The 57,154-nt window shown below is 65.5% G+C and carries 51 protein-coding genes and 1 pseudogene; 20 read left to right on the top strand and 32 right to left on the bottom strand.

Features of this window, described 5'->3' with window-relative positions:
* Nucleotides 1-196 precede the first annotated feature (196 nt).
* Genes E0H73_RS43140 through E0H73_RS43130 form a run of 3 tightly spaced genes read left to right on the top strand, consistent with a single transcriptional unit; the run spans nt 197 to nt 1,982 of the window.
* Nucleotides 197-943, top strand: a complete 747-nt coding sequence (locus tag E0H73_RS43140) for an SOS response-associated peptidase (RefSeq protein WP_131366698.1) — start codon at nt 197-199, stop codon at nt 941-943.
* Nucleotides 940-1,500 carry a helix-turn-helix domain-containing protein gene (locus E0H73_RS43135; RefSeq protein WP_131366696.1) on the top strand — a complete coding sequence of 187 codons (561 nt, stop codon included), beginning with the start codon at nt 940-942 and terminating at the stop codon, nt 1,498-1,500. The genes E0H73_RS43140 and E0H73_RS43135 overlap by 4 nt, the downstream gene beginning before the upstream one ends.
* Nucleotides 1,501-1,550: 50 nt before the next feature.
* Nucleotides 1,551-1,982, top strand: coding sequence for a hypothetical protein (locus tag E0H73_RS43130; protein WP_131366694.1), 432 nt, complete (start codon nt 1,551-1,553; stop codon nt 1,980-1,982).
* Nucleotides 1,983-2,055: 73 nt separating this feature from the next.
* Here the strand turns inward: E0H73_RS43130 and E0H73_RS43125 are convergent, their stop codons facing one another.
* The 14 genes from E0H73_RS43125 to E0H73_RS43060 all read right to left on the bottom strand — a co-directional run bounded on the left by E0H73_RS43125 (nt 2,056) and on the right by E0H73_RS43060 (nt 17,315).
* On the bottom strand, nt 2,056-2,952 hold the full coding sequence (locus E0H73_RS43125; protein ID WP_202867885.1) for a bifunctional DNA primase/polymerase: 897 nt from the start codon (nt 2,950-2,952) through the stop codon (nt 2,056-2,058).
* Nucleotides 2,949-3,170: a DUF3970 family protein gene (locus E0H73_RS43120; RefSeq protein ID WP_131366692.1), complete on the bottom strand. Its 222-nt coding sequence runs from the start codon at nt 3,168-3,170 to the stop codon at nt 2,949-2,951. Before E0H73_RS43120 ends, E0H73_RS43125 begins: the two co-directional genes overlap by 4 nt.
* Nucleotides 3,167-3,526, bottom strand: coding sequence for a hypothetical protein (locus E0H73_RS43115; protein WP_131366690.1), 360 nt, complete (start codon nt 3,524-3,526; stop codon nt 3,167-3,169). Before E0H73_RS43115 ends, E0H73_RS43120 begins: the two co-directional genes overlap by 4 nt.
* A 92-nt stretch (nt 3,527-3,618) precedes the next feature.
* Nucleotides 3,619-5,157, bottom strand: a complete 1,539-nt coding sequence (locus tag E0H73_RS43110; protein WP_131366688.1) for a DNA cytosine methyltransferase — start codon at nt 5,155-5,157, stop codon at nt 3,619-3,621.
* A gap of 85 nt (nt 5,158-5,242) precedes the next feature.
* Nucleotides 5,243-5,440, bottom strand: coding sequence for a hypothetical protein (locus tag E0H73_RS43105; RefSeq protein WP_131366686.1), 198 nt, complete (start codon nt 5,438-5,440; stop codon nt 5,243-5,245).
* Nucleotides 5,441-5,739: 299 nt separating this feature from the next.
* The gene (gene mobF / locus E0H73_RS43100; protein ID WP_202867884.1) at nt 5,740-10,404 is read right to left on the bottom strand and encodes a MobF family relaxase; all 4,665 of its coding nucleotides are present in this window, start codon (nt 10,402-10,404) and stop codon (nt 5,740-5,742) included.
* 217 nt (nt 10,405-10,621) lie between these two features.
* The gene (locus tag E0H73_RS43095) at nt 10,622-12,112 is read right to left on the bottom strand and encodes a DUF2637 domain-containing protein (RefSeq protein ID WP_131366684.1); all 1,491 of its coding nucleotides are present in this window, start codon (nt 12,110-12,112) and stop codon (nt 10,622-10,624) included.
* Complete coding sequence (locus E0H73_RS43090; protein ID WP_131366682.1) at nt 12,109-12,861, bottom strand: hypothetical protein; 753 nt, start codon at nt 12,859-12,861, stop codon at nt 12,109-12,111. Before E0H73_RS43090 ends, E0H73_RS43095 begins: the two co-directional genes overlap by 4 nt.
* Nucleotides 12,861-13,070, bottom strand: coding sequence for a hypothetical protein (locus E0H73_RS43085; protein ID WP_131366680.1), 210 nt, complete (start codon nt 13,068-13,070; stop codon nt 12,861-12,863). The genes E0H73_RS43090 and E0H73_RS43085 overlap by 1 nt, the downstream gene beginning before the upstream one ends.
* A 97-nt stretch (nt 13,071-13,167) precedes the next feature.
* Complete coding sequence (locus tag E0H73_RS43080) at nt 13,168-13,767, bottom strand: RRQRL motif-containing zinc-binding protein (RefSeq protein WP_131366678.1); 600 nt, start codon at nt 13,765-13,767, stop codon at nt 13,168-13,170.
* Entirely contained in the window at nt 13,764-16,046 is a 2,283-nt protein-coding gene (locus tag E0H73_RS43075; protein WP_165556133.1) for a type IV secretory system conjugative DNA transfer family protein, read from the bottom strand. The genes E0H73_RS43080 and E0H73_RS43075 overlap by 4 nt, the downstream gene beginning before the upstream one ends.
* Entirely contained in the window at nt 16,046-16,558 is a 513-nt protein-coding gene (locus E0H73_RS43070) for a Pycsar system effector family protein (protein ID WP_131366674.1), read from the bottom strand. Before E0H73_RS43070 ends, E0H73_RS43075 begins: the two co-directional genes overlap by 1 nt.
* Entirely contained in the window at nt 16,555-16,962 is a 408-nt protein-coding gene (locus tag E0H73_RS43065; protein ID WP_131366673.1) for a hypothetical protein, read from the bottom strand. The genes E0H73_RS43070 and E0H73_RS43065 overlap by 4 nt, the downstream gene beginning before the upstream one ends.
* A gap of 119 nt (nt 16,963-17,081) precedes the next feature.
* Nucleotides 17,082-17,315, bottom strand: coding sequence for a helix-turn-helix domain-containing protein (locus E0H73_RS43060; RefSeq protein ID WP_131366671.1), 234 nt, complete (start codon nt 17,313-17,315; stop codon nt 17,082-17,084).
* A 117-nt stretch (nt 17,316-17,432) separates the two neighbouring features.
* Here E0H73_RS43060 and E0H73_RS43055 point away from each other — a divergent pair, with 117 nt between their 5' ends.
* Both E0H73_RS43055 and E0H73_RS43050 read left to right on the top strand, forming a co-directional pair.
* Nucleotides 17,433-17,780: a GntR family transcriptional regulator gene (locus tag E0H73_RS43055; RefSeq protein ID WP_131366669.1), complete on the top strand. Its 348-nt coding sequence runs from the start codon at nt 17,433-17,435 to the stop codon at nt 17,778-17,780.
* Nucleotides 17,781-17,981: 201 nt separating this feature from the next.
* Nucleotides 17,982-19,379 (top strand): XRE family transcriptional regulator, encoded by a 1,398-nt coding sequence (locus tag E0H73_RS43050; RefSeq protein WP_131366667.1) that lies wholly within the window; start codon nt 17,982-17,984, stop codon nt 19,377-19,379.
* A 92-nt stretch (nt 19,380-19,471) separates the two neighbouring features.
* On the opposite strand, the gene E0H73_RS43045 is transcribed toward E0H73_RS43050, so the two are convergent.
* The 3 genes and pseudogenes from E0H73_RS43045 to E0H73_RS48585 form a co-directional block, all read right to left on the bottom strand.
* Nucleotides 19,472-19,663: a helix-turn-helix domain-containing protein gene (locus E0H73_RS43045; RefSeq protein WP_475009312.1), complete on the bottom strand. Its 192-nt coding sequence runs from the start codon at nt 19,661-19,663 to the stop codon at nt 19,472-19,474.
* Between the two features lie 20 nt (nt 19,664-19,683).
* Nucleotides 19,684-20,301, bottom strand: coding sequence for a DUF2975 domain-containing protein (locus E0H73_RS47730; protein WP_238164644.1), 618 nt, complete (start codon nt 20,299-20,301; stop codon nt 19,684-19,686).
* Between the two features lie 426 nt (nt 20,302-20,727).
* Nucleotides 20,728-20,904: pseudogene (locus E0H73_RS48585) on the bottom strand (WhiB family transcriptional regulator); the annotation flags it as partial.
* Nucleotides 20,905-21,188: 284 nt separating this feature from the next.
* On the opposite strand from E0H73_RS48585, the gene E0H73_RS43035 reads away from it, so the two are divergent.
* From E0H73_RS43035 to E0H73_RS43025, 3 genes are all read left to right on the top strand, one after another.
* Nucleotides 21,189-21,911, top strand: a complete 723-nt coding sequence (locus E0H73_RS43035) for a TIGR02391 family protein (RefSeq protein WP_131366663.1) — start codon at nt 21,189-21,191, stop codon at nt 21,909-21,911.
* Between the two features lie 9 nt (nt 21,912-21,920).
* Nucleotides 21,921-22,364 carry a LexA family transcriptional regulator gene (locus E0H73_RS43030; RefSeq protein WP_131366661.1) on the top strand — a complete coding sequence of 148 codons (444 nt, stop codon included), beginning with the start codon at nt 21,921-21,923 and terminating at the stop codon, nt 22,362-22,364.
* A gap of 334 nt (nt 22,365-22,698) precedes the next feature.
* The gene (locus tag E0H73_RS43025) at nt 22,699-23,277 is read left to right on the top strand and encodes a hypothetical protein (RefSeq protein WP_131366659.1); all 579 of its coding nucleotides are present in this window, start codon (nt 22,699-22,701) and stop codon (nt 23,275-23,277) included.
* 174 nt (nt 23,278-23,451) lie between these two features.
* Here E0H73_RS43025 and E0H73_RS43020 read toward each other — a convergent pair whose 3' ends face one another.
* Complete coding sequence (locus tag E0H73_RS43020; protein ID WP_131366657.1) at nt 23,452-24,210, bottom strand: TIGR02391 family protein; 759 nt, start codon at nt 24,208-24,210, stop codon at nt 23,452-23,454.
* Between the two features lie 333 nt (nt 24,211-24,543).
* Between E0H73_RS43020 and E0H73_RS48180 the strand changes: the two genes are divergently transcribed.
* Both E0H73_RS48180 and E0H73_RS43010 read left to right on the top strand, forming a co-directional pair.
* Nucleotides 24,544-24,669, top strand: coding sequence for a hypothetical protein (locus tag E0H73_RS48180; RefSeq protein WP_272949201.1), 126 nt, complete (start codon nt 24,544-24,546; stop codon nt 24,667-24,669).
* Nucleotides 24,670-26,208: 1,539 nt separating this feature from the next.
* On the top strand, nt 26,209-27,036 hold the full coding sequence (locus E0H73_RS43010) for a hypothetical protein (RefSeq protein ID WP_131366655.1): 828 nt from the start codon (nt 26,209-26,211) through the stop codon (nt 27,034-27,036).
* Between the two features lie 141 nt (nt 27,037-27,177).
* Here the strand turns inward: E0H73_RS43010 and E0H73_RS43005 are convergent, their stop codons facing one another.
* Nucleotides 27,178-27,909, bottom strand: coding sequence for a hypothetical protein (locus E0H73_RS43005; protein ID WP_131366653.1), 732 nt, complete (start codon nt 27,907-27,909; stop codon nt 27,178-27,180).
* Nucleotides 27,910-28,377: 468 nt separating this feature from the next.
* Between E0H73_RS43005 and E0H73_RS43000 the strand changes: the two genes are divergently transcribed.
* From E0H73_RS43000 to E0H73_RS42990, 3 genes are all read left to right on the top strand, one after another.
* On the top strand, nt 28,378-29,808 hold the full coding sequence (locus E0H73_RS43000; protein WP_131366651.1) for an ATP-binding protein: 1,431 nt from the start codon (nt 28,378-28,380) through the stop codon (nt 29,806-29,808).
* A 529-nt stretch (nt 29,809-30,337) separates the two neighbouring features.
* The gene (locus E0H73_RS42995) at nt 30,338-31,546 is read left to right on the top strand and encodes an epoxide hydrolase family protein (RefSeq protein ID WP_131366649.1); all 1,209 of its coding nucleotides are present in this window, start codon (nt 30,338-30,340) and stop codon (nt 31,544-31,546) included.
* A gap of 281 nt (nt 31,547-31,827) precedes the next feature.
* A complete protein-coding gene (locus E0H73_RS42990; protein ID WP_131366647.1) occupies nt 31,828-32,826 on the top strand; it encodes a hypothetical protein in 999 nt (332 codons plus the stop codon).
* Nucleotides 32,827-33,559: 733 nt separating this feature from the next.
* Here E0H73_RS42990 and E0H73_RS42985 read toward each other — a convergent pair.
* Nucleotides 33,560-35,350: a GmrSD restriction endonuclease domain-containing protein gene (locus tag E0H73_RS42985; RefSeq protein ID WP_131366645.1), complete on the bottom strand. Its 1,791-nt coding sequence runs from the start codon at nt 35,348-35,350 to the stop codon at nt 33,560-33,562.
* A 1,042-nt stretch (nt 35,351-36,392) separates the two neighbouring features.
* Here E0H73_RS42985 and E0H73_RS42980 point away from each other — a divergent pair.
* Nucleotides 36,393-36,632: a hypothetical protein gene (locus E0H73_RS42980; RefSeq protein WP_131366643.1), complete on the top strand. Its 240-nt coding sequence runs from the start codon at nt 36,393-36,395 to the stop codon at nt 36,630-36,632.
* A 218-nt stretch (nt 36,633-36,850) separates the two neighbouring features.
* Entirely contained in the window at nt 36,851-38,281 is a 1,431-nt protein-coding gene (locus E0H73_RS42975; RefSeq protein ID WP_131366641.1) for a helix-turn-helix domain-containing protein, read from the top strand.
* A gap of 87 nt (nt 38,282-38,368) precedes the next feature.
* Here E0H73_RS42975 and E0H73_RS42970 read toward each other — a convergent pair whose 3' ends face one another.
* Nucleotides 38,369-38,707: a DUF3024 domain-containing protein gene (locus E0H73_RS42970; protein WP_131366639.1), complete on the bottom strand. Its 339-nt coding sequence runs from the start codon at nt 38,705-38,707 to the stop codon at nt 38,369-38,371.
* Nucleotides 38,708-38,979: 272 nt separating this feature from the next.
* Between E0H73_RS42970 and E0H73_RS42965 the strand changes: the two genes are divergently transcribed.
* Entirely contained in the window at nt 38,980-39,927 is a 948-nt protein-coding gene (locus E0H73_RS42965; protein ID WP_165556130.1) for a type IV toxin-antitoxin system AbiEi family antitoxin domain-containing protein, read from the top strand.
* Nucleotides 39,890-40,765 (top strand): nucleotidyl transferase AbiEii/AbiGii toxin family protein, encoded by an 876-nt coding sequence (locus E0H73_RS42960; RefSeq protein ID WP_165556128.1) that lies wholly within the window; start codon nt 39,890-39,892, stop codon nt 40,763-40,765. Before E0H73_RS42965 ends, E0H73_RS42960 begins: the two co-directional genes overlap by 38 nt.
* A gap of 77 nt (nt 40,766-40,842) precedes the next feature.
* Here the strand turns inward: E0H73_RS42960 and mobF (E0H73_RS42955) are convergent, their stop codons facing one another.
* From mobF (E0H73_RS42955) to E0H73_RS42905, 11 genes are all read right to left on the bottom strand, one after another.
* The gene (gene mobF, locus E0H73_RS42955) at nt 40,843-44,454 is read right to left on the bottom strand and encodes a MobF family relaxase (protein ID WP_131366633.1); all 3,612 of its coding nucleotides are present in this window, start codon (nt 44,452-44,454) and stop codon (nt 40,843-40,845) included.
* Nucleotides 44,455-44,907: 453 nt separating this feature from the next.
* Entirely contained in the window at nt 44,908-45,735 is an 828-nt protein-coding gene (locus E0H73_RS42950) for a hypothetical protein (protein ID WP_131366631.1), read from the bottom strand.
* Between the two features lie 259 nt (nt 45,736-45,994).
* Nucleotides 45,995-46,927 (bottom strand): hypothetical protein, encoded by a 933-nt coding sequence (locus tag E0H73_RS42945; RefSeq protein WP_131366629.1) that lies wholly within the window; start codon nt 46,925-46,927, stop codon nt 45,995-45,997.
* A 212-nt stretch (nt 46,928-47,139) separates the two neighbouring features.
* The gene (locus tag E0H73_RS42940) at nt 47,140-47,715 is read right to left on the bottom strand and encodes an HD domain-containing protein (protein WP_131366627.1); all 576 of its coding nucleotides are present in this window, start codon (nt 47,713-47,715) and stop codon (nt 47,140-47,142) included.
* 111 nt (nt 47,716-47,826) lie between these two features.
* Complete coding sequence (locus E0H73_RS42935; RefSeq protein ID WP_131366625.1) at nt 47,827-48,570, bottom strand: hypothetical protein; 744 nt, start codon at nt 48,568-48,570, stop codon at nt 47,827-47,829.
* 13 nt (nt 48,571-48,583) lie between these two features.
* Complete coding sequence (locus E0H73_RS42930; RefSeq protein WP_202867883.1) at nt 48,584-49,831, bottom strand: glycosyltransferase; 1,248 nt, start codon at nt 49,829-49,831, stop codon at nt 48,584-48,586.
* Entirely contained in the window at nt 49,831-51,123 is a 1,293-nt protein-coding gene (serS, locus tag E0H73_RS42925) for a serine--tRNA ligase (protein WP_131366623.1), read from the bottom strand. The genes E0H73_RS42930 and serS overlap by 1 nt, the downstream gene beginning before the upstream one ends.
* 78 nt (nt 51,124-51,201) lie before the next feature.
* Nucleotides 51,202-51,804, bottom strand: coding sequence for a histidine phosphatase family protein (locus E0H73_RS42920; RefSeq protein ID WP_165556126.1), 603 nt, complete (start codon nt 51,802-51,804; stop codon nt 51,202-51,204).
* Complete coding sequence (locus tag E0H73_RS42915; protein ID WP_202867882.1) at nt 51,801-52,619, bottom strand: aminoglycoside phosphotransferase family protein; 819 nt, start codon at nt 52,617-52,619, stop codon at nt 51,801-51,803. The genes E0H73_RS42920 and E0H73_RS42915 overlap by 4 nt, the downstream gene beginning before the upstream one ends.
* Before the next feature lie 95 nt (nt 52,620-52,714).
* Nucleotides 52,715-53,893 (bottom strand): methionine adenosyltransferase, encoded by a 1,179-nt coding sequence (locus E0H73_RS42910; RefSeq protein WP_202867881.1) that lies wholly within the window; start codon nt 53,891-53,893, stop codon nt 52,715-52,717.
* Between the two features lie 128 nt (nt 53,894-54,021).
* On the bottom strand, nt 54,022-54,900 hold the full coding sequence (locus E0H73_RS42905; protein ID WP_165556125.1) for an aminoglycoside phosphotransferase family protein: 879 nt from the start codon (nt 54,898-54,900) through the stop codon (nt 54,022-54,024).
* Nucleotides 54,901-55,209: 309 nt separating this feature from the next.
* Here E0H73_RS42905 and E0H73_RS42900 point away from each other — a divergent pair, with 309 nt between their 5' ends.
* The 3 genes from E0H73_RS42900 to E0H73_RS42890 are packed head-to-tail and all read left to right on the top strand — an operon-like array spanning nt 55,210 to nt 57,099.
* Nucleotides 55,210-56,112 (top strand): hypothetical protein, encoded by a 903-nt coding sequence (locus tag E0H73_RS42900; RefSeq protein ID WP_131366615.1) that lies wholly within the window; start codon nt 55,210-55,212, stop codon nt 56,110-56,112.
* The gene (locus E0H73_RS42895) at nt 56,109-56,798 is read left to right on the top strand and encodes a RibD family protein (RefSeq protein ID WP_131366613.1); all 690 of its coding nucleotides are present in this window, start codon (nt 56,109-56,111) and stop codon (nt 56,796-56,798) included. The genes E0H73_RS42900 and E0H73_RS42895 overlap by 4 nt, the downstream gene beginning before the upstream one ends.
* Nucleotides 56,791-57,099, top strand: coding sequence for a cytidine/deoxycytidylate deaminase family protein (locus E0H73_RS42890; protein WP_131366611.1), 309 nt, complete (start codon nt 56,791-56,793; stop codon nt 57,097-57,099). Before E0H73_RS42895 ends, E0H73_RS42890 begins: the two co-directional genes overlap by 8 nt.
* Nucleotides 57,100-57,154 lie beyond the last annotated feature (55 nt).

Raw genomic sequence — 57,154 nt, 5'->3', positions numbered from 1 at the left:
CGACCAAAACCCCGACCAAGCCACGAGGCGCCCGCCCCGGCAACCGGGACGGGCGCCTCACCCTGCCACTTGACAAGAACTCACTCCATATCAGCTGTCACCATGGCGCCCGGTGCGAGAGCAGCAGAACTTGTGGATGTAGGTCGATCACCACACGCGAAACGTGCCCAAGCGGTCGGCGTGGCAGGCTAGGCGCATGTGTGGTCGATACGCGTCAACAGCCCGCCGGACGGATCTGCTGGAACATTTCCAGGTCGACGACGACAAGGCCGACGAACTGAAGGGGCCGGACTACAACGTGGCCCCGACCAAGCTCGCCCCGGTCGTGATCTCCCGGCCGCCGGCCGACGGCTCTAAGGACGCAGACGCGGTGCGGCAGCTGCGACTGTTCAAGTGGGGCCTGGTGCCGTTCTGGGCCAAGGACACCAAGATCGGGAGCCGGTTGGTCAACGCCCGGAGCGAGACCGTCCACGAGAAGCCGGCGTTCCGGGCCGCGTTCAAGTCTCGACGCTGCCTGATCCCGGTCGACGCCTTCTACGAATGGTTCGAGACCGACAAGGTCAGCGAGAAGACCAAGAAGCCCCTCAAACAGCCTTTCGCGTTCCGGCCCACCGACGGCTCCTCACTCGCGCTCGCTGGCGTGTACGAGGTGTGGAAAGACAAGTCGCTGCCCGAGGACGACCCTGCCGCCCTGTTGTGGTCGTACACGATTATCACTACCACCGCGACCGACGAGGTCGGCCGCGTTCACGACCGCATGCCGATGTCGATCGCGGCGGACGACTGGGCGCAGTGGCTCGACCCCACGGTGAGGGAGCCGGATGATCTCAAGGCGCTGATGACGCCGCCGACCGGGCTGGAGATCTACGCCGTGTCCACCGCCGTCAACGACGTACGGCGCAACAACGGCCCGCACCTACTCGACCCGCTTCCGGCATCTTGACCACACCCGACACGCGACGCGCTTACGAGAAGGACCAGGAGGAGTGGATCTCAGCCGAACAGGCTGCCGCCGTCCTCGGAGTGAGCGAGAGCACCGTGCATCGGATGGCGCGCCGCGGCCTGATCGAACGCGGCCCCGGCTACCGCAAGTACCACCGCCCTGCGCTGGAGGCACTGCGCGGGCGCGGCGAGCCGATCCCCCTCGGCGTCGCCGCGCGCATCCTCAGGCGGCCCGCCACGGAGGTCCGCGCGCTCCTGGCCGCCGGCGAGCTGAGCCACTCGGCCAACGCGACGTTCCCGGTCTTCCGCCGCGAGGTCGAGCAGTACGCCGAAGCACACCCGCCGCCGGTTCCCTCTTCAGCGCGGCCCGCGCAGGTGAACGCGAAGCAGGCGGCAGGGCTGCTCGGGCTGCCCAGACGCACCGTCCTGCGGCTCGCCAGAGAAGGCCGGCTCCCGTGTGAACGCGACTCGCGCGGACGGTACTGGTTCCGGCCTGATCACTTCGCCTTGTATCTGAGGGCGCGGGAAGCTGAACAACAGCAGGATGTCGGGGCGTAGTTTGGATGCCCGCTGGAAAGTGTCGGCGGCTGCTGGGATCGTGTCGTGGTATGGAGCTGAGAGGCAGCGATTTCGACCGCATCCGGCGTGAGCATCTGCGCGGGGTGGAGGTCACCGATTTCGCGTGGGTGTGGCTGGCTGCCGAGCGGCGCGCTGACGCGCTGAAGATCGACGGGCGTGAGGACGGCTACCTGGCCGGCGTGCAGTGGACGTGTCGCTGGATCGCCAATGGCGAGTTCCGTTACGAGGCTCCGGTTGACGGTCGCCGGGGCGAGCTGGCTCGGTCCCCTATCAGCCGCAAGAGCGAGTTTGCGATCGAGGAGCTGATCGAGGCCGAAACCCAGGCAGTAGAACGGCTGATCGGACGGTGGGAGTGGCCCGGTCGCCCCGGGTATGTCGAGGGTGTGTTCGCGACGCTGGCTTGGGTCTGGCGCCGCTCGGGAGTGCCACCCATCGAGGTGGAGCAAGCACACGCAAGCTAAGTCCTGGCATTGCCGATGGGCCTCAGGTAGCCGTTGCGGTGGCTGCCTGAGGCCCATCGCTTGCGTCATGACTCTAGGCGGGTCGCCGTCGGGGGTGGCGGCTGCCGGCGGTGATGCCGGAGGTGATGGTGCGCTCAGCCTCGAACCTTGGCAGGCCGATACGGCCGGCGGCAGACACGAGTTCATCGCGGGCGATGTGCTGGTCCAGCAGTCCGGAGCCGATGAGCTGACCGAGGGCGAACGCAGCCCGGTTCAGTGTGTCGTTGCGCTGGCCTGGCGTCGCGGCGAGTACCTTCTCCAGCTCCCCGGTGAGCGCGGCGAGGCTGTATGCGTGAGGGTTCGTGCACGTTCGACTGCTGGGTGCTTCAAGTACTGGTGAGGTGGTGTCAAGGGCCTCGATGATCCAGCCCGGCAAGGGCTGTGGTGCAGTAGTGACCTCGTCGATGTAGTGACCGGCGGTGGTGATCGACCGGGCGCCGACGACATAGCCGCCGCGTCCGCGCGTGTCGATCTTCCAGCCCAGGCGTCCGGCGCTGTTGCCGAGCTGGCCCGGTTGGAGAAAGTACAGGTGCCGCCCACCAGATGGCGTGCTGACGGTGTACGTGCCCGGTAGATCCATTTCGTGGTCTGCGGCGAGCATTGCCAAGACGTCGGCTCCGCTCGCCGCTCCTCGAGTACGCCAGGGTTCGGGCGGTAGATCGTCGACGGTCTTGGGGTGATCGAGGTCGACGACGAGCAGCCGAGACGGTCCGGTGGCAATGCCGATGTTGTACGGGGCTTGTCGCCAGGTGCGGGCGATTGCGAGGTGGTCGGTGGTGGCGGCGTTCTCCCAGTCCTCGACGGCCGGCACCTTCCGGCCCGGCACCAGCGGCAAGACCGCGAAACCCTGATCGGCGTGCCAGTGCGCTGCCCGGCTCAACACCTGGTGCTCAGGGTCGCTGACCGCCCGACGCGGCGAGGAAGTACTCACGGTTCAACCTCTCGACGGCCGGGTTCTGGTTCGGTGCGCACTCGTTGTGGCGCGCTCTGGTTGGTGTGTTCGCGCAGTTCGAGGTAGACGCGGACGCCGAAGGAGCCACGGTTGGGGTAGCCACGGTCGCTGCCCGCGACCTCGAAGTGATCGCGCAGGTGGTCCACGAGGCGGGTGATTTCGTCGGGTTCTCCGGCCAGCCGCACCTTGATCGTCATCGGTCCACCTCGCGCTTGATGCTGCCCTGTACTTCGTTTAGGCGCCCGCCCAGTTCGTCCGGGATCGCCTGAATCACCTTCACGAGGGCCAACTGGACCGCAACCATCCCGCTCCCCTTCAATGACTCATCCAGCACGTTCAATCCGCAGGCTTCCAGCACGAGACCTACGTCGTAGGCCATGCCGAACGGCAGGTCGCGAGCAGCTGTCTCGGTCGTCCTGATCGTGAGCGTGATGGTGCTCCGGGCGTCGCCCGCCGCGTTGTCTCGATCGGCTGGCTGCTCGGCGCCGGGCTCCGGTGGCAGTGGTCCGTTCAGGTTCGGGTCGCCGGGGTTCGGCGGTACTACCAGCATCATCGATCTCCTTCGGTGGTTGACGCTTGCGTGTCAGTGGCCGGGCGGCCGAGGGGCCGGACCTTTCCACCGAGGTCCGGCCGACTGCGGCCCGGTCAGGCGGTGAGTTCTGTGAGGTCGTGTCCGAGGGATTCGGCGACGGCGGAGATGAGGTCGCGTGCGGCGGGTGGGGTGACGGCGTTGCCGAGCTGGCGGACCTTCTCGCGCTTGTTGCCCAGCACCACGTATCCGTTGGTGAACGCCATTCCGGCCGCAACCTCGTGCGGCTCCAGCATCCGGAACAGGCAATCCTCGACCGCGACGGTCTGTGGCTCTAGCACTGACTGGTGTCCCGCGGTGGTGAGGGTCCGCAGCGTCTCAGTCGCGGGCGTGCACATCTCCGCCCCATGGGTGCGGGAGCCGTTGTTGCGCATCACCAGGGCGTATCGGTCGCGAGTGGTGAACGTGCCGTGCGGCTCGCTCGTGGCGCGACTGGTGGCGTTGCCGTAGTAGGGCATCAGCAGGCCGTGGTGGTTGCCTGCGGCAGCGAACGTGTCGAACGGGTCGGTCGCCTTCTTCGTGGTGTTGTTGTTGCGCAGCGGCACCACCAGCGCCTCGGCCTCGCGCGAGGTCCTGGTCCGCATCACATCGGTCAGCGCCGTTGCGGTCTCGTTCCAGGTGCCACCCGCCGGGACCAGTAGCCCGGTCTCGTTACGGGTCGTCATGGTGCGCATCGCCTCCGACAGCGGAGCGGCGGTCTTGCCGTCGCGGCCCTCGACCGGCACCAGCAGCTCGGGCTTCACGTAGCGGGCGAGTCCGGCGCGGATGCGGGCCATGGTCTTGTCAGCCAGCGGCCGGGCCCGGTCTCCGATCCGTACGCCGGTCAGGCTCCAGTCGATCGCCGCTGCCGCCGGGAGCCATCCCGGCTCCACGATCTGGTTGCGGCAGGCTACGTTCGGGCAGCGCCACACGTACTGAGCGCGGTAGCGGCCCCAGGTCCGTTCCGGCTTCTTCCACGCCTGCATCGCCCGCACCAGCTGTCCGCAGCCCTCGCACCACGCCTTCGGCCGGGTCCATCGGTTCAGGTCCGGGCAGCTCGTCTTGCGCAGGTGTGCCACGACGTAGAGCCGGTCGCGTGACTGTGGCGCCGGAAGGCCGCCGGCCTGCGCGTGCATGCTGTTCAGGTAGACCACGTGCACGCAGTAGCCGAGCGCGTCCAGGCCCGAGCGCCACGCCGGCCACAGCACCCACAGCGCCGCATCCACCACGTTTTCCACGACGATCGCGTCGTAGCGGTGGTGCTCGGCGAACCGCACGACATCCCACATCGTGGCCCGCGACCGCTCGGCCGCCTCGTCCGGCAGCGTGTCCCCGAACAGGTCGGGCATCGCGTCCTCGTTGCGCTTCTTGCCTTTGGCCTGGGAGTGGTTCGTGCACTCCGGCGAGGCCCACAGAATGTCGGTGCGCGGGTAGCGGCGCGGCTCGACCTGGGACAGGTCCGCACAGTCGTGGTCGGTGGTCGGGTGGTTGCTGTTGTGCGTCTCGACGGCCAGGTCCCAGTGGTTCGCGGCCAGCTTCACCGTCACCCCCGGAACCTGCACGGCCCCGGTGCTCGATCCACCGGCACCGCAGAACAGGTCAGTCATCGTCGTCATCGGTGTCTCAACCCTTCTCGTGGTTGGTGCGGGGAGGCGCCGTGGGTGCGTGGTCCTTCACCACGGCCCTCCCCGAGCTCGGTGATCAGTTCGCGATGTCGGCAGTGCTGTCGGTGGCGGCGTGGATGTGCTCGACCAGGAGGTAGTCGGCTTCGTCTCCGTCGCGGCCGAGGAAGTCGGCGCCGCAGCCGCAGGTGCTGATGAACATGCCGTCGCGGTAGGGCTGGTCGATCGGTGTGGTGTCGCGGTGCTCGGCGCTTGCGCGGACGCTGGTGTCTGGCATCTGTGGTGGCTCCCTGGTCGCTGGTGGGCTTGTGTTGGCGGCAGCCCCGTTCTTTGGGGCCTGCCGGCTACTGCCGCACAGCGGGCCGGGTCAGAGGCTCCGCCCAAGTTGGTTTCGGTCGTTGTCAGCTGGTGGACGCGGTTTGTCCTCCAGGTGAGAACTGCCGGAACCGACTTGGGTGGAGGGGACCTGGTCCGCTAGCCGCCCACCAACCCCAGCCACAGAAGGGCTTTCCTTGCCCGGCCGGAGGCCGGGGGGCTCCCGCCCGCCTGGGGCGGGAGAGCCTGGACTACACGCGGTCAGTCGTCGTAGCGACCGAGTTCCATCACCGGCCCGGACTCCTCGGCGGCTTGCGCCGGTGACGTCTTGTCCGCCGTGGCGGTCTTCACCTCCTCGGCGGTGGCATCGTCGGTGTGCCAGCGGGCGAGTTCTTCGGCCCGGGCCTCGGCGTCGGCGTTGGCCTGGTGTTCTTCGTCGGCTCGGCGGTGCTGGATCTCGATCAGTGCCCGCTGTGCACGGCGGACGGCCTCGGCGGTCTCGTCTGCGCTCGGCACCCGCGGGGTGTCGGCTTCAGTGATCCGTTCCTCGGTCGCGGCGACCTGGCGAACGTCGGCGGGCGCCTGGCTCTCCAGCACGTCACGATCGACAGCAGCAACTTCGACGTCGGTCCTTGACCTGGTGTCGTTGTCGTCGGCAACGAGGGTCTCAGCGGCCGTCTCGCTGCTCGCGGCCTCGGGGTCGCCGGCCTGTCTGGCTGGCTGCTCTTTGACGGATTCGTCCCGCTCGGCGACCGGTCCGGCGCCGGTGGTGCGGTCGGCAGTGAGGTCGGTTTCGCGTTGTTGCGCGATGTCGGCGAGTTCGTGTTCGGCGGTGACCTCGCGGTGGTCGTCCTCGATCCGGTCCTGGTTGCGGTGGGCGGCCAGCCATTCGTCGGCGGTGTGGCCGTCGTTGGTGTTGTCGATCTCGCGTTCCTTGAGTTCCTCGGCGGCGCGGCGGGCCGCCTCGCGGGTCGCGGCGGTGTGGGCGTACCACTCGGCGCGGGCCTGGTCGGTGATCGCGAGCTCGCCCGCGCGGGTGTCGAGGGCCTGGGCGAGCGCGGTGGCCTCGGAGGCTTCGGCACGCAGTCTTGTCGCCGTGGCGTGGTCGCTGCTGGCGTCGGCCTCGGCTGTGCGCAGCGTCGCGGTTCGGCGCAGGTTGTCGGCCTGCTGCCGGGTGCCGGCGAGCTCTTCGGCGACCGATGGTGGCGCCCACGCCCGCTCGCGTTCGTAGGCGCGGACCCGGACCCGCAGCTGTCCGTTCGACATCTCGACCTCGGCGCGGTCGGTGTCGGGGCGCCCGAGTGCCCGCCACGCGGCGCGCCAGGCGGCGTAGGCCTCGACCTGGCCCGGCTTCGGGGCCGGTCCAAGCGCTGTGTCGTCGGCGGTCACGTCGGCGAGTTCGCGGTGAGCCACCACGACCGCAGCACGCGCAACCCAGTCAGCGCGCGCCCCGGCCTCGCCCGGCGGGGATCCGAACGCCTCGGTCGCCCACCGGGGCGGGTCGAGCGCGAGCTGCTCGGCGGCTGCGGTGGCCCGCTGGTCGGCCTCGGCGGCCAGTTGGTGCAGGTAGTTGGTCCACGCCTGGTCCTCGAGTTGGGGCACCCACGCGGCGTGGGTGTCGCCGGCCGGGTCGAGCCGGGTGGTTTTGGTGATCCGGTCGTGCAGGACGTGTGACAGTCGGCGCGCGTCGGTCAAGGTCCGGGCACTGACCGCGTCGGTCAGTACCTGGCGCGGGTCGTGACCGGCCAGCTCGGCGCGGCGCAGCAGCGTCGCGAGGGTTCCGGCGCCGTCTTCGGCGGCGAGTTTGGCGCGCTGGGTGTCGGTGAGCAGGCCTTGTTCGGTCAGTTCGTCGAGCCACTGTGCACAGCGCCCGGCGGTCGCGACGGCGATCCCGTCGGTGAGCAGCTCGGCCGGTGTGCGCAGGTGGCCTGCTTCGGCGGCGGCCTCGGCCTGGGCTTGGAGTGCGGAGATCTGCGGCCGGTCCAGGTCGAACGCGGCGCCGAGCACGGCCAGCGGTGACCTCTTGGCGGCCTGCTTGGTTTCGCCGACCTCGGCGGTCGCCGCGACAGCTTGGGTGACGACGTGGGTCGTGTTCGCGACCCGGCCCCGGGTCATCGCCACGTACAGCGCGTAGAGCGAGGTGTTCTGGGTCGTGACCGAGTGCACCGTGTCGACGGTGAGTCCCTGGGAGGAGTGGACGGTCGCGGCGTAGCCGAGCGCGACATGCTCACGGACGTAGGAGGCGGGCAGTTCGACCGTCTCTCCGTCCACCCGGCGGCGAGTGCCGCGCTCCAGCGGCGCGACCAGCAAGCCGCCGTCGGGTCGGGTCTCGACCACCTCGAACTCGTCGCGGTTGAACACCGCGCGCCGGTTGCCCTTGTACTTGGCGAGTCCCCAGTCGTTGCGTCGGGCCTGCACCAGGTCACCCGCGCCGGCATGGGTGCCCTGGGCGGCCAGCAGGACGGTGTCGGTGTCGTCGACCCGGCCGTACTCGACGAGTTTGGCGCGCAGCTGGGCACTGACCTGGCCCGCTTGGTCGTTGGTGTCCACGATCAGCAGCGAGTGCAGGCCGTTCAGGTGGTCGGCCAGCCAGGCGTCGGCCGCTGTCCGCTGCGCCCGCTCGACCGTTCCGCCGTCGAGGATCCGGCCCTGCTTGTGGTACTCCCCCAGCGCGCTCTGGTCGCCGGCGCGCAGCCGCAGCGACGCGGGGCCTTCCCACTCGGCGCGGAATCTGCGGGTCTCGGTGAGCTGGTGGGTCAGGGCGCCGGACGCCACCAGTTCCATGCCGCCGGCGGCACCGACCGCGGCGAGCTGGCGGTGGTCACCGACCAGGAGCAGTTTGGCGCCCGCGTCGTCGCACAGGCGGTGGATGGCCGCGAGGTCGCTGGTGGCGGCCATTGCGGACTCGTCGACGACGACCAGGTCGCCGTCGCGCAGCCGCCACGCCTGCTCCTCGCGGCTGGCGGTGCCGTCGGCGATGCTCTGCTGGGTCATCAGCCAGCGGGTGATGTTGCGGGCCGTGACACCGTCCGCGGCCAGTACCTCGGTTGCGACCTGGGACGCGGCGAGCCCGATCATGCGGTGCTGCTGCCCGAACCACAGCGCGGGGTCCTCCCACGCCTTCGCCAGGGCACCGACCACGCGGGACTTGCCGGTGCCCGCGGGACCGATCAGGGTCTCGACCTTCGCGCCAGAGGCGAGGATGCCCCGCACCGCCGCCTCCTGATCGGTGCCGAGCTCCAGTCCTGCGTCGGCGATCTGGCGACAGAACTCCTTCGCCAGGTGCGGCTGGACGAGCGCGGCGCCGCGGGCGTAGCCGGCGCGGGCCAGCTGCCGCTCGGCGTTCAGGTGGTCGCCGGTCGCGTACCGGGTCCCGCCGGGTGCCCGGTAGGCCGACGTTCCGTCGGCCAGCCGCAACTCCTCGGGCAGCATCGACTCGCCCGGGCGTTCGGCGGCCAGCACGACCGCCTTACGCAGACCTTCCTCGGTGAGCTTGTCGAGCAGCTCCACGATGTCCGCAGGGGTTCGGTCGCCCAGGTCGTCGGGCAGCGCGTTGCTGATCTCGCGGGTCAGGTCCGGGGCCTCCCATTCGGCCTGCTTGCGCTGGACCTCGGCCAACGCGGTGTCGAGCACCTTGGTCTCGTTGAACGTGTGCGGCACCGGCGCCCGGCCGGTGGCCGCGAGCACGTTCTGCGCGACCTCGCCGAGTCCCCCGCGGACCTCGGCGCGCAACTGCCGATCCCAACGCTGCAACCGTTCCGCCACGGTCTCGCCATCGTGAGACTTGGCCTTGCGGGTCGCCAGCGTGGCCGTCTGCGACAGCCGCACCAGTTCGAGGTTGTTCGGCTCGCGCCCGAACTGGGCCTCGAACTCGCGCACCAGCACGGCGGTCTTCTTCGTGATCGCCTTGCGACGCGAGGAGAACAGGTCCATCACGGGCTGGTCGATCCCAACGACCTCCCGCGATTTCCCATCCGGGCGCATCTCGAACCAGACCCCGAGCGCCTTCGAGAGGTGGTGCTCCATCACCCGCTCGCCGACCGCGCCGGCCGCAGGCTGGAACCGGTGCAGCGCCTCGCCATCGACGGTCCGCCACTTGCCGTCGCTGCCCTGAACGCGGTTCAGGATCGCGTTGTGGATGTGCAGCTGCGGGTCGTGGTCGCGTGAGTCGTGCTGGAAGAACGACGCAACCGTCCACTCGTGCGCGTCGTCCCACCGGCCCGCGGCGCCGCCCCAGTGCCCGACGCGGGTATAACCAGCTTTGTCTTGCAGATACGTCAAGGCGGCGTTGTTGCCCGCCCAGATCGCATCCTCGACCGCTTGCCGGTACTGCCCCCACGAATCGGCCTCGGTCTCGGCCCGGTGCACCGCTTGGCTGTAGCGGTGCACCGCCGCAGCATCACCGGTGCGGTACGCCTGCTCAAGTGCACCGCGCGCAGCCTGCACCGCACCGCGGGCCTGCACCTCCTGGGCCTCGAACGCCGTGTGCAGCACCGTCACCGACTTCTGCACCGAGAACGTCGCATCGTGAAACGCGACGTTCTTGCGCACCGACTTGCCCGCCAGTGCACGCAGCTCGGCGCGGCGCTCCGCGTCCGCACCGGGCTCCTTGGCCAATGCATCGGCGAACACCTGTTCCTCGCTCTTGTAGGCGCGTCCGGTGTGGCCGAGCGTCTCGGCCTCGTCCCACCGCGCCGGGTCACGGAACGCTTCATCGCGCGGGTCGATGAACCGCTCGTACAGCGCGGTCATGTCTTGCGTGTCGACTTCCCCGGACAGGCCGAGCGCCTCGGCGCCCTTGCCGAACCAGCGCCCGGGCGGCTCGCCGGCAGCGACCGCTCCGGTGTAGTAGTTCTCCCGCCCAGCCGCGACCGCCCCGGTCAAATAGTCGGCGCGATGGCCACTGTGAACGCTGATCACCGCCATGCCGTGACCCCCGTCCGACACAGCGCAGCGGGCGCGTGAAACCGGCGACGCGAAGCGGAGTCGGGACTCCACTTGATCGTGATGCATAGGTGTGATCTGAGTTCTTTGGTCTTGCTGCTGTCTGCTGGGGGCTGCTGGATCGTCGGTTGGTTCATGGTCGCTGCGGGTCGGTTGGTGTCTTGGTGATTGGCTGCTGTTCTGGTGGTCATCGGCTTGGTCATCGGTTGCTGCTCGTTTCGAGTTCGCGGTTTGTCGTGCTGTCTTCGTCTGTTCCGCTGTCGCTGCTGACGGTGTTGTCGTCGGTGTTGTCGCCGGGCTCGGTGACGAGTTGGAGCTGTCCACGGACCTCGGGCCTGGCGGCCGGGTCGTCTGGGGTGTCGGTGGGCTCGGTCCACCCGGCCAGTTCCGAGAGCCGCCGGGCGCGTGGAGTTCCGGCGCCGGTCACGCGGCGGATCGCGCGCTGGCTGATCGGGCGCCCGCCGTGCTCGGTCGCGGAGTGGTGGCGCACCAGGGCCAGGAGTTCGTCGTCGGTGCGCTCGTCACTGCCGTGGGCAGACGCCGTCTCGGTCCGGGTGGTGGTGCGGTGCGGCGGGTGCACTGGTGCGGGTGCACTGTCCGGGGTGCCAGTGCGGGCCGGTTGGTGCACTGGTGCGGGTGGTGCGGTGCGGCTTGCGGGCTGCACTGGTGCACCGGTTGATGTGGCGCGGAGCGCACCGAGCAGGTAGGCGACCGCCCATACCGGTTCACCAGTTGGATTTGCCGTCGCCGAGGACTGCACGGCGTTCCTGTCGCTGACCACGCCCTCGGGTTCGCGGGAACTGGGCTGGGCAAGCGCTGCGGAGTCAACCAGCGCGAGCAACTCCCCCGGCGTGAGCCGACCGGTGGCCGGCAGCAGCGCGGCCAGGTCGGTGGCCGACAGCAGTCCATCGCGGATCGTCTGCAACGCCGCGGTCCTCGCCGCGCGGGCCGCGTCGAACGGCCAGGCCTTGTGGCTCGGGCACAGCGTCGCCAGTCGCGAGGCCATCCGGACGACCTGCTGGACCAGCGCCCGAGCAGTGGCCGGGTCGTCCGCGCCGGTCCTGGACAGGTGCAGCCATACGCGTGTCGTGATCACTGGCGAGGTCAGCCAGGTCAGCGCCGACAACCGTGGCTTCGCGGGTTGGGCGAGCCGCAGGTGCAGGCGCAGGAGGTGTGCGAGCATCTCGACCAGGACGGCGTAGGCGAGCGGGGCGAGGGCGTGGGCGAGGGCGTCGGCGATCCCGTGGGCGGTGTCGATGTTCAGCCAGACCGTGCCGCCGATGAACACATAGGTCGTGACCAGGGCGCCCGGGATGCGCCACCCACGGGTCAACGCGGCGAGGCGCAGTGCGGTGCAGGCGATGATCATGCCGTCGGCGACCAATGGCACCAGTGGGCTGTCGAACTTGACTGAGACTGCGGTGAACGAGCGGGCGCCGCCGATGCCTGCGACGCCGAGCGCGGCCATGACGGCCACCGTGATCAGCACCCGGCGGGTCGTGAGTCGTCCGGTGGTGATCGCGGCCGTCACGGTGCGGATGCTGCGGCGGATCGTCCAGGCCAGCGCGGTCAACAGGCCGCCCAGGATCAGCAGACCGGCCAGGCCGGTGGCGATCGTCGGCCATGTCAGTGCGCCGGCGTCGGCCCAGCTGGGCAGGTCGATCGTGTGGGTGGGGATCTGGGGGGTCATCGGTGGCCTCCAGCGGTCGTGTGGGGGACGGCGGTCAGGCCGCCGCGGCGACCGGCCTTGATCTGGTCGGGTGTCGGGGCGGGGCCGAAGGTGTCGCGGCTGGTGGCCCACCAGGTGACGAACGGGTCGGCGTCGGCCGCGAGCGGCACCGTGACCGCGGTCTGTCCGGCGGTGTCGCGGTGTGCGAGGACGTCGCAGGCCGGGGCGTATTCGCCGATGCGGCGGGTCACGCCGGGGCGTTGCCGGTCGTGCCAGTCACCGACGAGCTTGTTCGAGGCGTCGTCGCCTTCGTAGGCGCTGGTCCAGGCGTCCATCAGCCACAGCAGTTCCTCGACGATCTCGGGGTGCCACAGCCAGCACGGCGGCAGCGTCTCCCGCGCGGTCGCGTACCGCAGATAGGTGCTGGCCAGCCACGGCAGCAACTCACTGAGCACCGCCTGCACAGCGGTCTCGTCGTGCTCGGGCAGCCGAAGCCATGACCGCTGCGGCTCGAGGTCATTGGCGTCGTGGCCTGTGTTGCGGGCGGGCTTGGCCGCGATCCGCGTCAGCAGGTCCTCGAACGAGGCCACCGTGTCGCCCAGCGAGGTGACGGTCCTGGTCAGCGACGCCACGGCGGTCTTGGACGCGGTTTGCTGTAGTCCGGTCTTCATGGCGGCCACGTCCCGGGTCAGGGCTTCGACCGATCGGGCCAGGCCGGCGACCGCCGCGAGCGCGGCGGTGCCGGGGTCCTTGTCGTCGTCGTAGCGCATCAGTCGCCGTCTTCCTGGTAGAGGTCGTCCAGCCAGTCGCAGAACGCGTCGGCGTCGATCGCGACCTGTCCGGTCGGCCGGCCGTGCTCGTCGAAGGCGGGCACCGCCCGCAGGCCGCGCGCCTCTACGTCGCGGCAGCCGTAGTACGCGCGCAGCTCGGCGGCAGCCGTGCTCGGCGACGTGGTTGGTGTCGTGTTCGGTGTCGTCATGCCACTCCCCTCTCGCACCACGAGGTGTCGTGCAGGTCGTCGGTTCTGGTCTGCGCGGCGGCGATCCGTGCGGTTTCGTCGTCGGTGTGCCAGCGGGTCAGCTCCTCATCGCGCGCGGTCTGATGCGTCCGTGTGGGGGGCTGTCGATCCGGTCGGCGGTGCGGGTCAGCGCGGCGGCGGCTCGCTTGGCCGCGGCCGACGCATTGGTGCGTGCGTTGTGTTCGGTGTCGTCGTCGGCGTTTTCGTCCTGCCAGGCTTGGACGGTGCGCCACCCGGCGGTGCCGCCTTCGCTGGGGGTGACGCCGGCGGCGTGGCAGTCACCGCACAGCCGGTCGGTGGTGCGGACGAAGTGGTCGACCGGGCCGCACGCGGCGCACACCTTCCGCGCGGCCAACGCTTTGTTGACCGCGGCGAGCTGCTTGTCGCTCGGGGTCCGCTTGGTCCGGGCGCGCTCGTCCACGTACAGCCACGCGAACCGCTGGTCCCGCTTCCACGTCAACCGGGCGAACGGTTCCTGCCCACCACGCGACAGGCCACGCTCGCGCAACTGCCGCCGCGTGGACAGCCCGGACGGGGCCTGACCGAACCGGAACTCGGGCAACCCGCCACGGACCCGGCCCGGCCAATGGCGCCCGTCCCACAGCCGCACCCACTCCACATCGGGTCGACTCTGGTCACCGCTGTTGTGGGCGCTCATGAGCGGTCACCATCTGCGTTGTCAGAGGCAACGAGTTCTGGAACCTCGGTGCGGCCGGTCTCGCGAGCTGTGAGGGCGCCGCGGGCCTTACGCATCGCGCCGAACAGACGAAGCCGGGCCAGGAACTCCCGGGCCGGGTCGGTGGCCTCCAACCATGTCACCGCCGCGTCGAGGCGCCCGGCGATGCCTCGCCGGACTGGCGCGGTGAGGCGACGCCGAATGTTCGTCATCTGCTCGAACCCGGCCAGGGCCTGGTCGCGCAGCCAGCCGGAGTCGATGAGCAGTCGGGCCCCGGCACGGGCCTCGAGCGCAGCCAGCTGGCGGCTGGTCCACTGGACGCCGCGCCGGTTGTGGAACCGCTCCAGGCGCAGATCGCGACGGTTCCACGCCATCTTCACGCGCCCGATCGCGGGCGGCATGCCGCGGGTGATGATCAACGCTTGCCCGGCCCGCAGTTGCGCGACCTGTCCCGGGGTGAGGACCGGGACCCGGCGGTCGCTGATCGACACCCCGCCGGTGGTGCGGTCGCGGGTGGTGACCTGCTCCAGCCGTTCCCCGCACAACGTCGACCAGAACTGCAGATCGTCGTCGTCGGCGGTGCCGGCCAACAGCACCTTCGTGGTCACGTTGGTCATCAGCGCGCCCGCGGCGGCCTCGCCAAACCGGTCACGCAGCTGCGCCCGCGACTGGGCCGAGATGTGCAGGGTGATGCCGCGTGACCCGAAGTCACCGGTCCACTTGTCCAGGGGGATCAGGCAGATCAGCGCGGCCTCGTCCAGCACCATCGTCAGCTGCGGATCCAACCGGCGCCCCGGCGCCCGCACCGCCAGCGTCTTGGCCTGGCGAGCGATATGCGCCGTCAACGCCGTGACCAGCGGGGCGGTCTTCTTGTCGTCCGCGCCGAGCAGGTACACGGTGCCGGTCTCAGCCAGCAGCCGCTCCACGTCGAACGGCACCCCGCCTGGTGCTGCCGCCGCGGCGGCCGACGGCACGGACAACCAGGACAGGGCGGGCATGATCGTGGTGGAGATGCTGGAACGGGTGCGCTCGTTGTTGGTGAAGAACTGCGTGGCCTGCTGCTCAAACCCGGTGGCACCCGCGGCACGCAGCTCCCACAACACATCGCCCTTGGCGGTGTCGTCGGGGTGCGCGATCCACCGCTGAACATCGGCCATCGAGTAGCCGCCGAGCGCAGCGGCATGCATCAGCGCCGTCAGCGCCTGTCGGGCCAGGTTTAGCCAGTGCTCGGCGTCATCGCTCTTGGCGCCGACCCCGTCCAGCAGATCCGAGGCGCGGTCCATCACGACACCCGGGTCGGTGCAGCCGGTCAACGGATCGAACGTGATCGTCGAACCATCTGCGGTGAGGCCGTCGGGGTCGAACACCCACACCGGGCCACGCCTGGAGCGCAGGGTGCGGGTGACGTCGAGGATGTCGGTCTTGGTCGAGGTCGCGATCACCGCGCCCGGCGCATCGAGCAGGATCCCCATCAGCGCGCCGGTCTTGCCCGCACGCGGCCCAGCGAACCACGCGGTGTGGTCCTCCGCGCTGGAACGGACCTTCACCCCACCGACCGTCGCAACCGTCGCACCCAACTGCGCCAGGGGCACGAAGCGCCGCTTCCACGCCGGCACCGCGGCCAGCGAGGGACGGATGATGCGGGCCTTCTTACGCAGGGTCCGCGCCGACGAGACCCGGTGCACGTCCCAGCCCGACGCCAAGCCGTCGGTCACGCGCCCGGCACGGCCGAGCCGGCGCAGCAGTCCACGGGAGCTGGACCGCGACCGCAGCGTGAACCCGGCCGTCACCAGCACCGCGATGGCAGCGGCGACCAGCAGCTGCCACCAGCGCTGCGACGCCTGCACCGACTCGGGCAGTGCGTGCAGGACGAGTCCGGCGTAGGCCAGCCACAGCGCCGCCGCGATCCCGCCGCCGACGGTGCGATTGACGGCCACCAGGCCGAGCGTGACGAGCAGCAGCGCCCCGGCGACGATCGTCCACCCGGCCACACCACCCGGCGCGTGCAGGCGAAGACCGGCCATGCCAGCCAAGAGCACCCACAGCGGCGCGGCGATCAGTGCGCCGTGCCTCAGCCGCCAGAACAACAGGCCCGCGGTCACCAGACCAAGCACTCCGGTCGCCGTGGCCCAGTAGCCGGCCTCGATCAGAGCGGAGGTCCGGCCGCACACGAGCGCCGCGAGGCCAGCGGCGGTCAGCATCACCATCAGTGCCGTGAACCGCGGCACCATCACGCCCTCGGTCCTCGTCGGCCGGCGCATCATCGCGCACCCCCGAGCAGCACACCGGCCACCGAAAACAGCACACCGGACGCCGCAGCCGCGAACGAGAGCCGCAGCCAGCGGTGCTTAGACCAGGCGATATCGGCCAGCCGTTTCGCGTGGTGACTGACGGCCTCCCACGGCTCGGCGACCAACTCGCCGTACACCTCGGGGTCGATGTGCTGGCGCAACTCGCGGATCGACCGCACCCGCACCGCGCCGAAGTAGAGGAACTCCCCCGGGACCAGCTTGATGCCGGTGTAGTGCAGGCGCGGCACCACGACCAGCAACGCCGACCCGAGCGCGACCGCGAGCGCGGCCAGCGCGAGACCGAACAGCAGGCGGACAGCCACAGGCGCGCCTTGTGACTGGGAAACCTGGGCCAGAACAACCGCAGCCAAGGCGGTCTCGACCGTCGCAACGAAACCAGCCTTCGTATCGGCCCGGTCGATCGCACCCGCAGCCGAGTCGTGCATCCGCCAGGCCAGATCAAGCCGTACGTTGTCGCTCATCGCGCACCACCCGTCGCCTCAGCCGCGATCGCCTCGGGCTGTACGCTCTCCGCGTACGTCATGTGTGCGGTGTGCGCGGCCATCGTCTCGCTAGAAATCGCGAACGATGTGATTTCGACGGGACCGAATTCCGTGCTTACGTCGTAGTGCCCGCCGCGCAACTCCGGCTGAACACCGAGCGCGGCACCGACCTGGTCGACCTCGCTGCAAGCGGCCGAAAAGTCCGCGTTCCGGCTCGACGGCCAGACCACTGCCCTCACCGCCGGCACCGGCAGCTCCGGGTGATCCGCCACCCACGCCGCCAACTCGAACAACCCACGGATCAGCTCCGCGCGCTGCTGCGGAACCTCCAACATCCCGAACCGCGGAACCCACTCCATGCCGGACTGTGCTGTGTCAGTCATGCTGTAGACCTCTCGAACTCGTACCTGAGTGATGGGAGAACCGGCCCTGTTCTGGTTGGCGCCTGGGCGGGGCCGGTCTGTAATCGCATGTTGGTCAGTCGCGCCGTGAGCGACCGCGGTCATGAGGCTTCACCGCAGAACTCAGCCGCCGTCACGACGCGTCCAGTCGCGATCGCCGTCTCGGCCATGCGGTCTAGGACTCGGGCGGGAATGAAGAGACGCCTGCCAATCCGCACTGCCGGAAACTCCCCCGCTGCGATCGCGCGGTAGAGCGTCATCTCTGCGATGCCCAGCTCTTTTGCCATCTCCGCGACGTTCAGCCACTGGCGCTTGCCCTCATTGGACTCCTGCATTTCCGTTCTCCTCTCGAAACAACCCTAGTCCAGACTAGTCTAGTCTAGTCTGATCCGGTCAACAACGGCTCGCGAGTAGACATGACTAGCTGATCTAGCCCGGACTACCGTTCAGGTATGAAGTTGGACGATCAAGTCGCCGGACCCGCCTATCTCCAGGTCGCCTCCGGCATCCGCAAAGCAATCGCCGGCGGCGAACTCGAGCCGGGCGAGAAGCTGCCCGCCGGGCCTAAGCTCGCGACGACCTTTGGTGTGGCGCTCATGACCGTCCGCCGCGCGATCGAGACTCTCCAGTCGGAAGGCCTGCTCCGCTCCGCGCCAGGTGTCGGCGTCTTCGTTGCCACTGCTGAGAACAACGGTTCAGAGCTGGCAAATCTGCGCGCCGACGTCGATGCGCTGCGGAAGCGAGTCGAGCACCTTGAGCAACTGGTGCCCGACTCATCCCAGCAATCGCAAGCCGAGTGAGTCCGCGAATCTCCGGTGCCTCTGCTTGCCACATGAACCAGTGAATACTGAAGGCGACTCGCTCAACATGCCGCGACGATGCATCCACAGTGCAGCGACAGTGCAGCCTGTCTGGCTCGACCTTGCGAAGGGACTCACACGATGGACGTAGTGGACCTGTGGACAGGCCGACGAGCGTCTGCGCTCCGAGCGTCCCTGCGCATGAGCAACGAAGCCTTCGCCAGCCGCCTCGGCGCCGGAGTTCGCACCGTCGCGAACTGGGAGGCGAATCCGGACATGGTGCTCTCGCCGGGCATGCAAGAGGTACTCGATGCTGCATTGAAGGACGCCGACGAGAGCGTCCAACGACGCTTCGGCATGCTGCTCGCAGCCCAGGAAGGCACCAGCTCACCTACGCCAGCCGACATGTCAGCTCGGCCATCCCAAGCTGGTGAGAGACCGTCGCCTGACGCGGCCGTTGAAGCAAGCCAGACACACTGGCGCGAGGTACGGCAGTACCTGATCGAAAGCGGCATCGGCCTAGCCGCGCGCACCGCCGACTTGTACGATCCAACGCTCCGCGTAGAGCACGTGCCAGCCATCAGCACCGCCGCGTGGCTGCCGAGCGAACCAGTGCCGCTAGAAAAGGTCACTCTGGACTGGGAGGACAACCCGCACAAGGCACGAATCACCGGAATCGAAGCAGAGGCCCGCGCCGCGCTTCCCCTTCGCGCGCCAGGGCACGCCTTCACGCGCTACACCGCTGCCATCCGATACTTGCGGAAGCCGGCGCTGTTCGAGAACCGCCATAGCTACCGGCTCACCGACATCGACTGGAGCGAAGGCGCAGGGAGGATGACATTCGGCCTAGCGACCTTCTTCGACAAGCTCGACGTCTCCGAGCCACTCGGACACGAGGCCGCGGCGGCCGAGCTCGCCGGCCACCTCGACTGGGCACATCTACCGTTCAGAGGCTTGGTGTCAGACCCATTCGACCTGTCGAGCCGGATCGTCAACCCCGGTATCAGCACACTCACGATCCGCCGAAACACCTCCGATGGCAGCGGCACGTTCTTCCTGCTGCGGCGCGACCCAACGCAGGTCACCAATGGCAGGCACTACAGCCTCCTGCCTGCCGGGGAGTTCCAACCCGCCAGCATCTCACCCCAGAGCGTCGCGACTGACCTCGACATCTGGCGCAACATGGTCCGCGAGTACGCCGAGGAAATGCTCGGACAGCCGGAACACGACGGCAGCAGCGGCGTACCCGTCGACTACGAGGTCTGGCCGTTCTACCGCGACATGACCGCCGCCCGCAAAGCCGGCACTGTGAGACCCTTCGCCCTCGGCGTGATCCTCGACGCCCTAAGCCTCAACTCCTCCATTGCAACGACAACTGTCATTGACCACACCGTCTTCGACGACCTGTTTCATGACCTGGTGGCCACGAATCCTGAGGGCGAGGTCGTGTTCTCGCTGGACGACAACAAGTCGATCCGCGGGCTGCCGTTCGACGAGGAGACTGTGAAACGGCTGACCACCCGTGAGCCGTTGGGGCAGACGAGCGCCGCGTGTCTAACGCTTGCGTGGCGTCATCGCGCACAGCTGCTGGACGTCTAGCCCGCTCGTGTGGCGTGAGAGCAATGCCGCAATCGACGACGGAATTCACGGGTCGGTGGTGGCAGCCGTTTCGCGCCCGCCCTGGGGGCACGTCATCCGCCGGCGGCTCGGCCCTCCCAGCGCAGAAGGTCGCCCGGCTGACACCTGAGCACCTCACAGAGCGCGGCGAGCGTCGCGAAGCGCACCGCTTTGGCGCGGCCGTTATTGAGTACCGCCAGGTTGGCGGGCGTGATCCCTACGCGGTCGCGAGCTCGCCCACGACATCTCCGCCTGGCCAGCAACACGTCGATGTCGGGCGTCGGAATCAGATCAACTCGTTCAACTCGTCCTGCATCTGCGTCGCTTCGGCGTCTCGCGCGACGGCCTGGGCGAGCAGCATCCGCAGCACGAGCACGATGAGCGCGACCCCCAGGATGGCCACGCCAACCCCGCCCATGATGACGGTGACGCCGGGGTCGGCGCGCTGGCCCGGGGCATTGAGGACCGTGACCGCGAACCACACGAGGGCGGCCGCCACGATCGCGCCGATCAAGACGTCCACGTACCGGAAGGCGGCGTTGGAGAACACGGTTCCGCGTCGCACCATCGTCACCAGCCGCCATACGCAGACCAGGGCGACCTGGACCGACACCATGCCCAGGATCGTGATCACGCGCAGCGGGGTCAGCGGGAGCGACCCGTCCTCTGGGTCGGTGGCCAACGCCCACACCATCGACGCCTGTACGAACACGGTGCCGGCGAGCACCACCACAAGCACGGCGCGCAGCGCACGCACCGTCAGCATTCCCACGATCCGTCCTTCCATCGGGTTGCGATTGGAATATATCGACCTTCGATAGGTGTAGCAAGGCTGGGACGTAGCGTGGACGGCGGTTTCGCGCAGGGGCGATGAGCGCCTCGGGTTGGTGGTGACGAGCTTCACCAGTTCGTGCCCGGTAGTGAGCTGTCCGTCGGTCGAGTTGGAATCCTCTTGGGCGCGGCAAGCAGTCCAGGCGGCCAGCAGCCGAGCGCCGGCCGGCAGCGCTGGTGCTGCGCGCCCCCGGAGCACAGAGAGACAGGCGGCCGACGCCGAGCCGCGGGTCAGCTTCGATCGTGGCGCCTCAGCTGGTCCGAGCGGAGCGCCGACATGACCGCAACAATCCGGCGAGCGGAAGCACGACCTACGAGGTTCCTGACAAGCGTGAACTCCTCGTCGGCTGACAGACCGTGAACGGCCTTCCCTCGATTGATGCTGCGGCAGCGTGTGTGTGGGAGGGGTCAACGTGGAGCACGCGCAGCGGTAGCGAGCATGTACGACGTTGACGCCGACGAGCGCAGGCGCCCCAGGCCCCCGGCTGGCGAAGGCGGGCAACAGGCACGGCTCGGTCACCCGGCAGCGACCACAGACAGCCCGAGCTCGTTCCTTCCCGACAATGTCGCTCTCGTCCGGGAACGTGTTGGCCGGCTGATCCACACACGCGGCCTCACCTCGCCAATCGGCGCCTCCCGGAATGAGGACAAGGGCACAAGTTCCTCGGACCGCCACTTATCGCCGCCACCCGTTGTACTGACCAGCGATCGGAGGCAGCGGCTCGGTGGAATCCTCAAGAGCTCTCGTCAGGGCCTCGTCGCGTCGGGCCGCTGGAGTGTTGGCCTGACCCGGCTTTTCCTCGAACTCGCTCGGCTCGTGAACGGTGCCTACTGGCATTTGGTCCTCCTCAGTCGGCGCGTACGCCCATCGTGGGGAGGAAGCCGCGGAGTGTTCAGCTTCGGGATAGTCGGGGCCTGCGAGTACGCTCCCTCGCACGCGGTAGACCCTGGGGAGGGCTCTTGAAGCCGGATTTGGCAATCGCCGAGTTGGAGAAGCTAAAGCGCGAGGCGAGCGATGCGGGTGGGCTCGGTACTGATGACGTGCTGACCGGATGGCGTGCACGAGCTAAGGGCGTCCTCGTTGCAGTGTTTCCACCGAAGCATCATCTTGTTGAGTCTTTCGACGGCGTGAGGTACGGCGTGACAGTCGCTTGGTCCGGCATGCCGGAAAGCATGTGGGATGAAGCTCGGCGCGACGGCATCCGCGAGGCGGTGGCTCTCCTGGACGCGGCGATCTACGAACTCAGGTTGCGCATCGCTGACGACTCGGAGCCGCTAGATATTCGCGCTTACGATCCCGAGCTCTGGGAGCACGTCAAGGGCCTCCTAGAGGCCGAGGACTGGGGAAAGGTCGCCAGCCAGACAGCGATCTTCGTGGAAAACCACGTCCGCGAGTGGGCCGGGAACCCGACAGACAAGAAGGGCGACCCACTGTACGGTCAGGTGCTCTGGCAGACAGTTCTCGCGGATGACTCGGAGCTCCGACTCGGGCAGCGGTCTGCGGAGTGGCAGGGCTGGCGATCACTGGGCAGCGGATTCGCGCAAGCCCTGAGGAACGTTGACGTGCATCGCATCCAGAGGCGCGATGACGCCAAGCGGTACGCCGTCGGGGTACTCGGTCTCGGAAGCCTGCTGCTCACCCAGCTGCGCTACGAGCACAGCGACATCCTCAACGAAAAGTAAGGCCGAGACATGGAATCAACTTGGGAAGCCCGAGACCTCCCAGTACTCGAGAACATCGTCCGCGTCCACGACGAGACCGGCAATACACCAGATCCATCGGAGATTTGCGAGGCGCTCGGCTTTGACGACGAGACGGTTCAGCGTGCACTTCGTGCGCTGGCCCAGGAAGAACCGCCACTGATCACGAAGTTTCAGAAAGTGCTCACGGGTCGAATCTTAGGTGTTGGGACACCGACAGGTCACGCTAGGCGAGTTGTCGGTGCTTGGCCGACTCCGGAGAACTTGGCAGACCGGATCGTTGCCGCTCTGAACGATGCGGCGGATAACGAGCCCGACGAGGCCAAGAAGGGCAAACTCCGCCGAGCCGCCGAAGCGGTTGGCGGTGTCGGCCGGGACATCCTCACGGACGTGACGGCTCAGGTCATCACGAGGGGCATGTACGGCAGCGGCTAGCTGCCCTGTGCCGTCGCACGGCGCATCTCCAAATCTATTGACTCTGTGTGAGCATCCTGGCAAACTCTCTCTGCTGGATTGAGCCCGGTAACCCGGGTGCTGGCAGTGGCGCTACTTATCCTTGCAGTCATTTTCAACCTAATTTCGAACGCACTCCTTCAGCGCACGATGCATTGCGAAGGGACCGGCCGAAAGGAGGTCACTATGACCGTTGGACAAAAGTTCTACGCCATTGGCTCCGCCACTGCGTCGGTCATCAGCGGCCTTCTAACGAATGTCGCGGCTGTCGCCGCAGTGCCAGGCTGAGTCCAGCACTGTTCTATCGGAGGAATAAGTGTCTTTGCCGCCCGAGGATCCCGACGAGCTTCGTGAGTGGTGGGGACGTCAGCCTCCTGAGGAGCAGCATCGTCTTGCCTCACTCTGGGACGTTGCCAGGCCAGCGCGCGAATTCGTTGAGCAGATCTGGGGTGAGAAGAGCCTGACGCATGCATGGCCGCTGGTCGACCCTCTTCTTCGCCAGTGCCTGTCTCAGCACTGGCTGTACAACAATCGTTCTGACGTGGCGGCCAGCGGCTGGCATGTAGACGAAGTTACAGCGGCGATCATCGCTGACCAGCCGAGCCATCCACTATGGCGTCACATGGAGCGCGTGCAACTGCGCGACCTCCACTCGACCTGGGACGACCTCAGGTCGTGGGGCACCGGGACAGCGACCCGCCTCTACGGACCAGACATTGAAGCGGTTACCTTCTTCCCTCCTGGCTTGAAGGTTTTCGAGCCTGGCGCGACCTCAGTTATGTACCAGTTCCTGATGCGGTATGACGTTGAGGCTGGCTGGCGGGTGCTGAATCTCTGGGACTACTTTCCCGAACCCGGTTGGCCACCTCGCCTATGGCCGGAGTCGCGCCCGTGAAGCCAACCTGGCGACCACAGATCAGGTCGAATCAGGCATAGTCACGGTGGTCCTACCGGCACACTCAAACTCGGCGACTAGCTGGCGATTCCCTTATTTATAAGGCGAAACGCGGAGCGGTCTGCTGGGTTTCCTCAACCGAAGGTCGACATCCCGGACGGCGGGCAGAGCCACTCATTGACTCAAGGCGTCGGAAAGAACAACCAGGCGCGCAACGTAGCTCAGCACGGCGAGCATCTCGAGAGCCTCGCTAGGACTCGGGTCGGGCCACCCGGGATGAGAGACGAGGTTGCGAACACCCATGAACGCGCCGCGAACCAACGCGGCAGCACCTTCATGACCTGATGTCCAAGTCTTCGAAGCCGGATCGACCCCGCGAAGACGGAGTCGGGGTGATCCTGGTGTCGGATCCTTCGCGGAGAACAGGAGAGCGAGATTCTCGCCCGACACGCCCGGGCCAGCCACGCCCTGCAACAGTCCTTCGAGCGCAGCCGCGGCAGTTTGTACTGCCGCACGGAAGTGCCGATCGTCCCACAGCCGGGCGGCAGCACCCCAGATTATCGGATGCAGCTCAGAAGCCGAGAGTCGTGGGCCGACCGGTCCGATAATGTCGGCCAGTTCCTCCCGCTGGGCCAGGATGGCGATCGCCTCGACAATCGCAACGCGTGCCTGTGTGAAGGGGTGACCTCCGTACAGCCCTTCCTCGTGCTCGGTGACTCTCTCCGCTAGCTTGGTCTCGCCCATCGCGGCAATGACATCGTGGGCAAGCTTCACCCTCGCACGAACGATGTCTAGGCCTTCGTCCACCTGTTCAGCGAGCGCGGGCTGCTCGGGCAGCCTTCGCTTGCCCCACCGCCTGTCGTACAGCTCGCCCCAGCGGTCAATCACCTCAAGCACGCCAGCAAGGCGTTCATGGGCAAGACCTTCATTCACGGTGCAGACAGTACCGTGAGGTTGCGTGCACGCGGATCAGCGCGGCGACAGGACCGAGGCGACGCGGTGGCAGGCTGCAACCAGCCAGCGTGTTGTACCGGGCACTGCACGATCACAGGACCGACGAGCCGACCAACTCGAACGGCCAGAGGTCCTTCTGACGCCGGCCGTCAGGTAGCCCCCGAACGTCCAAACCGTTGGTGTCCTTCTTCGGATGTGGCGACCGGCACCGGAAGGCCTCGCGCAGGCCTGACCATCGATCTCAAGGTCGCCGTTGTCCGGGGCCGGTGCACTCGAACCGCACCACGCACCAGCGCGGGCGCGAAGCACACTGTGCCTGGCTGCGACCTCGAAGACGACCTCGCCGTCGCCCAATACCGCGCCGAGCAGCTGGCCGGGACGCTCCGGACCGTCCCGAACCGGGACGTTCGCGAACGGCTGGGCCTGACTGAGGCGTGACATACGAAGTCATCTGGAGCGAACGCGCGCTCGATCAAGCGGCGGGTTTCCTCAAAGACGACCCAGCAGGATTGGAACAGCTCCTCACTGCGGTCGACCTCCTCGCCTACAATCCTCGCCCAGGGCTACCGCGTCCTGTACGACGCCATCGTCACCGTGGTCGTGATCCACGCCGGCCGGGTCGGGTAAGCACCTGTCACCCCCAGCCCAGCTCGACATCGGATCCTTGGCTTCTGTGGACCACTTTGTGGAACGAATTGGCGAATATCAGAGTTGCTGCAATCGACAAGAGCCGAACTCAGAGCTGCTCCAGAGGGTCAAATCGGCCACCATTGACGTGGTCCGGCGGCCTTCTAGTCCGCCGCTAGTAACGGACTTGCCTGGCCGACGATATTCAGATGAGACGCCAGCAGCCAATCGCTGCGGCCTCAGGGTGGGGCGGAGTCGCTGAGATGCGTTGACACGGTGGGGGCCGGTTCAGATGATCACGTGTTCGTGCGGGTACGCAGCAGCTGGGCGCTGCCTTCGTTGTGATGTCCCTCGTTGCAGTGGTCACATCCCGGATGAATCCAGAGTCGCGCGCGGCTACATGCCCGCCGGATGGACCGAGGAATGGAGGAATCGGCTCAGGTCCGATGTTCCCCCGCTGCTCGCGGAAGCCGACGGCCTGGGCTACTGGTCCGGGTCGGGTCTCCTGTGTCACGAGTGCCGCCGCAAGGATGCGGACACTGCGACCAGCCGATTCATCCGAACGAGTTGGTCAGACGACCCGGTATTTCGGTTCGCGCAGCATCGGATATGGGGCGTCAGCGAGTACGCGGCAGCTGAGGCGATGCTGTCTGACTTCCCGCTCCCTCAGGAGCTCAAAGTAGTGGCCCAACAATGGCCAGCCCGCGCGTCCGTGTATGGCGTCGCCGCCAGTCCCATTCAGTGGCAGGAGCAGGTCGATCCGGGGAGGGAACAGGGATTCTTTCGAGCGGCGCGGCCGGCTACCTACAGGACTGTGCATGCCCTCGGCTGGACCTTCGATGACGTTCTGGTCCATGAGTCTTCGCCACCCCCGGGCGACTTCGTTTACACCCCGGCCTCGGTCCTCGTGACTACTGATGGGCATCTTCGTATTCCAACTTGCCCATATGGCTCCAGCCGCCGTTGGGGCGGCCGCCGCACAGAACCCAGGCTCCCCGCACACGAGCTCCTGCTAGGCATGGGCCGACACCTGACGGCCGTCTTGCCTGCTGCGTAGACCTCGTCACTGGCCATTAGGTGGCTGGGGCCACGCACCACCGGCGCTCCGGCCAGTACGGCTCGGGAATCGGCCACCGCCGTGGGGCCGGCCGTGGGCCAAACAGAGTCAAGCACAGGTGGCAGAGTGAGCCGACCGGGTTGTAATCCGAACCCTCGGAGCCTGAAGTAGGCCATTGCGGCAACGGCCGTCGGACTCATGCTCCCTGCGTCGAGCTCGAGTCCTATTGTGGCCCGACCACCGACGGCGTAATCCCGATTCCTCTCGGGGTGGGAGCCTGGCAGGCTGTGCTCATGGACTACCGGCCACTCGGCGATTATGAGCACCTGCTTGTCTCCCGTCCCCACGACTGGGCACACGGCACAGTCGTTCACGGCTCCGGGGTGCTGGATGACCTTGTCGCCGGCATCGAGAAGCACGTCGCAACGAGCAGCCAGGACTACTCGCGCAGGCTGGAGCCACGGCCTGCTGGCATCGGTTGTGTGCCGTGGCTGACTGACGATCGAGTGGTCGACACGCTCACTGAGCTTGAACAGTGCTGCGTCATTGTCGACAAGCAGCAGCCCGACTACGCCGCAGTACGGAAGCTTGCCCGATACGGTAAAGCCTTATCGAGCTGGTACCTGCCGGGCTTCGAGGAACTGACATTGCCTGACGAGAACGGCAACGCGCCCACCATCACCCCGCACAGCGGCAAGCTCGACCCCGTCGAGCTTGGACCAGTACGGGTCGTCGGCTGGCAGCAGGCGATGGGCGAGAAGCGGCCTATGCTCCACTCCAAGATGCTCGTGCTCGGAGTGACCACGTATTACGAGGATGACGAAATGTTCGCGGGTGACATCTTGACGTTCCATCCCAAGGTCACCTGGATGGGCTCGGCCAACTGGTCGGCCAATTCTCGGCGTCATGTGGAGTTCGGCTTGTGGTCGTCAGACGCCGCATTGGTTCAGCACAACTTCGACTACCTGTTGAGCCTCCTCACGTTCAGTGAGCCGCGAGGAGTAGCCACTGTGGGCCCGGAGCCAGAGCTCGTGTCGGCGGTGTGGGATGACGCCTCGTTCCGTGAATACTTCGCCCAGCATCGGGACCTGTACATCGACTCGGACGAGTTCGAGGGTTAGCTACGCCGTGGGATGAAACGTGGTGCGAAATCGCGTCTGCCAGAGTCAATTGGCGGGGTCAGAATCCCTTGGCACCCGACCTTCTGACGCCTGGAGAGGCTGGTTGCGAGGGCATCATTGCCCCTTTTAGATCCGCTGGCGCTACGAGTGCCAATCGATGGCCGTGGTTACTGCGTCGCACAGCCTTTCCACCGTGCGGCCCAGTCCGGCACGCGCGCCCCTAAACGCGTCTCTCCCGCCGCCGACGAGGGTCCGGATCTCGTCCCACGTCACCCAGGCGAGGACGTCGGGGATTCGGGCAGCAAGCGACTCGAAGGACCCAGCTTCGCCACCGGTTTTCGCGAGCACGTCGTCCAAGCGCAGCGAGACGGCCTCGTGGATGCCCATCCGTCCGTGGCCCCTAACCGCAAGGGGCGGCGGGCCAGGAAGGATCAAGAACAGCACCGGCAGCTTCTCCCCTGCCGCGGTCAAGAGCGCCAGGTACTCGCGTGCGAGCTGTTCGGCCTGGAACGACGAGCGACGTATGCGCTTGGCTTCGACCATGACGTAGCAATTGGGCGAGATGAACTGAGCGTCTAGCTGGACCTTGATTTCGTGTGGCCGAAGCACCAGCTCATCTGGTAGCAGCGTGACGTCTGCGTCCTCCATCTCAGCGGCGACGCGAGCGCAGACATCTCCCGGCCCGTGAGCGAGCCTGAGAATCTCTCCGAGGAATCTGTCCCGAGGTAGGAACGACAACGGGCAAAGCACTTCAGCCGTCAGGACGTTCCCGCGACCGCGGCCGCCGTCGCGATAAGCCCTGACGTTGACTCCGTCCCAGGAGACTTCCTCGAGTAGACGACCGATGACGGAAGAATTGACAGAGTGCTCCACGCCTTAATTGTGGAGTATCGCCGGCGGGGCCCGCTCCCTCTCCCTCACGCCTGCTTGTGGACCGCAAGCGGCAGGAGCGCCTTCGGTGCAACTATCGCTGGCCGCGGGGGTTGTCGGAAGCTGGCAGGGATCTGGTCTGGCGCTAGCAGCTGAGTCGTCCAGATCGCTCCGGCTGTGGTTTGGCGAGCAGACGGAGCGATGCTCTGCGACGGGTCGGGTGACCAGCTCGATGTTTCGCGCCGCGCTGGCTAGCCCTACGTGAGCCTCACAGTTAGGCCCTGATCGATGCGCCTGCTGACGCTCCACCGGCAGCTATCGCCGTTATCTCTCCGTTACTAGAAACCTACTTGCAACATGCTTCCGAGTAGCTGGCGACCGCGGAGAGTGCCTCTGACCAGCGCGTTTAAACGCTGTTGGATGCCCGGGGCACCTACTTGAAACCTACTAGAAGATCTTTAGAGTAGCTTCATGACGTCCAACGAGGTCGACAGAGCGCTAGCCTCCGCTCCCGAGGAGGTCGGACCTAAGGTGCTCGCCCTCGAGGAGGACCAATGGTTCGACCGCAAGTCGAGCAAGATAGCACCCAAGGATCTCGGGCCCCCGCTAGTCGCTCTTGCGAACGCGGAGGGTGGCGTCTTGGTCATCGGCGCTTCCAAAGGGAAGGTCGATGGGATTCGGGACTATTCCGGCAGACTAAACGCCTTTCGCCAAGTTCCGATGGACTTCACGAACCCCCCTGTACGTGCGAGATTTGAGCAAGTACGTTGCGTCAACGACAAAGGCGAGAACGATACGCTCCTGGTGATCCGTGTTGACCCGAGTGAACGAGTCCATGAGACCCAAAGCGGAGAATGTTACCTCCGCGTGGGTGACGAATCTAGGAAGTTGACGTTCGCCCAGCGCCAGGAGTTGGAGTTCGACAAGGGCCAGAGCCAGTACGACGGGTTCCCTGTCCCCGATTTAGGCATCGAAGACCTCGACCAGACTCTCGTCGAGAATTATCGTGACAAAACTGGCGCCAAGCTCAGCGCCACGAAGCTTTTCGCCGCCCGCAGTCTGTTAACTCTGAAAGGCGAGCTCACGAACGCGGGGTACCTGCTGTTCGATGAGCATCCGCAGACCTTGTTCCCTCAGGCATACATTCGCGTCATCCGGTTCCTCACCCCGGAGCGAGGGACGGGCGCGCGCCTCGGCCTCGAGGAGGGCGAGGATCACCGCATCGAGGGCGCGATTCCCTGGGCTATTCAAGAGGCAAGCCGTGTAATAGAGGCCCTGGTGCCCCGGCGACGCTCATTGACCGAGCAGGGAATCTTCGAGGGGCGACCGATTGTACCCAAAGACGCCTGGCTTGAGGGCCTAGTCAATGCCGTCATCCATCGCTCGTACAGCCTGGCTGGCGACCATATCCGCGTCGAGATATATCCCGATCGTGTCGAGATCGAGAGCCCTGGGCGCTTCCCTGGCCTTGCAAACCCCGATCGACCGCTTGAGATCAGTCGATTTGCTCGTAACCCGAGGATTGCGCGAGTGTGCGCCGATCTTCGTATCGGGCAGGAGCTCGGCGAGGGCATTAAACGCATCTTTGACGAGATGCGTCGGGTCGGGCTCTCCGACCCTGTCTACAAGCAGGGGCAGGGTAGCGTCCGTCTATACCTCCGAGCTATCCCCCGGATAGACGAACGCACTGCGGCCCGCCTACCGTCCGGATCCCAGCAAATACTCGATCTCATGCGTAGCTCCGAACGCGAGCTCGGCACTGGAGACATCGCAGAGGCTATGGGACTCAGCCGTCCGGCGACGACGAGTCGACTTCGCGCATTGGAGAAGGAAGGACTGATTCGCTGGTCCGGCAAGTCTCCGAATGATCCGCGAGCAGTGTGGGTCATCGAGGACAAGTGATGCCCGCGCTGGCTTCTTCTGGTGGCTGCCGAACCGAGGCCCGCTGACGGCCTGTCAAGAGGTGGCTCGACTCGGGTGAACTATCTGGCACGTCGTGACACGGTTCGTGACACGAAGTCGAGTCAATCAGCGCTGTACAAGTTGGCCAGAGAGGCTCAGGACGACACTGGCGGGCCCTCAAGAGGGCAGAGTCCAGGGCATCGCGCGGCCTTTTAAGCCGCAGGTACTCCCATCAAACAGCTCGACGGCTTGACCCGCGCAAACGTGGCTAGTGTCGTGAGTCGGTAATGCGTTGGCAGAGGCGGTGAGGGTGTCGAGGATCTGGTCAGCGGTCTCGGCGACGCTTCGGTGGCGGTCGCCGTGGTTGCTCGAACTGCCGCAACGATCGGAGCCTATTGGCTCCAGCCTGTTACCGCCTCTCGCTTCACCGAGTCTCCGGCTCTACGCTCACTGAGGGATGTTCGCCTCGGCGTCGGGACATTCCATGATCGACACGGCAGCGGAGGCGGGTCCGGGGAGGGACACGATCATGAGCGACATTACGAATGCGACCGCGGAGACGGCGGTCCGCCCGTTCCGCGTCGAGGTTCCTCAGCCGGAGCTCGAGGAACTGCAGCGTCGCATCGCTGCGACGCGCTGGCCGACCAGGGAACTTGTCGCCGATCGGTCGCAGGGTGTGCAGTTGGCGGCGATACAGGAGCTCGCCAGCTACTGGGCGACCGAGTACGACTGGCGCCGGTGTGAGGCGCGACTGAACGCGTTTCCGCAGTTCAAGACCGAGATCGACGGACTGGACATCCACTTCATCCACGTGAAGTCGGCGCACGAGAACGCGTTGCCGTTGATCATGACGCACGGCTGGCCGGGCTCGATCATCGAGCTGCTCGAGACCATCGGCCCGCTCACCGACCCGGCCACGCACGGCGGACGCGCTGAGGACGCGTTCCACCTCGTGCTGCCGTCCATCCCCGGGTACGGCTTCTCCGACGAGCCAACGGAGGTCGGCTGGGGCCCCATCCGCATCGGACGGGCGTGGGAGAAGCTGATGCAGCGCCTCGGTTACAGCCGGTACGTCGCGCAAGGCGGTGACGTGGGTTCCCAGGTCACCGACGCGATGGGTCGCCTGGGACTCGACGGGCTGATCGGCATTCACACCAACTTGCTCACGCCGGCGCTGGGCGACGCCGACGCCCTGAGCGAGTCACCACCCACCAAGGAAGAACGTGCCGCGCTCGACCAGCTCGCGAAGTTCCATGCCTCCGGCACCGGCTACTTCGTGGAGCAGGCGACTCGCCCGCAGACGATCGGCTATGCCATCCTGGATTCCCCCATCGCCCTGGCGGCCTGGATGATCGATCACGATACGGACAGCTACCTGAAGATCGCCCGCGCCTTCGTCGACGGGCAACCCTCGGGCAATCTCACCCGGGCAAACATTGTCGACAACATCACGCTGTATTGGCTCACACGCACCGGGGCCTCGGCGGCGCGCTCGTACTGGGAGGAAGGCGAAGAGAACGCCCGTGCGGCCGGAAAGGCTCCGACGCCGGCTTCGGTTCCGGTGGGCTTCACGACGTTCCCGGGGGAGATCTGGCGGACCCCGCGCAGCTGGGTCGAGAAGGCGTACCCCAACGTCATCTACTTCAACGAGGTGGACAAGGGCGGTCACTTCGCCGCCTGGGAGGAACCGGAGCTCTTCTCGGAAGAGATGCGCTCCGCCTTCCGGCCACTGCGTTAGCCGACGCCCGTGAACTAATGTGCGAGTCAGAAATTCGTGATTGCTGCGCAGACTGCGGTGATGCCGAGTCCGAAGGTTCATCCTGTGGTGTTGTCCGACTACAGCGTCGTGCGCTGGCGGGGTGAGTCGTCGCTGGAAGACGTCGCCGCCTACTGCCAACGAATTACCGACTCACGACACTAGCCAACGAGGGCTTCCAAGGAGGGTCGGGGCAGCCAGTGACTCCAGCGCAAACCGCGGCGAGGGGTCCTCCTGTCAGGCCTGCTGGCTAAGGTCGACTCATGCCGAACCCACTGTTCTCCACCTATCGCGGCGGCGAGAACCGTGTGACGTCCTCCCTGATGGCAGTGTTTGAGCGGATGGACCTTGCACTGGTCCAAGAGTTGCTCGAAGCCGCGACCGGCACCGGCGAGGAACTACGTACGGTGACGTTCGAGAACCAAGTCGTCAACGTCGGCGCTGTTCCGGATGCTCGGATCTCGGCCCGGTTCACCTGGTGGTTCGAGACCAAGACCGCCCGAGGCGGATATGCGACTGAGGGGCACGACAGGCACCAGGTCCGCGTCCACGCCCGGCAGCTCGAGGACGATCCACACGCACGGCTGTTCGTACTCACACCCGATCCGGCACCGCCCGCCTGGTTCGACAGGCTGGACGGCGTGAACGACGCTGTACGTCAGCAGGTGGTGTGGCTGTCATTCAAGGACCTCGCCGATGCGATCGTCGGCATCATGGCCGATCCGAACAGACTGATCGGCGAGCAGACTCGGTTCCTACTGACCGAACTGGTGGCGCTGTTCGAGGCTGACGGACTGCTCACTAACGACGATGCCGTCGTTGTTGCGGCCAGGTCCGCGTGGCAGGAGTACCTCGACTACAGCGCCTACATCTGCCAGCCCGATCGCACATTCCGCGAGGGCATCTCCCACTTCGGGTTCTACTATCACGGGAGCATCCAGTCCAAGGTCGCCAAGATCCACGCCTACCATCCCGCAGTCCCATTCACGCGAACAGAGGCGGATCGGCGGCGCAATAGGTGCGAAGACGGGCTCGCTGATCTGATCGAGCAGGTTCTGGCCGCCGGCGCCAGGATCGAGGGTGACTCCCACGGTGTCATGCTCCTCAGCGGACCGTCCGATAACGACACCGTGCACTTGGACGCCCCGATCGTCAACGATACAAAGACCGAAGCGGGTAAACCCTGGGCGTGGACGCTCGGCCAGCGCTACACAAGGCTCGACCGTCTGCGCAGTGGTGTAAGTCGAACGTCACAGCTGTGAGCCCTCGGCCATGTGACGCCGGCGTGAGTGGACCGGCGATCAGGACCACCGGGTAGCGCTCGCCTCGCATGCCGTGGGATCAAACGTGGTGCGAAATGGAGTCGAACAGGGGCAGGTAGTGGGGCCAGAAGCCCGTCGAAATGAGAGGCGTGCCGCCTAGAGGGGCTAGTTACTAGGCGATCATTGCCCCTTTTAATCCGCGGGTTGTGGGTTCGAGTCCCACGGGGCCTACCGCTTTCCGCAGGTCAGACGCAGATCGGCGCCTCGACCTGGAAAGTTGGGTCTGCGCAAACTCTGCCAATACTCGGAGTGGCCGATACATGCCCGTCTCAGAGGGCTCGGCGGCTCCACGCACCCAAGTGGCTGCGCGTTGCTGAGCGGCGTTTCGCACCGTGTCGCACTGCTCCCGTTTCGTCCGATCCCCGGCCCGCCCAGACGTTGAGCTGCCACGTGCAGCTGGACTGTGGAGGGCCCAGATGAGCAGACCGCACCTTCCGATCGGAACGTGGGCAACATCCGATCCGGTGCTGAGAGGAGAAGGTCGACGGTCCGATTCCGAGAGGAGGATCCGCCAAACCTCCAGGTGAGGACCCAGTTTCCTCGATGCCCGCGTACCCCGTGCTTCCTCGCAGCATCCCAGAGGTCTGGTCGATCAAGTGCGCCCAGCAGACCATCGCCAACGCCGAGGCGGACCGGCGGCCCACCCGCGAGAGCGGAGGGTCGCCCGCCGTCGTCACAGAGCCTGGTAGTAGTCGTGGATGGTCGCCGCCATCAGCTTCCGACGCTCGACCAAGAACTCTTTGTAACTCCCGGCTGTGACCTGGGCCAGCTTGGCCGGGACGGCGTTCTCGGCGAGGTTCGCAGTCAAGTCATCAGGGTCTGTGATCTCTCCGAGGATTAGCTGCGGGGACTCGGTCTGGGTGGCGATCTCGGCCATGTACTGCATCGGCGGCTTGTTGCTGATGCTGATGTTGATCGCCGTCTCGGTGAGCGCGAAGTTCGCGACCTGGTTGTAGTCGCCGCGGTCCGGGTAGCCGTTCTTCTGCAGGTAGTCCTTGGGCACGATATGGTGAATGTCGCCCGACTGTTGTTGCATGGCCGCGACGGTGATGCCCTTGGACAGAAATCCGCGAGAGTTGTTCGCCACCTGTGCGGCCAGGAACGTCTGGAAGAACGGGCTGACCGTGCTCGTCGTCTCGAGGGCAGCAGGGAGAGCGACTGCCCAGAAGGCATCCGACAGTTCGGACTCCTCAACCTGCTTGAGGTAGTTCGCGGGTCCTTGTTCGCCGATCCGGCGGATGTCTTGCTCCCAGGTTGACTCGAAGCTGCCGGAGTGGCGGCCGGTGAGCATCGACATCACGAACCAGCGCTTCACGATCCGCTTCCGCTCGCCTTCACTCATGGCCTTGTCCTCGCGCAGGCGGAGGTAGAGGGCGTAGGCGAAGTTGAGGGCGTTCTTCGAGTTCACCATCCCCGGCGTGATGAAGCCCGCAGACTTGATGAGCATCAAGAAGTTGTCGAAGTGGTAGTTGTTTACGATCTGCAGCAGCGCACGCTCGAGCTTGTCGTACGCGACCGGGATCCGCTCCTCGTCGACCCTCCGGGTTTCCGGATCGCGCCCTGACAGCTCGCTGACGATGCTTGACGCCTTGCCGCGGCTGAAGCCGACGAGGCCGGTGACTCGAATGATGTCGCTGTACTCGGGGTCGTAGAGGTCCTCGGCCTCGTCCTTCAGCCAACTGATGGCCTTGAGGTAGGAGGTGCCCGCGAATTCGTGGTCGTTTTCGTTGATGTCGGCGTAGGCGTGGGGTGCGACAGCGAGGTGGCAGAAGTAGTCGATGAGCTTGCGCAGGTTTCGGCCGCGATCGCCGTAGGTCGCGATCTTGCTCATGGCGAAGTCGGCGCTGCTGAGGGGGACGCCCTTGGAGTTGATCCGGATAAAGATCTCGGAGACGGTTTCGACGTCGAGGTCGTCGGCGAGCCCGATGATGCCGATCTGGGCGTTCTTGATGCCTTCGAGCCGGGCCAGGTTCGTCTCGAACGTCTTGGCGTCGACGTCGGGGTTGCGCTCGAGGTACTCACGCGCGAAGGACAACGGCGAGTCGGCGTTAAAATACTCGCTGATATCGGAGATCCACTGCGGGTTCTTGCCGATGACCGGGGTCAGGGTCGCGAACTCCTCGGTGATTGGGTTGAACGCGATGGTGATCCGAATGGCCTTGTACTTCTTGTTGATCACCTTGAGTCCGGCGACGGCGGCGCGGAGGGCGGTGATCCGCTGTTGCCCGTCGATGAGGATCTGCTGGTGGGCTGCGACCTGGCCGCCCTTGAGCTTGGCTCCGACCGACTGCCACGTGATGAGGTAGCCCACGGGGTAGCCCTTGTAGAGCGAGTCCATGAGGTCGCGGACTTTGATGCTGTCCCAGACGAACGGGCGCTGGAGCTCGGGGATGGCGATGCGATCGCTCTTGACGTCAGCCAGCAACTGCGTGACCGCTGACTGCGTTACCGAGTACTTCGCCATTCATGTCTCCTCTTCGTGCACAGGAAGGTTAGTGGGGACTTCCGACATCCGCACCGGCTAAGTGACCGACTTGGCGGTACTGAACAGGCAACTTGTAAAGCGGTGGCGAGGATTGGAGTTATCCGCCCCAACTTGGCCGTTACTCGATGAGGCTGTATGAGCCATCGGGATGACGAACGAAGTACTCCGTGTACCCCATCGGATTGCCCCGGCGGTGCTTGGGCAGGAAGACACCATATGTGCGATCGGCCCACCCTGGGCAAGTGCGACGCACGTCATCCGGCCGAAAGCGCTTGGGTAAGTCGCCACGCCTGCGTGCAAGGCGGATGTCTTCGACGAGACGGCTCACGACTTCACTGTCGCACGACTTACTGACTCGCTCCAGTTCACGACCATCACACCGACGGGCTGGAACCTCAGCCACTCTGGGCTGGGTCGTCGAGAACCGCGTGACGATCACGAATGCCACCTTCCCAACGAAGGCGGTGTGTATTAAACCCGGAGTGGCTGAAGATTCGGCTACAGTCAGTCGCGTCCTGTAGACATTCGGGCGTGCCAGTTAGTGGCAAAAGGGGCCTCATCCTGAACCAAGAATCGACAGATCGCACCGCGCCTGCCACTGCAGGTGTCTTGGCGATCATGCGGAAGCGGCAACACTGGTCCCAAGCCGTCGAGCGCCTTCGGGACCTCGCCGGTTCGCGCGGGGACGGGCCCCATAGGGCCGCTGAAGAGTACGGCGCAGTGTATCGCGGACGCCGCGGGGCGATGGTTTTCGATGTCGTGGTTTCCCGGCAGCGGAAGTATCACAGTGTCGTCTTGCCTCGCGTCGAGAAGTGGGCCGCGGCAGGTGACCCCTCCTTGGCGAGGCTGGCGCAGAGCGAGGTGCCGGCCGAGCAGTTCGGGCTGCAGCGGAGCGAGCCGGTAACGCTTCAGACGGTGGCGGCTAATCTCCTCGCCTTTTGCCGTGACCAAGCGGTTTCGGAGGACGAAGGCTGTCGCAGCATGGGCCGACGGGGTTCAGGGTCTCGAGCACGCTCCGAAGTTGGACCCGATCGTTGGTGGGGTGTCGGGGATCGGCCCGGCACTGTTCGCATACATGCGCATGCGATGTGGATCCGACGCCTTGAAGCCGGATCTGCGGGTCGCCGGTTCCCTCCGCAAGCTGGGGTTCGACGTGCCGGGCGATGAACATTCCATCCTGGTTGTGGCACGGGCAGCGGCGGCCGAGCTTGGCGTCAGCCCGCTCGTCCTCGATCAACTGCTGTGGGGCCGCGACGGTTGAATGTCAGTGGCCAGTCACACCTGTAGCCAACCTGGTGAGCCAGCGCGATTCCTCTGATGCACCGCAAGCCACCATCTCCACTTTGCAGCTTCGGCGCAGGCAGTCCCACTCGTTGTTGAGCGACGTATCGCATCATGTCGCGCTGCTCCCGTTTCGTCCGATCCCCGGCCCGCCCAGACGTTGAGCTGCCACGTGCAGCTGGACTGTGGAGGGCCCAGATGAGCAGACCGCACCTTCCGATCGGAACGTGGGGCAACGTCCGATCCCGTGCTCAGAGGAAGGACGCCGAGGGCAAGGTGGTCTCCTGGCGCGCGTCCGCGTACTTCCGTGACCACGACGGACATACCCGTGAGGTCACCGCGTCCGCCAAGACCAAAGGCGCAGCCGAGCACCGCCTACTCACGAAGCTGCGAGACCGGGCAAAGATCACGCAGTACGGCGAGCTGAGCCCGACGGACAAGATCAACGACCTCATCGACCTCTGGATCGAGAAGTTAGAGGAACGCATTGAAGACGGCCGGCGATCACCGACGACGCTGACGACGTACCGCACAGCCATCAAGAACTACGTGCGGCCCGCCCTCGGCGAACTCCTGATCGGTGAGGCAACCACACCCCGCATCGACAGAGTGATCGGAACCATCAAGCGCAACGCCGGCCGCCCCACCGCGAAGACCTGCCGCGCAGTGATCTCCGGCATGATGCAACTCGCCGTCCGGTACGGCGCCCTGACCGTCAACCCGGTCCGCGAGGTCGAAGCAGTCGAGGCCCGTCCAAAGGACCCGCCCCGAGCGCTGACCACCGAAGAGATCGCCATCCTGCGCCAACAGTTGACTACCGATGAAGCCGCCCGGCACGCCGACCTACCGGACCTCGTCGTCTTCATGCTCGGAACAGGAGTCAGAATCGGTGAGTCTCTCGCGGTTCTGTGGTCGCAGGTCGACCTAGACGCCGGCGCGGTGCAAATCACTCACACCGTTGTTCGCGTCCCAGGCCAAGGCCTGATCCGCAAGGCTCCGAAGTCGAGGGCGGGTGTGCGTGCTCTACCCCTGCCCGACGGGGCCGTCACCATGCTCCGCCGCCGCCACGCAGCCGGCGTGAGCCTCGACGACCCCATCTTCGCCGACTCGCTCGGAGGCTTCCGTGACCCGTCCAACGTTCGCCGAGCCCTCCGCCGCGCATTGTCCCCCGTAGCCAGCACCGCCCGCCGCGACCTAGGCGAGACCCTCCGATCTGCCCGCCTCCAAGCCGGCCTCACCCGCAAACAGGTCGCCACGAAACTCGGCTGGCCAAAGACCAGACTCGAGCTCATCGAGACCGGCCGCATCAAGCTCGACCGCGAACTCGTAGCCACCCTCGTCAAGATCTACCGCATAAACCTCGACGCATCGCCCAGCCTAAGCGCCCAGGTAGACCAAGCAGCCCAACCCTCGCCCTCAGACGCCCTGACCTGGATCCGCTCCCACACCTTCCGCAAAACCACCGCCACCGCCCTAGACCGCCGAGGCCAATCCGCCCGCCAAATAGCCGACCACCTAGGCCAAGCCCAAGTCTCCATAACCCAAGACGTCTACATGGGCCGCCGAATCCACAACCCCTCCGCAGCCGCCGCCCTGGACGAGGAGTTCGCGGATCTCGACCTCTGGTGAGAGGCCGGTTCGAACGTGCTACGCACTGCTTAGGAAGATGAAGGCACAGAGGGATGCACGACCGACCAACTTGGCCGACCATCGCGGTCATCCCCAGAAGATGCTCGTCGGGTCGCGGTCGATCTCGGTCAGTAGGTCGTCGATACTCTGCGACGGGACGAGTCTTTCGTAGGTGTGGAAGCGCTCGTGCCGGTCGACCCAGTACAACGTCCAGGACTTGTCAGTGGCGTTGTAGCGCAAGCGGGCGATTGCGGAGCTGGTCCAATTCCCCTGGATGTCGTCGTGCCAGGGCGGGCGCCGTTCAACGATCGTTAGGTGGCGTGGAGCGACTTCGCACTCGATACGCAGTTGGTCGCGAGCCTGCTCTGGAACCCGTGCGGCGCACCATCGCTGCACGCGTTCGACATCCAGTTCGGGCAGAGCCATTCAGTTCACCAGTCGTCGGGTGGCCCGAGCTGTGCCGATCTGGTCAGCAGCTTGGCCGGTCGGGCGTGCGGAGCAGGCGGTAGGTCGACTCCTTCACCGAAGTGTTGCGCGCAGGTCGACGCCGCCGTACCTCAGACCCTACCGACCCACGGTCGGTCGGGTCTGGCCGATCGCCATACAGCGGCATGGAGACTTGAAAAGTGACGAAACTATCGCTGTGAGTCTTTGAAAGTAACGAATAGATGTTACTGTTGAAGCGTGAGGAGGCGAGAATGATGCGTGCGGTCGACATGTTGGAGTCGCTGGAGCTGGTTGGTTCCAGCCAGTGGGGACTGGTGACGACGGCCCAGGCCTACGAGGCAGGTGTGTCCAAGATGCACCTGTCCCGCCTTGCCGACCGCGGAACTGTGCAGCGTGTTCGTCATGGCGTCTACGCCCTCCCTTCCGCTGACACCGGACCATTGCAGGGTCTGCGCGCAGCCTGGCTGTCCACCGGCAGCCAGCCGGCGGGCAACCAGCCGCTGGCCGTGGTGTCTGGTGAGTCCGCGGCAGCCGTGCACGGCCTCGGTGATGTGCTGGCTTCCAAGTACGAGTTCACTACCGCGGTACGTCGGCAGACCACGCAGCCGGACATCCGGTATCGCAAGCGCGACCTACCGGAAGGAGATGTCGCGTGGGTCGATGGGCTGCCGGTGACTTCCGTCGCGCGCACCGTCAACGACCTGGCCACCGGCGGCACCGACTTCGACCACCTCGCGGCAGTGGTCCGCGATGCAGTCGCCACCACCGGCGTCACGTCCGGTTCCCTCGTACAGGCGCTCGAGCCGGCGGTCGAGGGGTTCGGATCTCCGGACGGCAACGCCATGCTCGTGGCGCTCCTGAAGGCGGTTGGCTTCCGACCTGACACCGGGTTGCTGGAGTTGGCGGCCCCTGAGTTGCGGGAGAAGTTCTTCCGAACACTCGCGCCCCAGTTCGAAGACATCGTCAGCCGGGCCGTTAACGAGCGACTTCGCCAATTGGGGCAAGGGATCGACTTCTCCTCGGCGAGTCAACACGTAGTCAATGCAGCGCATCCTGACGGAACACGAGATGCCACAAGCCGGCAGAACAGGAAAATCGACGATGGCGGAGCCGCTGACTCAGCTGGAAGCGAACCGGCTGCGACAGTCCCTGGGGACCAAGTTGGCCAGCGAGGCCAAGAGCCGCGGCGTCGCGGCTGACCCGATCCGCAAGCAATACATCTTCACGATCTTCCTCAGTCGCATCTTTCAGGACTCCGACGCCCCATGGGTGCTACTGGGCGGCAACGCGCTGCTGATCCGGACCGGAGGTGGCCGATTCACCCTGGATGTCGATCTTGCTCGCGAGACACCGTGGACCAGTACCGACGACGCGTTGTCAGAACTGCGGCAGCTGTCCAGCCGTCCGCATCACGGGGACCCGTTCGAGTTCGAGCTGTACTCAATGACCATCCAGCGAGAGGCCGACCCCTACGGATATGGCACCGAAACCGCCAAGGTGAAGGCGCGGGCCCTGCTGGGCGGTCGAGAGTTCGAGTCCTTCAGCATCGACCTCACGACCCGGCGACACCTCGATGCCCCGGTCGACCATGTGCCACTCAAACCGATCATCGACCACGAGACCCTGAAAGACCTGCCCTCGATCCCCACCATCCCTATCGAACACCACCTCGCCGACAAGATCTGTGCACTGTACGAACGGCACGGCCGGGACGGTCACGAAGCATCCACCCGCTACCGCGACCTGGCCGACATCGTCCGGATCGTTGCCGCGATCCCGTTCGACGCCGCCCGGCTCACCACGGTCCTCGGGCGGGAAGCCGCCCGCCGCCAACTGACGCTGCCGAACAAGGTGCATGCGCCGAGCGAGGACTGGGTCGTCGGCTTCCCCCGGTCCGCCGCAGGGTTCGCCGAGTACCCACGTGAATACTGGGACCTGAACGCTGCAGTGACCTTCTGCAGCACCTGCCTGGACGAGATCCTCAACGCCGAGCGAACCACTGGCACCTGGGATCCAGCCCGCCTCTCCTGGCAGTAGGACTGCGGGGGCAAGACCGCACCGGTGTGCTCCTCAGGGGCAAGGTCCTTCTTTGGTGCCGGTCCTGCTCATGACTGTCATCCTGGCTGCGTTGCGGTGATGGATTCTGGCGGCATCGCCGAGGGATCTGTGTGGTTTGTCGGTCGTTCAGAGGCGCTCGACGAGCAGGCACTGAGCATGTTCAGGAGCCGGGAGTGTTGACGGCATCGCACGGCTGCCTTCTCTGGTGGTGCGTCTCCGAGGACCGAAGGCGCATGGATCTGGTAGCGCTCCCTGTAGGCGGCGATCTCGCGGACAAGCTCGGCGAGATCCTGGTCCGGTGGGATGCTGGCGTCTCGATGCTGTTCTCGGTACCAGGCAGGCTGCTCGGCTGAGGCTTTGCCGGCCAGCCAATCGGCGCGTTGTGCAATCTGGGATTCGAGCTCGCGGAGTGGGGCGATCAGGGTCGGGTCGCTGACGTGCGTTGCTGGGATTACTAGGCCGGCGACCGTAGTTGGGTGTTCGCCTCGGCGGCGAAGGGTTCTGGAAACCAGGCGATCGACCCTGGCATGGAGGACAGCTGCGACGTCGTTGGCGTTCGTCAGAGGCGATTGGTTCACGGCGCGGTGGAGAACCTCGGTGACGTTGATGCTGGCGTTCTCGGCGCGGCGGAGCTCGGCGATCAGTGCGCCGTAGGCGGCGGACGCCCGGACTGCCGCTTGATCTGCTGGATCGAGTCCGGAGGCGCCAATGGCCTGCCTGTAGCGCTTCTTGGCGTCGAGTTGGCAGAGGTGTTCGTGGATGGGAACGAGGCGGTCGAGGCGGGTGGCGTTGTCGAGTTCGCGGCGGAGGACTTCGTGGGCGGATTGTTCGACGCCGGGGTCGTTGAGGACGGCTTCGAGGACGTCTTGCATGGTCTGTTCGGAATGCGGCTCGTGGAGATCCGAGGAGCTCTGGTGAGTGGCTACGTACGCCAGGTTGGTGTCGCGGCCGCGGGTCATGCCGACGTACATCAGGGCGCGGGTGAGCTGGTCGGTGACGAGGAGGTGGGCATTGTCGACGGTGGCGCCTTGGGCTCGGTGGGCCGTGGTGGCGTAGGCCAGCTCAACGGATTCCTGGACGTAGACGCTAGGCAGAGTGACGGTGTCGTCAGTGTGGTTTTGGACGGTGAGGGAGCCGTCGGGCCAGCGGTGGATGACCGTCCAGTGGTCGCCGTTCTTGACGTAACCGGCCCTGCCGTAGCGCAGCCGGCGGTTGTTGAGACGGGTGACGATGTGGTCGCCGAGGCCGACGTGGTTGCCGTTGTGGAGTTCGATGCCGTCGGGTTCGACTTCGCCGGTGGTGATGCGGTCGAGCCGAGCGCGGGCGTTCAGTCGCGCGACCGTGGTGTTGTCGGCGGCGATCAGGAGGCTGGCTTTGCCGCTGCTGGTATCGGCGCGCCAGGCCTTGTAGGCGGCGTCTTCCATCTCCTCTGATGAGCCGGCGGTGAGTCGGTCGTGGTTGTCATAGGCATCGATGGCGCTCACCTCGCCGCGGCGTAGCGCGAGGCTGGCGTCGCGTTCCCAGGGGTTGGTGAAGCGCCAGACGTCGGTGAGTTCGGCTGCCTCGGTGTCTTTGGCGATGAGCCGGAACGCGCCGCCAGTGTCGACGGCGGACAGTTGTGCGTCATCACCGACGATCAGGATCTTCGCACCAGCCGCGTCGGCGGCGCGGGCGAGGGTTGCGAGTGCCATGGTGCTGGCCATGGAGGCTTCGTCGACGATGACGAGTTGGTTCTTGTGGAAGGTCCACCGGTCGCGCTGGGCTCTGAGGGCTGCGAGCTGAACGATGAGTCGTTGATGGCGGAGACGGCGTCGTGCGCGGCGGGCGAGCTCGGCGGCGTGTTCGGTGTGCAGGACCTGTTCGCGGCGTTGTTCGGCGCCGAGACCGGCGGATTCGTAGATCCATTTGGCGATGTTCTCGGTGGGGATACCGATGGCGTCGGACAGGATGGTCGAGGCGGCTGACGATGGGGCGAGGGCGACGATTGATCCATCGCCGTGCTTTGATTCCCAACTGGCGGTGAGTGCGGACAATAAGCTGGTCTTGCCTGCGCCCGCGGGCCCGATCAGGGCCTCGAGCTTCTGCCCGCTGCTCGCGATTCGGAGAAGCGCGTCGGCCTTGTCGGCGCTGAGACCGGTGGTGTTGATCGCTGCTGGCGCGATGGTGGGTCCGCTGGTGTCGCGGGCAAGGTCGAGGAGGACCGCTTCGGCGCCGAGGATGACGGGTGAGGTGTAGATCTGGCCGTTGTGGATCGTGAACACGTTCTCGCCGCTCGCGCGGGTGACGGGGATGGTGACCAGGTCTGGTGCGGTGAGGCTGATCGAGTGCTGCTCGGCGCGTTCGACGATCGCTTGCAGCGCGGTGAACCGGTCGCTGGTCGAGACGAAACGGAGCAGTCGGGTTTGGCGTGCGGCCTCGGCGAGGAGGTTCCAGCGTGTCCAGGTGGCGAGTTTGGTTTGCACCGTTAGTACGGTTGCGGCGCCGTACGCGTCGACCGTTTCTGGGCTCAGGTCTGCCGCAGCCATCGGACGCTCGCCGGCCGTGTTGAGGGATCGTCGGATGGCGGCGACGGCGTCGTGCCCGATGGCTTGGTCGGCGCGCTTGCGCCACTGCGCCATGAGCACGGCGAGGGGTTGGGCGAGATGCTTGGACGGCCGGTTCATCAGAGTTGCTTGCTGCCGCAGGGCATACATTTCGCGGCGGTCGGGTGGCCAGATCTCGTCGATGCGCTCGTCCAGGAGTGCGTCGAGGTTGGCCTCGATCTGTGCGGTTCTGGCCGAGAATTCGCGGATCAGGTCGTCGGGAATCGCGTCGATTTCGAACGCCGGATTCCGCCTGGAACCGCGTTCGCGCAGCTCCCAGTTCACGCCGAGACGCCGGGTGAGATGGTCGGCGAGAAGCACGTTGTGGACCTCCGACATCGCCACCGCAGCCCGGTACAGGACGCGCCCATCGAGAGTCCGCCATGTGCCGTCCGGGCCTTGTACGCGGTTCGCGACCACCACGTGAGTGTGCAGTTGCGGGTCGCCACTGCGGCTGTCCCAGTGATCAAACGCCGCCGCGATCACCCCGCGGGTATCCAGTTGCGCGATGCCGCCATCGCCGCTCCTGGTGAACGCCGCGTGTTGCTCTATCAGGCACAACACGTCAGCGATCGCCTCGTGATGGGCGGCGACGATCTGCTCCTGGGTACCAACGTCAGTCGTTGCCCAGAGCGCCGATAGAGACTTGACCGGAGAGAACGTGAGATCGAAACCGGCAACCGCCTGACGCGACTTCTTCCGCATCTCCTGCTGGCGAATCCGCGCCACCGCGTGCGCGCTCTCAGCATGCGGCAGGGCCGGGTCGAGATCGCGGACCCCTTCCTGGATGCGCTCCTGAAGACTCTTGAAAACGCGGTACGGCTCGCCGAGCGTCTGGGCGGTCAGCGGATCCTCCGCACGGCCGAACAGCGCAGCCATCTGGTCCTCGGTCACTTCGCTTCCGGGCACCAACTCACCGTCGCCCAGGCCGCTAAGACCCTGTCCCAACCAACGGCCAGGAGGGTATCCCGACGCCGTGTAGTACGCCGTCAGCGGTGTGACCATCCGCCGATCAACGTCCCCAGCAGCGACATGCCGAAGCAAGTACTGATACCCCTCTCCGGCGTTCAACCGGTGGATACTCATCACAGTTGCCCGCCCGGAATTTCGCGGGTCAGTGGGTTCGCCAGCTCGCTCATGCAAGCTCAACGGCTGAGCGGCGAAGGCACCGATCGGTGCGTCACTTGGCGTCGACCGCCTGGCATGCAAGAGGTGTGCCCGATCTGCGGCTGTCGTTGCGCGTCCTCCGCGCCGCTCGCCCACCGCGCCCCGGCAGAACTTCGTGCCGGCGCCTCACTACCTTGGTAGAGACCTGTTGAATCACCGCTGAATATGGATGCTCCATCAGTTCACTCGGCTCGAGAGAACAGACGACGGCATCAGTGACGAGAAGACGGCAGTCGGCCAGCGCGGCCGTCACTTGTGAAGCGCGCGGGGCTTGGCCCCGATCTCGTTCATTGACCGTGGCGAGAGCTTGCGCGGGACGACGAAGTCGTCCGCCGTGCCGGGAGAGCGCGACGGACGACAACCGCGAATGCATTAGTCGACGGGTGACGAAGAACAGCGGCAGGTGCTCGGGTCGTCTTCGAGGACCTGAGCTGCTACCTGGCGGATCGTGGAGTCGTCGTCGTTGCCAAGGCCGTAGGCGATCGTGATGGCCGCTGCTTGGCATTGAGCGGTGTGCTGTGCCAGGTCATATTCGAGTTCGAGCTCAACCATGTGGGCTGTGGCTTCACCGAGATCGATTTCGAGGTCTTCGGCCACGGCGACAGCGCCGCTCGACACGAGAGCCTCGATTGCTTCGGCGACGCCCGAGGGGCTGGTGATCTCGTAGTGCATGGCCGAGCGAGACTCGCGCAGCCTGACGATCTCCTCGGCGATGTGCTGGAAGCATCCCTGCTTGGTTTCGCCAGCGCAGATGAGCTGTGCACGTTGCGGAGCAGGGGAACAACGAGTCGGTCGACAGTGGCCAATGTAGCAACGACGCTGTCGTGCGGCGCAGACACACGTTACGAGGGCGTCGGCGGCGAGGAGAACGTCCGATGGTTGGCCGCCAATCTCTCGCAGCCAGTCGCCGATCTGAAAGGCTCGATCGAACTCCTCCCACCCGACCACGCCTCGATCGGTCTGCAGGGCGACGTCGCGTGCTGCATCGAGGGCGAGAGTCAGTGCACGCACCGTCGCGGCGGAGTCCGCCTCGTCAGCGCGCAGGATCTGCTCTAGCCGCTGCACGAGATCGTGTGCGTGGGATGCAGCCTCACGGTGAGTGGGATTGGCGTACCGCTGCATCTCGCGGGCTGCGCGGATGTAGTTGAGACCGGTGATCTGCTTGTACGCGCGGATCTCGCGCTGGCGCTTGTCCGCCATGACACATCCTCTGCGACAGAGCGCGCCCATGTCGTTGCTCCGCCGACGGTGTCAAAGGCTGGACGTCGCTACGGCAGATCAACAGAGTCCCACGTGAAGCGTGACTTCTTGTCCTCGTCGCCGCAGTGACATGGGCACTGCGGCTCGGAGCCGGGCAGCGGGGCCACCTGAGCTTAGGATAACCGCGCTCGCGGCATCACGCGATGCCATCCGCGGGGGCGTCGCGTCTACGCCGAGCGGCTCGCGCAAGCCAGACTGGTTAGTGGCTGCGCTCTTCGATTGCGTTGCGCTCCGCCGCGATGGTGTCGGCGAAGCGTGCGCGAAGTTCGGCAACTGAGGTGTGATCGTCGGCGGCGACGATCTGGAGAGCTTGAGCGAGCGTCCAATGGACGAGTGATCCTTCGTAAGCGTGGTAGACACCGATATGGTCAACCGCAATGTCGTCGTCGGATTCGGCGAGCGCGCAGCCCAAGACCTGCCGCAGGGTTCGGGGAAGCGACTCTTCAGGCCGCTGTTCGCACTTGACCTCGATCAGCGTACGGCCGATCAGCAGGTCGCCTACGGCGAAGCGTGATGCGAACGATGGTCTGATCCTCAGCGGTTCGCCAAAGCCGGCCAGCGTCGATTGCGCGCAGGTGGTGTACCGGCGCCAGAGGTTCAGAAGCACGCTGATTGATTCGTCGGGCGGCTCAGGGTGGGGACACAGCGCCCAGAACGCTGCCAAAGCGTCGGTGGAGTTCATCGAGGTCTTCGACAGTTTGAAAGCGACGGTCTCGATATAGGCCATCTGCCAGCAGAGCTTGGCGGCGACGGTCTGCAGGTCGCGATCGTCACCGAGGTCGTTTGCTGGCAGCGAGCCGGCCTTGCGCCATGTGGACAGTTCTTCGCCAAGACCCACGTGGCTGGTCGGCTCGTAGCCCAGAGCCTTGATCGCATCATGCCCCGTCGTCGAGCAGACGGCCGCCGCCAAGTCGGCGTACGGCAGGGCCTGCGCGAGGTCGAGACCAAGTCGGAACTCGATTGCTGCGCCAACTAGGTGTGGCGAACGGGATGCCGGTGCGACTCTCCTCGACGCACACTGTCGCAGTGTCCTCTCCCACGGGCGGATCAGCGCAACCTGGTGCGGGAGGTGCTCATCGAAGAATGCATTGACCAGGCTATTCGGGTCTTCCAGTGCGACGGTCAGAGACATACCCGCCGACTCCCGCCTGGGCACCACTCAACCCTGCCCCGAGGATGCGTCACCCCCAAAGTGTTGCAGGGCAACCGCGTTGGCGCGTGAACTCACGGAGGTCGTCTGACTAGGCCTTGAGACCCGCAGATCCGGTGAGCCGACGACATAGGCGCTCCAACCGTTGTCGGACTCGCTGTCAGATGGCGGTCACCCGACCATGAACGGGAACGTTAGCGGTCTCGCCAGGCGAGTGGTGAGGTATGAAGAGCTGCTTCGGCGAGGCGTCGACCGAAGTCGGTTTGGATTCGGGTGCGGGACGACTCGGTCCAGCCTGCAACTCGCTTGTAGCCGGCTTCGCCGTACTCGACGGCCTGCATGAGGCATTCGAGGCGATCGGCGTCCTTCGCGCAGCGAGCCTCGATCGTCTCGGCGGCCTCGTACTCGGTGACGGCTTCCCTGATGCTCTTTGCGGCCGCCTTCGGAAGGACGGCGACCTGGTCCTCGGTGATGCGTTCGTTGCTCGCGACATCCATGTACGGCTTGGCGCTGTGCGGGATGTCGCCGATGCGGGTCTCCTGGGAGTCGTGCCACATCCCGAGGTACGCCGCCCGCCCCGGATCGCCGCCCTCCTCGCTGGCGATCAGCGCCGCGAGTTGCGCAACGCGCAGGCTGTGCTCTGCGACCGACTCGGGATCGCGGACGCCGACATGCCACCATCCGGCCCGACGAAGCCGCTTGAGGACGCTCCGCTCGTACGCAAAGGCGACGACTCCTACTGCATCTCGGTCGGTGGTGTCATCCGTCACGATTGCTGTCTTCCTCTTCGGTAGTTGGCCCACTGCACTGCAAACGATGTGAATCCCAAATGTCTGCCAGGTCCCTGGCCTGCTGGGTGAGGACGTCCTACGCGCCAACTTTCACGATATCCTCCGAAGGCGCAATAGATCTCGCTCAATCTCAATTGCTGCGGCGATGCCTGGCCAGTCAAGTTGGAGTGGATGAATCGCGTTCCAGTAACGATGTGAGAAACGAACCAGTGCGTCCACGCCGAGAATTGCTGATTCAGGCGCGATGCTGGCGATCATCCGCCGAGTCGTTCCGCCCGCGCCTCTCGGACCGGGCCGAATCCCGCCTCCCAGCAAAAGGGTCGCTGTCCGGATCGCATCAAGGGTCGCTGACGACGCCTCATTTGCGAACTTCCCGTACACGACGTCCTGCCAAGCGGACCGGGATCTAAGCCAGGCCAGCCTCTCCAAGCCACTGCCGAGATCGACCGCCATCCTTTCAGGACGATCGGCGTTCCACAGAAGATTCACGTCGCCGAACGGCACGTCCGTGTGCCGGAATCTCAGCGTCACTCCCTGCACCTGACGACGTTGCCACGTCTCCAGGGAACCGTAGACGACGACCTGGCGGGCGTTCAGGCCAAGCCGCGAGAGCACGGACAACCAGACGTCGATCACATCGGTGAACTCGTCGCAGTCGTTAACCGGTTGAATGTGGGAGACGTTGACGAACGAGCTGAGGAAGCCGTCGCACAGGTCGCCGCGGCCATGACGCTTACCTGTCAGACGGACAACTGGTTGTGGGAGGAAGCCGCTGCTGTAGACCCAGTCCTCGCGGTCTTTGAGGAGCGGGTCGAGGGCCTGGACGGCGGACATCGTGAGGTCAGTCTCACGTCCCCATCGAAGCGGTAAGCAGGAGCCCCGCGCCACACCATGATCTGCGAAGCCGGACTCTAGCGCGTCGAGCGTCCCGGTCAACGACAGAGATTGGCGCGGCGGCAGATAATGCGTCGAGTGATTGCGGTGAAGAGCAGTGAGATGGCCATCTCGAACGGCGACGTTCCACCGATTGCCGAGAGTCCGCCGAAGCGAGGCAGATATCTGGCCGCTCAACTCCACCTTCGTCACGGGCGTGCAGCCATGGCCTTGAAGTGGCGATCGGGCGCGAAGCGATGGCGGCCGACACGGTCGTGTGATCGAGGCTCGCGGCCTGTGCTATCGCGTCGGCGAGTCGATGGGCAGCCGTCTCGTCGTCAACGATTGGGTCGGTCACCGCCACTACACCGGTCTGCTCGCACGTCGCGGCCTCAGCACACGTGCCACCTCGCCAAGTCAGCGCGGCTACAGGTGTGCCCGCTCGCAAGGCCTCCCCGAATACTGCGGCGCCTGCTTCGACATAGCTCCGCGCGTAGGTGTACACAAACGCATCTGCTGACTGGAGTGCTGCGACCTTGGCCGGTCCACCAAGCTCGCCGAGAAACTCGACGTGGTCAGCATCGAACAAGCTCCTGTGGGTCCGGACGTACTCCTCGTCGAAGATCGGTCCGACGATCCTGATCCGCCGGCCAAGGATCTGAGCCGCCCTGATGGCCAGATGTGGCGCCTTGTCACTGTCGACTCGCCCGAGCCAGACCAGGTCCCGGCCAGTCGCAGCCGGAGGCTCGTCCTCGTCGATACCAAGGTGTACAGCGAGTTCGGCAATCGGCTCGTGGTCCGCGTAGCGTTCGACCATCTCGGGCGAGTAGCAATAGAGGCGCGACTGTTTCCCGTCGAAGGCGTTCGGCGAATGCTGGAAGGTCGGTGAGTGCTGAAACGCGGCGACATCACAGTCCAGCCGGTCCCGCATGCGCGACCACGCAGGGTGCGAGGGGTACTCGTGTCCGACGACAAGGAGGTCGTAGGCCGCCCTGCGTAGCTCCCGCTCCGCCAGCGACCCTGCCGAGATCTCCTCCAGCCGGACTGGTTTGCGGAGCCAATCCTCGCCGAGATCGGGGATCCAACCCGGTCCAAGTAGGTGGACGTCGGCGCCGGCGGCTCGGGCTCCGACCGCTACCGCCCAAAGCCAACGCTCGATGCCGCCGTAGGCAGCAGGCGGAAACGGATAGTCGCTGGGAAAATCGCAGACGCCGACGAGCACTATTCCTCCGGTGATCCATCCGCCAGGATTCGGCGGAAGCCGAGATAAGGGACAAGGGATTCAGGTAGCCGAATCGAGCCGTCCGCCTGCTGGTGCTGCTCGAGCAGCGCAGCCAGGGTTCGGCCGACGGGCAGCGCTGAGCCGTTGAGTGTGGCGGCCAGTTTCGGCTTACCGTCGGAGCCGCGGGTCCGGATGTCCGCTCGCCGAGCCTGGAAGGTTCCGAAGTTGGAGACCGAGGAGATCTCGCGGTAGGTATTTTGGCTCGGGAACCAAACCTCGATGTCATACGTGAGCTGCGCCGAGAATCCCGTATCGCCTGCAGCGAGCATCACAACCCGGTACGCGAGATCGAGTTCTTTCAAGCACGCTTCTGCGTGGCCGAGCATCTTCTCTAGTTCGACGTCGACCCGCTCTGGATCGACGATCCGGACGAGCTCGACCTTCATGAACTGATGCTGGCGAATGAGACCGCGCGTATCCCTGCCATACGACCCCGCTTCGGATCGGAAGCATGGGGTGTGCGCCGTCATCGCCATCGGTAGATCAGCAGCCGGAATAATCTCGTCTGCGTACAGGTTCGTCAACGGAACCTCGGCGGTCGGAATCAGGAACAAGTCGCGGTCTGCCACACCGGTCTTGAACAGGTCGGCCTCGAACTTCGGCAGCTGACCCGTGCCCGTCATTGTCTTCCGGTTGACGAGATAGGGGACCGAGTACTCGCTGTAACCGTGACGGCGTGTGTGAAGATCGAGGAAGAACGTCGTCAACGCACGCTCCAGAGCAGCCCCCGCGCCACGCGTCACAGCGAAACGCGGTCCGGACAGCTTGGTTGCCCGGCCGAAGTCGAGGATTCCGGTCGATTCACCCAGATCCACGTGATCCTTCGGCTCGAAGTCAAAGGCAGGCTGGGCACCTACACGTCGAATCTCGGTTGCGAACTCATCCGAGTCGCCCTCTGGCGCCCGGTCATCGGGCAGGTTCGGAATGCTCAGGAGCAGGTTGGTCAACTCCGACTGCGCCTTGTCGCGTTCGGCCTCAAGCTCACGTATCTGGTCTTTGAGCTTGCGCGCCGTCTCCTTCAGCGTCGCGATGTCCTCGCCACGGCGAGATGCCTGTTGGACATCGCTCGCAACACGCTTCGATTCTGCTCGCAGCTCATCGATGGAGTGGATGCTCCGGCTGCGCCGAGACTGCAGATCCTCCAGCGTGGACAGATCCAGGTTGTAGCCACGACGGGCCAGCCGACGTACAGCTTCGGCACCCATCTCGATGAGACCACGGGCATCATGCATAGCGCGAGTCCTTCATTTCCAGCGGTGGACATGTGTCGTTGAAGGTAGCAGCAGGCGTGCGGATGGCAGAGGTCGATGTCACCCGCCGATCTCTGCCGCCACTGTTAGCCGGCTGATCAGACTTGCTAACAGGTCAACCAGCTCCTCGTCGGGCACTTCCAGAGGCTTGAGATACGGGGCCTCCGGCATGAAAAGTGGCATGGATTCGTGTGACTCGCTTAGCCCCCAGACCAAGACCGAAACAAGGAGGCCGTGCGCGATGACCACACGATCGCCGGGGTAGTGGGTGATCGTTCTGAGCGCCTCAAGCATTCGCAGGATTGCTTCGCGCTGCGATTCCGCCGAGCCTTTTGGTCGTTTATCGGCACCGTGACGTGCAAGCCAATCGCCATAGGCGAGGAACGGCGCTCCCTCGAAGGTCCCGTAGTCCAGCTCATTCAATCCACGCTCGACGCGCACCGAGGTCACTGACGACCCTATAAGTAGCTGCGCAGTCTGTTGCGCTCGCGGAAACTCACTTGTCACCCAGGTCCCGACGTTCCTGGCGTCGATGGACGAGCGGACCCGAATACAAGCCTGCTCTCCAGCGCGGTTGAGGTAGACCGGGCATGTTGGGTCGCCATTGACCATGTGCTGCACGCTGGGGTCTGTCTGGCCATGACGAAGTATGAAATTGATCATGGCCTGTTCGCCTCGCATCTCACCGCGAAGGCGGCCGCTGTCTTGCCGAATTGAACCGCTCGCGGATCGGAGATTTCAAGGTAATAGAGGAGACCGTCCAGGAATAAGAGGGAACACCAGCGATGAATATCCCGCTCTGACAGTCCGGAGACCTGCACAGCAAGCTCTAATCGCTGTTCGATTCCGCTACCAGCCTCGTAATAGACCACCCAGAAGGCCCAGTCGAAGGCGGCCGGTCCTAGCATCGGCAATGGATCGACAAACACCGGGCTCCGCCTGTCGGCGAACAGGACGTTCTCGCGGTACAGGTCGCCGTGGAGTACCGTTTCCCGGCCCGGGACGCGCAGGATGTCGTCCAGTGCGCGGAGTCCAGCATGGGCAACGGGCATCCATTGGGCAAGCTGCACGGTATGGAGTCGTCGTCGGATCCGCGGTGTGAGCTCATGCCGGATGTAGTCAGAGAGCCTAGGAATGCCGACGGGCGGGTTGCACGCGTCGATCGCATGCAGGTCATCGAGTGCTTGTGCTACCAGAGCTTGCTCCACCGCTGGGCGGTCCGCACCACCCGGACGTCCACCAACCATCTCCAGTGCGGCGACCGCGAGGTCGTCAGCAGCTTCCACCACCTTGGTGGCAAGATCGCCGCGCCAATGCCGCAACGCCGCGACCTCGTGCCGGTATCTCGCGGGATCGGTCCACGCTTTGAGAAAGATTGCTCGTCCCCAGGAGTCGGTTGCTGTCACGCCGACGGATGCATGGCCAGCGTCATGGTAGCCAAGGAGCGACAGACCCCATCGGTCGGCCGCGTCCTCCATCAGCGCAGGAATCCGCGCGAGCCAGGCGCCAGCTGCCTCACCGTAGTGGGTAGCCAGCCGACGTCGGCAGTCGTGTGATATCTCGCCTAGAGCCATCAGCTCAACTCGATCCCACTCTGAACCAGCTCGTCCGTCAGAGCAGGGAACTCCGAAAGCGCATCGGTCACCACCGCTTGCACCTTGTCAACATCGGCGTTGTCGAGCGACAGTCGGACGAGAACACGCCACGGCTGGTCGAGACGCTGTCCGGTCAGGCTGACGAAGTGGACCTCCGCATGGTCGCCAGTCTCCTCGAAGAGACGCTGGGCGAGCCGCTGAGCTGCGATATTGTAGAGCTTGCCCACGTGGTACACGGGATTCTTGCCGTTCGCACCCTCGAGGTTCATTGGTCGCAGGGGTGTGATCAGCCCGTTGACGCGGTTGCCTCGACCAACGACCCCCTCGTCGCCAGATTCGATCGAGCTGCCTGTATGAGTCAGGTAGAGCTCATCTCTCTCAGGTACATCCCGGGCGTTGAGCCGGAATCGCAAGTCTGCTTCTGACATACGCGCAGTTGCCAGTCTGTAGCACTCTTCACGCACGACCTCGAGGTTGCGAAGGTAGGCCGTTCGGCTGTGGACGTATCGAGACTTTTGAGGCACGCAGAGGACGACATCGGCGAGCTCGCCATCCCAGTAGCCCATGAGCTTGACATCCGAACCGCACCACGGGTGAGCGAGGGTGAACTGGCTTCGACCGGAGAAGTGGTTGACGAGTTCACGCACGAAGGACTCGAACACGTTCTCAGGCGCCCAGCCTGTGCCGAGCGACGTGTCGTTCGACAACCGAACGTGGCGCTCACGTAGATCGCCGATCGACCGCGGACTGAACCACCGCACCCGGTCTGGAACGCCCTTGTCGGTGACGACTGCGCCAGGACTGGAATTGCTGGTGATGTTGAAGACGATGTCGAGATGATTGGCGACCTCCGGGAGGCGGTCTGCGAAGAATGCGCGGACCTCAGCTTCGACGAGCTCCTTGACCGGAATCGTCTCACCGCCGCACATCCAGGCCGCCCGGCCATTGACCAACACTCGAATGGGCGCCGTCATGCGCCCACCGCCGTACCGCACCTCACAAGCGCCACCCAACAGCGCCAGCTTGTCGAAGTTGTGATGCAGAATCGCACCGAAGCGGTCGAGCGTGTAGCGGCTGTAGGCACGAGAGAGTCGCTCTGCCAGGTGGTCCGCGAGTGTGTCGGGATGCCCCAGTCCCTTGCGCTCGACGATAGTCAATGCGTCTGGCCGGGCTACGCCGGTATCGATGACAACATGGCCGGGTCCGACTGTCGTACTTGTTCGTCGCATGACGAAGTCCAATCTCGAGGTCGAATCGCTGATTTGCTGAGGTGGAACGATCTGGGTCAGCGAGGGACGCCGGCTGCTTGCAGGTCGGCGACGGTCTGAGCCGAGCGCCGGCATGCTGCGAATGTGTTTCCTTCGTGCGCAAGTTCACAGAGCACCCCGCTCGACAACATGCTCATATCGTGAGGACGGCGTCTATCGAGCCAGCGAACCAGGCGCCAGGCCAGCACCGCCCCTGGGGCGCCAAGTTCCGCGAGCAGGTGAATGACTGGCTCCTCGATGGAAGTCCCGTCGTACAAAAGATCGCGGATGACATGGAAAACGACATCTGCGAAGTCACAGGCTGCAGGACCTCGGCCGCACGCCTCCCAGTCGACGACGTAGGTCTCGTGCTCGGCTAGGAGGAAGTGCTCGGCCTTGAGGTCGCCATGCAGGTAGACGGCTGGCTCACTGTCGACGACGCGCAATTCGCCGATCAGCTCGGTCCACCAGTCATAGCGCCGGCAGCGGGGCGACAGTTGATCCAGCAGGTATTGCCTGTGGTCTGGAGGGTCACTGAGGCTCGGCTCCCATCCGGCACCGGGCGCCAACTGATTGGAAGCTGCTGCGAGTCGCGCCGCCAGGGCACGAACATCGCAGAGATAGGCTCGGACATCTACGTCCGTACGAGTAATCCGAGCGTCTCCCGGAACGACCCTGAAGATGCTCCAGTACTCGTCGAGGCGTCGTCCGGCCGCTAGCACCTCTGGCACAGCGATGCCCCAGCGACCCACCCGTGTCAGAGCATCGACTTCACGACGCTGTCGCTCTCTCGGCTCGATACCGCGGTAGACCTTCAACATGCTCCTGCGATCGGTAGACGATCGTGTGATGGACAGCGGTTTGAGAATCTGATCGCCGTCGTACATGGTCGATCCGAACGTGCACTGCTTCGTCACAGGCGCTCCTTCGGCTCGGGTGGAACAGCGGGCGGACGCAGACACAGGGATCAATACGTCCGCCCACTGGCTCGGTGGGTTCGTCGCTTTGCGGTCGGTTGGGCGCTTACACGAATTGCCGCACTGACGGGGAGTGCGGGGGACGAGACCTGCAAGCTCATGTCCCATGTTGGCGGCCCACACAGTCTCCGGAAATTGATTCAGTCCGTGGATTCGTTCCACTCCATGGGTGCACACCGCTACGCTGAGTGGTGAAACGCACGTCTTGGGAGGGTTGTGAGTCGTCGACGGGTGTTCGATCCTGGCACCGTGCCGCGCTCGTTCTGGCGGAAGAGCGAGGTACAGGTTGCATTGGCACGGCGCGATGTCGCCGAGTTGTTTCGTAGGTACCTGACGGACTTCAGCGACTGCACGCAAACCCAACTGGCGCTCCTGACCGAGCACGATCGCTCAGATGTGTCCAACTGGATACGAGGAACGCGGCATGGCCAGGTATCGGACATCAACGTACTCACACGCATCGCAGAGGGCCTGCAGGTGCCCGATGACGCACGAATGCTCATGGGCCTGGCGCCGGCCGACACCCTGGTCTCCTCGATTCGTGACGAGCGGGAGCTCACCAAAGGCACGGCGTCAGTCGCGGAATCGAACCGTACGCGAGTCGATGGTTCGGACGCGGCCAGTACACGAATTGCCATCTGTGGAAGCCGATCAACCGGTACGGAGTCCCGCGTCATTGACGCGGCCGTGCGATCGATGGCTCGCCTGGTGATGGTGCGACGTCTCCTGGTCAACCATGGTCCGATCGGTGTGGGCATCGAGGTGATCACCCACATCGCCGACCACTACCAACCGCCGGGTCTGCGCGGAGCCGTGGCGATCTTCGGAAGGCGAAATGTAGTCTTCGACGCCGAATACGTCGTGATCATCGGCGGCGGAAGCGGCACTCAAGCGGAAGCAGACATCGCTGCGTCGATGGGCAAAAGGATCCTCCCGCTCGGAGCCAGTGGCGGCTCGGCCGAGGCGATCTACCATCAGGCGCTTCACGCACCCGCGCTGTCAGACTGGATGCCGATGAGCACTCGGGAGAGGCTGCACAAGTGCTCGACACTCCACACGGATGCCGGTCAGACGGCGATCCAGCGGATGACAGATGATTTCGTGTACATGATCGATGATCTTGTCGGCACCGATGAAGGAGACCATTCGTGACCGAGCGCCCCTACGTACTGCTGTCCGTGGCTGCCTCAGTCGACGGCTATATCGACGACAACACCGGTGAGCGCCTTCTGCTGTCGAATGACGAGGACTTCGATCGAGTCGACGAGGTCAGGGCCGGTGTCGACGCCATTCTCGTGGGTGCCAACACGATCCGCCGCGACAACCCTCGGCTGCTCGTGCGCTCCGATGAGCGCCGTAAGCGCCGCTTGGACGCAGGGCAGACGGAATCGCCTGTCAAGGTGACGATCAGTGCAAGTGGAGACGTCGACCCGGCGTCGAAGTTCTTCTCGACCGGCGACGTCGACAAGATCGTCTACGTTCCGACAGCTGCGGTCGACAAAGCCACCGCCGCGGTCGGTGGAGTGAGCAACGTCGTCGATGCCGGCCAAGAGGTGAACCTCGGCGTCCTTCTCGACGATCTCGCCCGACGTGGCGTGAAGCGTCTGATGATCGAGGGCGGGGGCACCATCCACACCCAATTCCTGGCGGCCGATCTCGCCGATGAGATCCACCTCGTGGTCGCCCCCTTCTTCGTCGGTGACAGCAAGGCTCCACGCTTCGTGAGCGACGCTGCGTTCCCTCAGAACCCTGCCAACCGGATGCAGCTCGCTGACGTGAGGCAAATCGGTGACGTAGTACTCCTTCGATACCTTCCCAGAGGTTCCACCGATGCATGAGACGGACGACCACTACTGGCTCAAGCAAGCGATCGACTTGTCTCGCTCGTGCCCGCCATCGGCCACGGCCTTCTCTGTCGGCGCGATCATCATCAGCGGTGACGGAGACGCCCTGGCCACCGGCTACTCGCGGGAGACCCATCCCCACGACCACGCAGAAGAGATCGCCCTGACAAAGATCCCGCCGAACGATCTCCGTCTCCGCGACGCCACCATTTACACCAGTCTCGAACCGTGCAGCAAACGAGCTTCCCGCCCTAGTGCCGCGCGTCTGAGGTCTTCTGACGGTTGGCCTTCTTAAGGATCTGGTCTGCGGTCTTGGTCCAGGCGAAGGGGTGGGATCGGTCGTTCCAGCC

This window comes from Kribbella pittospori, assembly GCF_004331465.1.
GTDB lineage: Bacteria > Actinomycetota > Actinomycetes > Propionibacteriales > Kribbellaceae > Kribbella > Kribbella pittospori.
This window is presented reverse-complemented; position numbering and strand designations above follow the sequence as displayed.

Bases quoted from the DNA above. Each gene is read 5' to 3' on its own strand.
- E0H73_RS43140 (WP_131366698.1), top strand. From the start codon at position 197: ATGTGTGGTCGATACGCGTCAACAGCCCGCCGGACGGATCTGCTGGAA.
- E0H73_RS43095 (WP_131366684.1), bottom strand. From the start codon at position 12,112: ATGACCCCCCAGATCCCCACCCACACGATCGACCTGCCCAGCTGGGCC.
- E0H73_RS42970 (WP_131366639.1), bottom strand. From the start codon at position 38,707: ATGGCTCTGCCCGAACTGGATGTCGAACGCGTGCAGCGATGGTGCGCC.
- E0H73_RS42920 (WP_165556126.1), bottom strand. From the start codon at position 51,804: ATGATCAATTTCATACTTCGTCATGGCCAGACAGACCCCAGCGTGCAG.
- E0H73_RS43010 (WP_131366655.1), top strand. From the start codon at position 26,209: ATGGACTACCGGCCACTCGGCGATTATGAGCACCTGCTTGTCTCCCGT.
- E0H73_RS42975 (WP_131366641.1), top strand. From the start codon at position 36,851: ATGAGCAGACCGCACCTTCCGATCGGAACGTGGGGCAACGTCCGATCC.
- E0H73_RS43105 (WP_131366686.1), bottom strand. From the start codon at position 5,440: ATGCCAGACACCAGCGTCCGCGCAAGCGCCGAGCACCGCGACACCACA.
- E0H73_RS43000 (WP_131366651.1), top strand. From the start codon at position 28,378: ATGACGTCCAACGAGGTCGACAGAGCGCTAGCCTCCGCTCCCGAGGAG.
- E0H73_RS43080 (WP_131366678.1), bottom strand. From the start codon at position 13,767: ATGAGCGCCCACAACAGCGGTGACCAGAGTCGACCCGATGTGGAGTGG.
- E0H73_RS43110 (WP_131366688.1), bottom strand. From the start codon at position 5,157: ATGACGACGATGACTGACCTGTTCTGCGGTGCCGGTGGATCGAGCACC.
- E0H73_RS42950 (WP_131366631.1), bottom strand. From the start codon at position 45,735: ATGGCGGACAAGCGCCAGCGCGAGATCCGCGCGTACAAGCAGATCACC.
- E0H73_RS42995 (WP_131366649.1), top strand. From the start codon at position 30,338: ATGAGCGACATTACGAATGCGACCGCGGAGACGGCGGTCCGCCCGTTC.
- E0H73_RS43065 (WP_131366673.1), bottom strand. From the start codon at position 16,962: ATGACTGACACAGCACAGTCCGGCATGGAGTGGGTTCCGCGGTTCGGG.
- E0H73_RS43075 (WP_165556133.1), bottom strand. From the start codon at position 16,046: ATGCGCCGGCCGACGAGGACCGAGGGCGTGATGGTGCCGCGGTTCACG.
- E0H73_RS43115 (WP_131366690.1), bottom strand. From the start codon at position 3,526: ATGATGCTGGTAGTACCGCCGAACCCCGGCGACCCGAACCTGAACGGA.
- E0H73_RS43120 (WP_131366692.1), bottom strand. From the start codon at position 3,170: ATGACGATCAAGGTGCGGCTGGCCGGAGAACCCGACGAAATCACCCGC.
- E0H73_RS43050 (WP_131366667.1), top strand. From the start codon at position 17,982: ATGAGCAACGAAGCCTTCGCCAGCCGCCTCGGCGCCGGAGTTCGCACC.
- E0H73_RS43070 (WP_131366674.1), bottom strand. From the start codon at position 16,558: ATGAGCGACAACGTACGGCTTGATCTGGCCTGGCGGATGCACGACTCG.
- E0H73_RS43055 (WP_131366669.1), top strand. From the start codon at position 17,433: ATGAAGTTGGACGATCAAGTCGCCGGACCCGCCTATCTCCAGGTCGCC.
- E0H73_RS42965 (WP_165556130.1), top strand. From the start codon at position 38,980: ATGATGCGTGCGGTCGACATGTTGGAGTCGCTGGAGCTGGTTGGTTCC.
- E0H73_RS42990 (WP_131366647.1), top strand. From the start codon at position 31,828: ATGCCGAACCCACTGTTCTCCACCTATCGCGGCGGCGAGAACCGTGTG.
- E0H73_RS42915 (WP_202867882.1), bottom strand. From the start codon at position 52,619: ATGGAGGACGCGGCCGACCGATGGGGTCTGTCGCTCCTTGGCTACCAT.
- E0H73_RS42985 (WP_131366645.1), bottom strand. From the start codon at position 35,350: ATGGCGAAGTACTCGGTAACGCAGTCAGCGGTCACGCAGTTGCTGGCT.
- mobF (WP_202867884.1), bottom strand. From the start codon at position 10,404: ATGGCGGTGATCAGCGTTCACAGTGGCCATCGCGCCGACTATTTGACC.
- E0H73_RS42945 (WP_131366629.1), bottom strand. From the start codon at position 46,927: ATGTCTCTGACCGTCGCACTGGAAGACCCGAATAGCCTGGTCAATGCA.
- serS (WP_131366623.1), bottom strand. From the start codon at position 51,123: ATGCATGATGCCCGTGGTCTCATCGAGATGGGTGCCGAAGCTGTACGT.
- E0H73_RS43090 (WP_131366682.1), bottom strand. From the start codon at position 12,861: ATGCGCTACGACGACGACAAGGACCCCGGCACCGCCGCGCTCGCGGCG.
- E0H73_RS43060 (WP_131366671.1), bottom strand. From the start codon at position 17,315: ATGCAGGAGTCCAATGAGGGCAAGCGCCAGTGGCTGAACGTCGCGGAG.
- E0H73_RS43130 (WP_131366694.1), top strand. From the start codon at position 1,551: ATGGAGCTGAGAGGCAGCGATTTCGACCGCATCCGGCGTGAGCATCTG.
- E0H73_RS42890 (WP_131366611.1), top strand. From the start codon at position 56,791: ATGCATGAGACGGACGACCACTACTGGCTCAAGCAAGCGATCGACTTG.
- E0H73_RS43085 (WP_131366680.1), bottom strand. From the start codon at position 13,070: ATGACGACACCGAACACGACACCAACCACGTCGCCGAGCACGGCTGCC.
- mobF (WP_131366633.1), bottom strand. From the start codon at position 44,454: ATGAGTATCCACCGGTTGAACGCCGGAGAGGGGTATCAGTACTTGCTT.
- E0H73_RS43030 (WP_131366661.1), top strand. From the start codon at position 21,921: ATGGAATCAACTTGGGAAGCCCGAGACCTCCCAGTACTCGAGAACATC.
- E0H73_RS42935 (WP_131366625.1), bottom strand. From the start codon at position 48,570: ATGTCCGCCGTCCAGGCCCTCGACCCGCTCCTCAAAGACCGCGAGGAC.